This window comes from Methylorubrum salsuginis, from assembly GCF_900114375.1.
Classification (GTDB): domain Bacteria; phylum Pseudomonadota; class Alphaproteobacteria; order Rhizobiales; family Beijerinckiaceae; genus Methylobacterium; species Methylobacterium salsuginis.
On record NZ_FOSV01000001.1, the window covers coordinates 415,059 to 470,814 of the forward strand.

Genomic DNA, 55,756 nt, shown 5'->3' on the forward strand with positions numbered 1-55,756 from the left:
TGACGCGAGCCCCGGGTTACCGCAATCGCACCTGCCGCGAACGGGCGCCCCGTCGTGAGCGCCGCCGCCCTTCACGCGTCCGAACCCAGACCGGGGTCGCGCGCCGGGCATTTCCTCCCGAACCGCGCTCTCGCGCCTGAACGCGCCCCGCTCCGAGTCCGGCGTGTCGCCGAACCCGCCGCCCGGAGCGAGGAGACCGAATCCCCACCGCAGGCACCGCCCCCACCCCCCGACTTGAACCCCCCGGTCGGTCACCGAGGTGCTCCCCCGTGCGGGTGGTGGGTGATGGGAGAGTTGGCACAGGATAGGAATTTTGTCAAGAAATCGGCGGCGCGTGCTTCAAAATTTCGCCAAGCATTGATGAAATTTGCTTATACTGCTGCACTGATATAGTGTGTTTTGGATAACTAAGGAAACAATCGGGCGTCTTAAATATTTTTGCATCAAAAATCATGATATGGATTGTATTACTGTGGCCAATAATCTACCGACTTGCGAGTCTGGGCAAGCTTGGGGCACTATAGAAAGCCATTGCGCTTCGAGGGAAACGCAGGCATCTTATCAACTAGCGGTAGTTTTCCATTCATCGAGGTATGCGTGAGGCACAAATCAATCGACCTTGCGTCCGAAGTAAAGCGAGCTGTATTGCCTGACGGCTTGCAAGGGTTTCTTTTTCCTCTCTATGAGGCAGTATCAAATTCAATTCACTCATTAGAAGAGCGTTGGGGGGAAAGTGTCGAGGAGCAAGGTCGCATAGAAATAGAGTTTGATAGTGATGCTTCGTCTGTTTTAATCGCGGACAACGGGGTTGGGTTTGACGAAAAGAACCTCGGAGCATTTCTGACTCCTCTTACTGGCAACAAATATGAGCGTGGCGGCAAGGGATTTGGGAGATTTATCGCATTTAAGGTATTCAAAGAAGTGCTGTATTCTTGCAGGCAGATTAGCTCAGACGGTGTCTCGTCCGCTGGTTCATATAAGTATGAGCCATTCGCGGATGATGATAATCTTATCGAGATATCATCGGACGAAGGAGTCGGTGCACATCGTTTTGACGCTGGACTGACCGCAGTGATGCGTGAACCGCATGTAGAAGCAAAGTGCCTGTTTGATTTCGGAAGCGAGGTTTATTTAGAAAAGGACGCTAGAGAAATTATATCGGCATCTCTTGTTGACCATTTTCTGGTTGAGTTTGTTCAAAAGAAGGTCCCAAAGAATTTTTTTGTAATAATTCAAGGAATGCGCATTAATGTTCATGAGTATTTTTTCAGATCGCTGTTTGTAGCGGGATCTAAAACTGAATTTATAGAGGTGGGCGGGATATGCAGAGAATTTAAATTTGATTATTTTCAGGTGGGTGATTTAAAGATGAAAAAACACCGCCTTTATTTTTATTCAAATAATAGAGCTGCTAGCGATTTGGAGAACATATCCTCAGGCCTAAATGATAAGTCTTTTTCGAAGTTGCGCGATGATGGTATGTGGCGATATTTTTATCTTGTGGCGGTTTCGAGCGAGTTCTTTGTAGCTTCTCAATCTCGCGATCGAATTGTAAATTTGCACACAAAAATTGAAGGCGATAATAAAAAGAAATCCATCAGAGACCAATTGGTTGGCCTCGCGAAGGGGCATATTTTAGAATTAGAAAGCACATATACATTAGAACGAAAGGCTAAAATGACCGCAGAGGTGGAGCATCTTGTAGCTATTGACCCTCTTTTGCGTCGTGGACTAGGCAATAAATCTGCTGCCGAGTTTGTGGAAGGGCGGTCGATTACTGAAACTCGCGAACAATTAGCACAGGATTTGTTCGTTGAAAGATTTCGTCAGAAATTTGATTTTACAAAAATATCTCAAAACGCCAGCGTCGAGCAGCTTGTACAAATTGTAAAGACGCAGATTCCGGAAGACGCAAAAGAGGCTTTGGCCGTTTATGTTGCGTATAGAAATCACGTTATTCGCATATTTAGGGAATTGCTAAATAAAAATGAGGACGGATTAGCGACTGAAGATAAGGTGCATCAGCTCATCTATCCACGGTATAAGGATAGCGAGGAGATAGATTATAGCTCTCACAATCTTTGGCTTCTTGATGACGATCTTGCTTATGCGCAATATATTTCCAGTGACCGAACTCTGGAGGGAAAGCGTAGAGGCAAGGGGCAGTTTGCGCACGATATTCTTATAAATAATGAAAGGGAGTTAATGATAGTGGAAATGAAGCGGCCGCAAAAGGCTGGATATTCTGTAGCTGACGAGAGCTCCACAGATGATCCCGTTGGACAGTTAAAAAGTCAAATTTCTGAAATCAGACGGAAAGGTGTTATCAAAACATCAGGTGCGAGGGATATAACTATAGCGCCTGATACGATGGTAAGAGGCTATGTTCTGGCTGATTGGAATGATAGCTTGCAAAGTTATTTAGAGTTGGAAGATTTCATTATCACAAATTATGGCGGCCGAATGGCCTATCGATATTACAAGACATTGAACTATATGATAGAAGTCATAGCATTTGATCGACTTATTGATCGGGCGGACAACCGTAACGAAGCTTTTGTTCAGATTTTGGAGGGAAATTCAAAATTTGACTTAAAGCCTAAAAGCGTGTTTGAAACACCAAAGTAAATTATAATTATGATATGTCAATGCGAATATATGCTTGTAATTTTCGCTTCATTGTAATATAAATTTTGAATGTAACCTGCGCATCAATAAATTCAACCCTCATCTTGCTTGCTGCCCTCTCGACCCCGCCGCAATTCGCACCCCCCGCCCCGCCAACAAAATTTCCACCAAAAACGCCAGAATCGCCCCGATCGTGCACCCCAACGCCAGCCCGAAACACACGAACAGCACCGAGGCCGCCGGGCCCTCGCGCAGCGCCCCCACGAACAGGGTCAGCACCGCGAGCCCGGTCAGCACGCCGCCGAGGCTCGCCAGCACCACGGCGAGGTCGAGGAGCAGCGAGCGGCGGCGGAGATAGGCGAGGCGGCGGGTCAGCGCCGCGGCCTCGTCGGGGCCGGCGCCGATCAGGTCGGCGCGCAGCTTGTCGACCTTGTCGGCCACGCGCCCGAGCCGGGTCGAGAACACGTTGAGGAGAGTGGCGAGGCCCGAGAGCAGGAAGGCGGGGGCGAGGGCCACTTGGATGATGTGGGCGATGGAATCGGGGTCGCCCGCCCCGGAGAGGGTCGGGAACATGCCGCTCAGGCCTCGGCCCCGATCCTGGCGGCTTTGGCGCGTCGTCGCTCGCGAAAGATCAGGACGAGGTTGCGCACGTAGATCACCGTCGAGAGGCCCTGGCCGATGATGATGACGGGCTCGCGCCGGACGAAGCCGTAGACCAGCGTCATGATCCCGCCGACGATCGACAGGAACCAGAACGAGAGCGGCATCACGCTCTTGCCCGCCCGCTCGCTCGCCCACCATTGCAGGATGAAGCGCGAGCCGAACACGAGCTGCGCGCCGACGCCGAACACCAGCCAGAAATCGAAGCGGGTGACGAACACGTCGTAGAAATAGGCCGGGAGATCCTCGGCGAGCTGGATCAGCATGGCTCAGCCTCCGTGCGCGTCTTCCGTCGCCAACGGGGCCGGGCGCCGCCGCCGGATCAGCCACCACACGCCGGCCATGTCGAGCAGGCCGACCCAGAGCCGGTCGAACATCCCGTATTTCGAGCGGCCGGTGAAGCGCGGCCGGTCGATCACGTCGCGGTGGACGACGCCAAACCCCTCGCGGGTGACGAGCGCCGGCATGAAGCGGTGCAGCGCATCGAAATACGGCAGGCTGAGATAGACCTCCCGGCGAAACAGCTTGAGGCCGCAGCCGGTGTCGCGGGTGGCGTCCTTCAGGATCTTTCCGCGCACGCCGTTGGCGACCTTGGACTGGAACCGCTTCCAGCGCCCCTTGCGGCCGACGCGCTGCCCCTGGGCGAGGCCGACGCGGTCGCCGCCCTCCATGAGGGCGCCGTACAGCGCCGGGATGAAGGCCGGATCGTTCTGGCCGTCGCCGTCGAGCGTCGCGATCACGGGCGCGCGGGCGCGCAGCACGCCGCTGCGCACCGCCGCGCTCTGGCCGCCGCTGCGGTCGTGGCGGACGATGCGCAGCCAGGGATGGGTCTGCTGCGCCAGCACCAGGGCGGCCTGCGTCCCGTCGGTCGAGCCGTCATCGACGTAGAGAACCTCGAACGGGCTCAAATCGGCGCAGGCCTTGCCGATCTCGGCGACCAGCGTCGCGATGTTGCCGGCCTCGTTCTTCACCGGCACGACGACCGAGAGGCGGAGGGGGGTGGATTCGCTCATGGGGTCGCGCCCGGCATAACGGCCCAGGCGGAGACCCCGACCGGCTTGCCGCCGTTGATGTTGAAGCCGGTGACGCGCCCGGCCGGAGTCTTTTGTGCGCCGGTGGCGGCGAAGGCCTCGGCGAAGCGGTCCTCGACCAGAACGAGGCGGCAGCCGCCGGCGTTCAGGAAGTCGCGCGCGTCCTCGGCCGCGTTGAGCATGGCGAGATCGGTTCCAAGGGTGAAGACGAGGCTCGGCTCGCGCAGGCCCAACGTTCCGGTGCGGACGCCTTCGCAGGGCAGGCTATCGCGCAAGGCGGCGAGCCGCGGGGCGAGCTTGAGGCTCTGGAGCACCGGCTGGGTCAGGCCGAACACCGCGGGCGAGACGATGAGTGACGCGAGGATGGCGAGCACCAGCGCCCCCTCCCCCGCGCCGCGGCGGAAGGCGGCGAGCGCCATCGCGGCGAGCGCGCAGGCGGCGAGAAGGAACGGCAGGGCGACGAGCGGCAGCACGCCGTCGAGGCGCCATGCGGCGGCACTCAGGCCCAGCGTCAGCCCCACCGGGATCAGCACGACGAGGCCGGCGACCCAGGCGGCGCCGGGTCGGCGCGGATCGAGGGCGCCGCGATGGAGCGCCAGCACGGTCAGGATGGCGACGGCCGGCATCAGGGGCAGGACGTAATGCGGGAGCTTGGTCGGCAGCGCCTCGAAGATCAGCCACATCGGCACGATCCAGGCGAGCAGCAAAGCCACCGCTTCCTCGCCCCGCCTCGCCCAGGCGAAGGGGATGGCCAAAGCCGCGAAGGCCGCGCCCGGCCAGAAGGTGGCGAAGAAGGCGAGCGCGTAGGCGCCCGGCGGCCCCCAATGCTTCTCGGCCGCACCGCCGACCTTGCCGAGCATGTCCTTGCCCACGGCCTCGCCGAAGAAGGCGCCGCCGCTCTTCCAGGCGATGGCCGCGAACCACGGCGCCACCACCGCGAGGACGAGCGCGAGGCCGAGGCGGGGGCGCAGATCGAGCAGCCAGCGGGCCGAGCCCTCGCGCAGCGACAGGACGAGGGCGGCGAGGCCGGCAAACAGCGGCACCATCGGCCCCTTGATCAGGATGCCGAGCGCCATGCCGAGCCAGAAGATCACGGCCGTCCCCAGGCTCGCCGGCCCGCGCCGCCGCTCCAGCCGGGCGCGTCCGAGCCAGGCGCGGGCGAGCGCCCCGAAGCTCGCGACCGCGCAGGCGGTCAGCAGCGCATCGGTCTTGGCGAGCCGCGCCTCGGCCGAGAGCATCAGGCAGGCGCCGAAGAGCGCCGCGGCGAGCAGAGCCCCGCGCCGGGGCAGGAGGGCGAGCGCGGCCCAGTAGGTCAGCAGGATCGCGGCCAGCGCCCCGATCAGCGAGGGAATGCGGTAGAGGCCGATCGCGGTGCGCGCCTGCGGGACGCCGAGCGCCTCGGCCGCCGCGACGGTGGCGGCCTGGGCCCAGTAGATGCCGACCGGCTTCTTGTGGCGGGCTTCCGCCTGGAAGCGGATATCGACGAGATCGCCCGTCTCCAGCATCTGCTTGGAGGCCTGGGCGAAGCGCGGCTCGTCCCGGTCCATCGGCTGGAGCGAGGCGAGGCCGGGCAGGAAGCAGGCGAGGCCGAGGAGCAGCAGCAGCGCGCAGGCACGCCCGTGGCTCGCCGCGCCAAAGGCGAGCAGGCCGTCCGCCGCCCGCAGCAGGCGCGCCAGCGGGCCGGCGATGACGCGCGCCGTCGGGAACGGGCGGGAGAGGACGGGCATCGGCGGCTTTAAGGGGCTGACCTTCGTCGAGGCCGACGGATGGCCCCGGCCCGGCCCGGCGCCGTGTCGGTGATCCCGCCGGGATTGTCAAATTCCCCCGGCTCTTCCCAGGGTCTCGTGCGCTCCCGCACATGAGTGTCCGCGCCAGGGCAAGGCAAACATGCGCCGGGCGGGTAGCCGGAGCGGAGGGGCGCCCCTATATTCGGCTCATGGCAAACAACAGCGCAAATCCCTACACCCTCGAAATCGAAGCTTGCGAGCGCCCGGCCGGGCACTTCACCTGGGCGATCCGCCGAAACGGCAAGCTGTTCCAGCGCGCCGACCGGGTCCAGACCACGGAAGAGGCAGCCGAGCGCAGCGGGCTCGCCGCTCTCGAAAAGCTCCTGAGCGGCCGCGAGCGCTGATCCGGTAGGCCGCCCGGGCGGCCCACCGCGCTCCCCCCAGCAAATCCACGACGAACCGCGAAAAGGCTCCCGGGTCCGACCCCCGTGGGGCCTTTTCCGTCGTTGATCCATGATGACGCTCGGCTAAATTCGCCCCCAACAGGGAGGCGACGCCGTGGCGCGCGAGACGATCCAAAAAACAATCTATGATCGGGACCTCGACAAGAACCCGGCCAATTACCAGCCGCTGACGCCGCTGACCTATCTCGACCGCGCCGCCCGGACCTTTCCGGATCGGGTCGCCGTCGTTCACGGCAGCCTGCGTCGCCCTTATTCCGAGCTTTACGAGCGCACCCGCCGCCTCGCCTCGGCGTTGAAGGCCCGCGGCATCGGCCGGGGCGACACCGTGGCGGTGCTGCTCGCCAACACGCCCGCGATGATCGAGTGCCACTACGGGGTGCCGATGACGGGGGCGGTGCTCAACACCCTCAACACCCGCCTCGACGCCGAGGCCATCGGCTTCTGCCTCGACCACGGCGAGGCCAAGGTTTTCATCGTCGATCGCGAGTTTTCGAAGCTCGCCCGCGGCGCGCTGGAAAAAGCGGGCGTGACGCCGTTCGTCATCGACTACGACGACCCCGAATTCACCGGCGAGGGCACGGCGCTCGGCGAGACGGATTATGAAACATTCCTGGCCTCGGGCGATCCCGAGCACGATTGGGCGATGCCCGCGGACGAATGGGACGCCATCTCGCTCAACTACACCTCGGGCACCACGGGCGACCCGAAGGGCGTGGTCTACCACCACCGCGGCGCGGCCCTCCTGGCGCTCGGCAACGTCATCACAGCGGGGATGGGCCAGCACGCGGTCTATCTCTGGACCCTGCCGATGTTCCACTGCAACGGCTGGTGCTTTCCGTGGTCGCTCTCGGTGGTGGCCGGCACCCATGTCTGCCTTCGCCAAGTGCGGGCGCCCGCGATGTACGCCGCACTCGCCGAGCACGGCGTGACGCATCTGTCGGGCGCGCCGATCGTGATGTCGACGCTGCTCAACGCCCCCGAGGACCAGAAGCGGCCCCTCCCCCAACGGGTCCACTTCCTCACCGCCGCCGCCCCCCCGCCCGAGGCGGTGCTCGCCGCCATGGGGGAGGCGGGCTTCGACGTCACCCATCTCTACGGGCTGACCGAGACCTACGGCCCGGCGGTGGTGAACGCGTGGCACGAGGAATGGAGCGATCTGCCCTCCGACCAGCGGGCGAAGAAGAAGGCCCGCCAGGGCGTGCGCTATCCCGTGCTGGAGGGGCTCGACGTGCGCGACCCCGAGAGCATGGACTCGCTGCCGGCCGATGGGCAGACCATCGGCGAGGTGATGTTCCGCGGCAACGTGGTGATGCGCGGCTATCTGAAGAACCCGAAATCGACGAACGAGGCCTTCAAGGGCGGCTGGTTCCGCTCCGGCGACCTCGGGGTGAAGCACCCCGACGGCTACATCCAGCTCAAAGATCGCTCGAAGGACATCATCATTTCGGGCGGCGAGAACATCTCCTCGATCGAGGTCGAGGACGCCCTGTTCAAGCACCCGGCGGTGGCCGCCGCCGCCGTGGTGGCCAAGCCCGACGACAAATGGGGCGAGACCCCGTGCGCCTTCGTCGAGCTGAAGGAGGGGCAGGAGGTCTCCCCCGAAGACCTGATCGCGTGGTGCCGCGAGCGGCTCGCGCCCTACAAGCTGCCGCGCCACGTCGTGTTCGGGGAGCTGCCCAAAACCTCGACGGGGAAGGTCCAGAAATTCGTGCTGCGGGAGAAGGCGCGGGAGGGCTGAGGAGCCTTTGTCCCGCGCGCCAGCCGTGTATCATGGCGCCATGACGGAGCTTCTGGACAAGGCGTTCACGACGGCGCGGGCTCTCTCTCCGGAGATGCAGGACGAGATCGCGCGCGTCGTGCTGGCCCTGGCCGGCGATGATCAGCAGCCCGTCTACGCGTTCACCCCCGAAGAGGAGGCGGAACTGGACGAGTCCGAAGCCGCCGCGCGCCGTGGCGACTTCGCCACCGACGACGAGGTCCGCGCCATCTGGGCGAAGCATGGCCTGTGAGGCTGCGTCTCACCACCCCGGCCGCGCGTCAGCTCGATCGTGTGCTGACCTACATCGCGCAGCATAATCCGCAGGGTGCGCGCCGTGTGTAGGAGCGTCTGTCCTACGTGCTGAACGTGCTCCTGCAACATCCCTATACCGGACACCGCACGGCTCGGCCCGGCATCCTTCGTATGGTGGTGTCGCCCTATCCTTACGCCATCACCTATTGCGTGATGGGCGATGAGATCGTCGTTCTCGGGGTTCGCCACACCGCGCGGCGGCCGCTGGCCTGATCTGGAGGCCTGCCGAGGTCTCGCCGGAGCGCGTAGGCTCGCAACAGTCGAATCGGCAGACCCGCGCTGCGCTCTCGGGGTGATGATCGGCGGTCTCGGGGGGCACGATGGCGACGACGCGCAGGACCGTGGTGTTCGGCACGGCAGCCCTGGCGGCGGCGACCGCCGGTTCGGCGGCGCATCAGGCTTGGCTCTCGCATGGCGAGCCGGAGGCGCCTGCCCCGCGGCTCGATCCGATCCCGGTCTTCGATCTGCGTGAATCCGATCCGGCCCGGCACGCCCTCGCGCGGCAGGAACGGGTGCGGGGTCTCGCACAGGCCTGCATCGGCCCGCTGACGCCGGCCGCGCGCCTCGCGCTCTCGGGGGCAGACGCCCTGGCGCTTCGATGGCTGCGGGCCTCGGGCACGCCCTATGCCGACGAACTTGAGCGCATCGCGGCCGGCACGGGCATCGGCGGCGTGCCTCTCCTGAACACCAGCTACGAATGGGGCTGCACCGCGCTCGCCGCCCCGGCGCCGGACGGCGGCTCGGCCTGGCTCCTACGCACCTTGGACTGGCCCTTCCACGGTCTCGGGCGCGGCGTCGAGCTGTGGCGGCAGAAGGGCCCCGGCGGCGCGTACGCACATCTGTCCTGGCCCGGTGCCGTGGGCCTCCTGACCGGCATGGCCCCCGGCCGCTTCGCCGCCGCGATCAACCAACCGCCCGTCCGGCGACGCGTGCCCGGCGACAGCGCGACCCTGGATGCGGCGCTTGCCGCCTTCGTCGCTTGGCGGTCGAGCGGGCGGATGCCGGCCCTGCACCTGCTGCGCCACGTCTTCGAGACGGCGCGCGACCATGCCGAGGCACGGGCGCTCCTCGAACGCACTCCCATCGCCGCGCCCGCGATCTTCACCCTCGTCGGTCTGCGGCCGGCGGAGACCTGCGTCATCGAGCGGGACATCGAGGCCTTCGCAACGCAGGAAGGCGTGGCGAGCGCCGCCAATGTCTGGCGCTACGGGACGTTTCCGGGCGTCGGCGCGGCGGCCGCGCCTCGGAGGAGGGGCAGGACAGCGCCGAGCGCGCCGCGATGATCGAGAGCTGGGCGGGCCGGGCCGGCGCGCCGTTCGAATGGGTGAAGCCGCCGATCCTCAACGCGATGACGCGGCTGGCCGTCGAGGCCGATCCCGCCAGGGGAACATTCCGGGCCGTCGGCTACGAGGCGGCGCCGGGGGAGGAGGATCGCGCCGTTCCGGCGACGCAGGTGCTGGACTGGAGCGCCGCCTCCTGAGGGAGGTCGGGGACGGCAGCCGAAAGACGCTTAGTGCCGTGCTCGATCAAACGGAAACGTACGCACGGCTCTAAATCTTTGTTTTGACGCGCATACTTTCGACGAACCGGCATCCACTTCGTCGGAATGCGCTCTTAGTTTTATCGAAGGTCGGCCGCCGGCCCTCGGCGGTTCGGTGCCGCGTCCGTAGGATGACCGCCCCTGACTTCCGGATCCTCCGACCGCTTCATGCCCCGCACGCTCCTCGCTCTGTCGGCCGCCCTCGCCCTCGCCCCGTCGGCACACGCCCAGATCGTGGAGGACGGGTCGGACGCCGCCATCGGCAAGGAGAACGCGGCCCTCGTCCTCGCGCTGGTCGCCGAGCGCTTCGCGCCGCTCGATCCGAAGGTGACGACCCTGCGGTGGGCGGCAGGGACCGGGCGAGGCGCGTGGATCTGCGGCGCGGTCAACGTGAAGAACCGGGACGGGCTCTATATCGGCGAGCGCGGCTTCGTGGTCGAGGTCGGCAGCCGCTTCTTCGGCCGGGTGCCCGAGGGACCGGAATTGATGAACCCGCGGGCGGAAGGCTTCGCCGAGAAGGAGCGCATCCGCCGGCTCTTCTTCGACCTGTGCCTGGATTGAGCGCGCCCGGCCTCACCCCACCCCGAGCCGGCGGGCGACATCGATGATCGCGGCCATGCGGTAGGGCTTCATCACCAGCACGCTCTCGGCCACCTGCCGCGGCTCCTCGGCGCTGTAGCCGGTCACGTAGATCACCGGCAGGGCGGGCTGGAGCGCGCGGGCGCGCTCGGCGAGGTCCCAGCCGTCGAGCTGGCCCGGCAGGCGGATGTCGGTGAACAGGAGATCGACTTTGGCCCGCCCCCGCAGGAGGTCGTAGGCCTCCTCCGCCGTGGCGGCGCAGAGCACGTCGTAGCCAGCATCCTCGAACTCCATCGAGACCGCGCTGAGCAGCATCTCCTCGTCCTCGACGACGAGCACGGTCCGCTTGTCGGACATTCTTTTCCGTCTCCCCCCGGCCTTTCCGTCTTCGTCCGCTCTTCTGAGCCGATGCTCTCCGTTCTTGGACCGCCTCGTCGTTTTCCGAAAGCCGGTTCCCCCCTTTCGGGACGATGCTCTACCCCGCCGCCGCGAGGCCCGGCGCGAAGCCGAAGCCCGGCGCCGCGGCCTTGTCGGGGGCGGGGGCGGGCCGGGGCGGTGCGGCGGGGAAGGACAGGCGTATCGTGGTGCCCCGCTCGTGTCCCGACACGATCGCCGCCGCCCCACCCGATTGCTGGGCGAAGCCGAACACCTGGCTCAAGCCGAGCCCCGTGCCCTGGCCCAGCGGCTTCGTCGTGAAGAACGGCTCGAAGGCCCGTGCCTCCACCTCCGGCGGCATGCCGGTGCCGGTATCGGCCACCTCGACGCAGACGCCCTCGCCGTCCTGGGTCGGGCCGGTGCGGATCGTCAGCGTGCCGCCGTCCGGCATCGCGTCGCGGGCGTTGACCGTGAGGTTGAGAAGGGCGTTCTCGAGCTGGTTCGGATCGATGCGCAGCGGCGGCAGCCCCGGCGCCAGATCGGTCTCCAGCCGGATCTTGGCGCCGATGGTCCCGCGCAGGAGTTCGGCGAAGGAGCCGATCAGCGCGTTCACGTCGGTGCTCACCGGCGAGAGCGGGTGCTTGCGGGCAAACGCCAGCAGCTTGTGGGTGACGGAGGCCGCCCGCTCCGAGCCGCGCATGGCGTCGCGCAGCGGCTTCAGCAGCGGGCTGTCGGCGGGCAGGTGGCGCTCGACCCGGTCGAGGTTGAGCAGCACCACGTTGAGCAGGTTGTTGAAGTCGTGCGCCACGCCGCCGGTGAGTTGGCCCACGGCTTCCATCTTCTGCGACTGGCGCAGCAGCGCCTCGGTGCGCTGGCGCTCCTCGTTGGCCTGTTTCAAGGCGGCGAGCGCTTGGTCGCGCTCGGTAATGCGGGCGCGCAATTCCTCGTTGGCCCGGCGCAGCTGCGTCGGCGAAGGCAGGCTCAGCGCCCGGGGCATCAGGTACCACAGGGCCAGCGAGGTGCCGATCGAGGCCGCGGCGGTGACGATCTTGACCATCGCCTCCAGCCCGTAATCCGGCACGTAGAGCGTCCAGATCGCCATCAGGTGCGTGGCGCCGCAGGCGGTGATGAACACCGCGAACGACCAGAACACCCAGCCGAACACCACGTCGCGGCGGCGGGAGACGAAGGTGGCGAGCGCCACCGGAATCGAGAAATAGGCGAGCGCGATCAGCAGGTCGGTGACGATGTGCGTCCAGATCAGCTCCGGCCGCCACAGCAGGCAGATGCCGTGGGGCGAGAGGTTTTCCACCTCCCAGAGTCGCCGCAGACCGTCGAGCATCGGACCCTTTCCGCCGCTGGAGCATCGTTCCGAAGGGAGACCGCCGGCCTTCGGAAAAAGACGATGCCGAAACAAGGGCGTGAACCGCGCCAGCTCATTGGTGCCGCGCTCGGACACGGTTGACAATCCCGCCCGACCTCACAGTCGCGGCACGGCGCGACAGGATCGACCCGGCTTTTACCAAGCGGCACGGAACAGGACCGATGGTCCTGTTCCGTGGGTCCGGCGGACGCCCGCCGCCCCGCCGTCGCGGGGGCGATCGGCGATGAGGCAGGATCATCGCCGATGGGTATTATTGGAGGCGCCCGCCCTGCGCGGCGACGCCTTGCGTCGATCGATTAAGGGTTGCTTAACCATGAAGGCCCCACATCGAGCGGGAATCGAGGGGTAGCGCGGTGTCGGCGCATCGGGCGATCACGCAGGAACCAGTGTCCGGGGAGGCCGTCGCGTCGGCCGCGCCGAGCGTGCCGCTTCGCCGGATCGGGCTCGGCAGCCTGCTGGCGGCCACGGCCCGGCACCATCCCGACCGGATCGCGGTGATCGATCCCGCCGACAAGCCGGCCTGGAGCGGACGGCCCGCCATCACCTGGACCTACGCGGCCGCCGCCGAGATCGTCGAGCGCCTCGCCCGGGGCCTGCGCGGCTGGCGCCTTCCGGCGGGCAGCCGCATCGGCCTGTGCCTGCCGGGCTCGGCCGAGAGCGTTCTGGCCATCCTCGCGGTCGAGGCCGCGGGCCACGTCGCCGTGATGCTGCCGGTCTCCTGGGACGAGGAGCGCCTGCTCACGGCCGCCCAGGGCGTGGGCCTTTCCGCGGTGCTGACCCAGGCGCGCCTCGGCGGCGCCGCGCCGGCCGAGCGGCTCTGCACCGTGGCGATGCGCTACTTCGGGCTGCGTTACCTCGCCGCTTTCGGCCCCGACGTGCCCGACGGGGTGATCAACCTCGACCGCTTCGTCCTCGACGGCCCGGCCGGGCCCGCCCCTGAGCGCCCGCCCGCGCCTGCCGGCCTCGTCACCTTCGCAGGCGGCGACCCGGATCGCCCCGTCTTCCGCAGCGGCGAGGCGCTGATCGCCGCCGCCGCCGCCCATCTGGTGGCCGCCCGCGTCGCGCCGGGCGAGCGCATCCTCAGCCTGCTCGGCCCGCACGATCTGCGCGGCCTCGCCACCGGGCTCGCCGCCGCCATCGTGGCCGGGGCCACGCTGGAGGTGCTGCCGCTGTTCGACGGCGCCGCCTTCGCGAACGCCTTGCGGCGTCCCGGCCCGACCCATCTCGTCGCCCCGGCCTTTCTCGAGAACAACCTCGCCGGCCGCGACCTGCCGCCGGCGCTGCGCTCGGCCACCTTCGTCCACCGGGCGCCCGCGCGCCTGCCGAGCCGCAGCCGGGCGCCGGGCGGTCCCCAGGCCCTGCGCCTCGAGACGGTGATCGACACCCTTGCCTTCGACGAGACCGCCCTGCTCTCGGGCCGGCGCGGCGCGGCTGGCGACCTCTCGCAGGTTCTCGGCCGGCCCGAGCGGCTTGCCCTGCCCGCGGGCCTGATGGAGATGCGGCACGGCGCGGATGCGCGAATCACGTTCCGCGGCCAGGCGTGCAGTGCCGCGGCGCTGCAACGGGGCGTGCCCCGCAGCGCAACCACGGGCGAGTGGCTCGAGACCCCCTACGCCGCGATCCTGTTCGCGGGCCTTGCCACCGGCGTGGACGTGGCGGCCCTGCGCGTCGAGGCCGGGCCACCGGACACGACTTTTTTTGCGTCCGCGTGACGAGGGCCTTTCACCCGCCCCGGCGCCGGGGGAAAGGCCGAGCCGCTAACGCTGGAAATCAAACGAAAACAACGACTTGTCGTCGCCTCGCGACGGGATGGCCCCCCCGAGGCCGGATGCTGCGGCGCAGTTCACGCCCACTTCATCCCGGCCCTTCTACGGTCCCTGCGTCTGCATGGTCGGCGAACCAATCGTGACCGTGCGGGTTATCGTCGGTGCCTCTTCACACGAGGTGCGACATGGGATAACGCTGAAGCTTATGGGTGCGCTGCAACAAGTGCTCGTCGTCGATGATGGCCATCGGGCCATCGACCGCTCTCTCGCTGCCGACCTCGCGGGGCTCGGTTATGCGAGCGTCACCGCTTCGATCGAAGCCGCCGACGACGTGTTGGCGGTGATCGCCCGCCCGGCCGCGATCCTGTTCCAGCTCTCCCGCGGCGCCAGTCCCGAGATCGCCGCGCTGGCCGCGCGCCTGCGCGAGCAGATGCGCGCCGGCGGCATCCCGGTGATCGACATGGACGATGCGGGGCCCCGCCCCGGCGCGCCGGTCGATCTCAAGAGCCGGATCGGGCCTTACGTGCTCAACGAGCCGGACTTGTAGGCGCGTCCCGTAACGGGACGGTGACGGGCGGGCCGAGGGCCCGCCTTTTTTGTCATAGGGACATCTTCGTCGCGGCGTCGGCCCGGAACGGCCGACGGCGCGTCGGAGAAAGCCGGTGCGTCAGGGCGCGGGGCTGATCTCGCTCTCGCGCACCGCCCGCTCGGCCGTGCCGGAGCGCATGCGGTAGGACGGCTCGCCGGTCGGGTCGTCGGGCATCAGCCGGACGATCTCGCCGACCTCGCCGAAGCCGAGGCGCTCGTCGGTCTGGTGCGTCCGGTTGCGGCGGACGCGCTGGCCGATCTTGAACTTGTGGGACATCGGATTCTCCGGCTTCAGAGCATCCTCTTGGACATCGGATCCAGGGCGATGCTCTCGATCCTTGTGCCGCATCGTCCCGAAAGCCGCTCCGCACCTTTCGGGCCGATGCTCTGGGCGCGGAAGGAGTCCGCGGGTCGGCAACCGACCCGCGAAGCGGGCGCGTTCAGCGCCGCAGCTTGATCTTGGCTTTGCGGGCGGCGTAGCGCGCGTCGCGCTCTTCCTTCTGCTTGGCCTGGGCGAGGCGGGCGCGCTCGGCGGCGGCCTCGATCTCGGCGGCCTTGCGGGCCTCTTCCGCCGCGCGCTCGGCGGCGGCGAGGGCCTCCAGCCGCTCGGCCTCCAGGCGCCGTTGCAGTTCGCGCTCCTGGGCGCGCTCCTCGCGGGCGGCGGCGATGGCGCGGCGCTCGGCCTGACGGGCCAGCACGGCCGGATCATCGCCGGCGGGGCGGGCGCGGAAGCGGTTCAGCATCGCCTCACGGGCGGAGGCCGAATTCTGGCGGCGGTCGTCGAACGAGTTCTGCTTGGCGAAGCTCACGTAGATTCCTTGAACGGGCCGGACTCGGGATGAGACCCGGCGAAAACGCGTGAAGCCGCCCCGGGCGGAGCGGCTTCGACATCAGCGGGAAACGCGGATCAGGCGACCTGAAGCTGGCCGGCCGACTGCTTGCCGGAGCGGCGATCGGTCTCCATCACGAAGGAGACCTTCTGGCCCTCGGCGAGCCCGCGCAGGCCGGCGCGCTCGACGGCGGAGATGTGCACGAACACGTCCTTCGAGCCGTCCTCCGGCTGGATGAAGCCGAAGCCCTTCTGATCGTTGAACCACTTGACGGTACCGGTCTGCATGGAAGGTCCTTGTCTCCGCAGGATGTAGGCAGTGAGCCCCTGCGCCTCGTGGCGCCGGGCCCATACAGATCACCGATGACGAAGGAAAAAGAGAACCGCCCTGCGGAGGCGTCACGGCCCAGAGAATCCGGCCTCGTATCGATGGTGAGAACCATGCGCCTCAAACGAGAATTTAGCAAGGCGCGATTTTTATTGGCTGATTTTTGAGAAGAATCGTCGAGCGAGATGCGCCGTTCGCGATCTTATCTTTTTGTCATTGTTGGCGGTCGTTTGGAGGGCCGGCCTCGCGCCGTTTCGGTGCGTGGCGAGGGCGAGCGGCCCGCCGCCGTCATCGCGAGCGTCAGCGACTCGATCCGGCGATGTCGGACGAGCCGCCTCACGCCGCCTTCTTCTTCCCCCGGCCCGCGATCGTCACCAGTCCGCGCATGATCTGCGTCGTCACCTTCAGGCGCTCGGGGATGGTGTCGAGTTCGCGGATGAAGACCACGCTCATGTCGGGGCGGACCTTGGCGAAGGAGCCCTGCTCCACCACCATGGCGGCGAGCCCCTGCGGGTTGGCGAAGGATTTGTCGCGGAAGTGGACGACGACGCCCTTCGGGCCGGCTTCCACCTTCTCGACGTTGGCGTCGCGGCACAGGATCTTGATCGTCACGATCTTGAGGAGCTGCTCCACCTCCGGCGGCAGCGGGCCGAAGCGGTCGATCAGTTCGGCCCCGAAGCTCTCCATCTCGGCGTCGTTCTCGAGGGTCGAGAGGCGGCGGTAGAGGCCGAGCCGCACCGTCAGGTCCTCGACATAGTCCTCGGGGATGGTGACGGGGGCACCGAGCGCGATGGTGGGCGACCACGCTTCCGCTTCCGGCTCGGTGATGCCGGCCTTGAGCGCGGTGACGGCGTCCTCCAGCATCTGCTGGTAGAGTTCGTAGCCCACTTCCTTGATGTGGCCGGACTGGGCATCGCCCAGAAGGTTGCCGGCGCCGCGGATGTCGAGGTCGTGGGAGGCGAGCTGGAAGCCGGCGCCGAGCGTGTCGAGGCTCTGCAGGACCTTGAGACGCTGCTCGGCCTGGGCGGTGAGCTGCCGGTTGGCCGGCGTCGTGAACAGGGCGTAGGCCCGCGCCTTGGAGCGACCGACGCGGCCGCGCAGCTGATAGAGCGCGGCCAGACCGAACATGTCGGCGCGGTGGACGATGAGCGTGTTGGCGGTCGGGATGTCGAGGCCGGATTCGACGATCGTGGTCGAGAGCAGCACATCGTACTTGCCCTCGTAGAAGGCCGTCATGACGTCCTCCAGCTGCCCCGCCGCCATCTGGCCGTGGGCGACCGCGACCGTGGTCTCGGGCATCTCGGTGTCGAGGAAGCGTTTGACCTCCGCCAGATCCTCGATGCGCGGGACGACGTAGAACGACTGGCCGCCGCGGTAGCGCTCGCGCAGCAGGGCCTCGCGGATCAGCAGGGGATCGAACGGGGTGACGAAGGTGCGCACCGCGAGGCGATCGACCGGCGGCGTGGCGATGATCGAGAGTTCGCGCACCCCCGTCATGGCGAGCTGCAGCGTGCGCGGGATCGGGGTGGCCGAGAGCGTCAGCACGTGCACGTCGGCCTGGAGCGCCTTCAGCCGCTCCTTGTGGGCCACGCCGAAATGCTGCTCCTCGTCGACGATGATGAGGCCGAGATCCTTGAACGCGACGTTCTTGGCCAAGAGCGCGTGGGTGCCGACCACGATGTCGACCTTGCCCTCGCTGAGCCCCGCTCGGTTCTGGCGCTGATCGCCCGCCGAGACGAAGCGCGAGAGCTGGGCGATGTTGATCGGCAGGCCTTTGAAGCGCTCGACGAAGGTGCGGTAGTGTTGGCGCGCGAGCAGCGTGGTGGGCACCACCACCGCGACCTGCTTGCCGGAGATCGCGGCGGCGAAGGCCGCGCGGAGCGCCACCTCGGTCTTGCCGAAGCCGACATCGCCGCAGACGAGGCGGTCCATCGGGCGGCCGGCATTGAGGTCGTCCAGCACCGCGTCGATGGCGTTGGCCTGGTCCTCGGTCTCCTGAAAGGCGAAGCGGGCGGCGAATTCCTCGTAGAGGCCCTCCGGCGCCTTGAGCGCGGGGGCGGGCTTCACGAAGCGGGCGGCGGCGACCTTGATGAGCTCGCCCGCCATCTCGAGGATGCGGCGCTTCATCTTGGCCTTGCGGGCCTGCCACGCCCCGCCGCCGAGGCGGTCCAGCGCCACCTCCGAATCCTCCGAGCCGTAGCGGGTCAGGAGTTCGATGTTCTCGACCGGCAAGAGCAGCAGGCCGCCGGTATATTGCAGTTCCAGGCAATCGTGCGGGGCGCCCGCTGCCGTCACGGTCTTGAGGCCGACGAAGCGGCCGATGCCGTGATCGGAATGGACCACGAGGTCGCCGGGCTGGAGCGCCTGGACTTCCAGGATGATGTCCTGGGGCCGCTTGGACTTGCGCTTCTGGCGCACCAGCCGGTCGCCCAGGATGTCGCCCTCGGCGATGACGGCGAGCCGGTCGATGGTGAAGCCGGATTCCAGCCCCCAGACTGCCACCGCCACGTCGGTGCCGCGCTTGAGCGCATTCACCGCCGTCAGCGTGTTGATCTCCATCGGCTTCTTGAGGCCGTGGTCGGAGAGCACGCCGCAGAGCCGGTCGCGCGAGCCGTCGGACCACGATCCCAGGATCACGTGATGCCCGGATTCTTGGAGGTCGCGGATATGGGCCACCGCGGCGTCGAACACGCTGGCGGCCTCGTCCGCCCGCTCGGGGGCGAAGCTTCTTCCGGCTTTCGCGCCGCAATCGATGATCGCCCGCTCGTCGGAATCCGGCTGGGCGAAGGGCGTCAGGCGCGCGACCGCGGCGGCCTCGACCTTGGCCTTCCACTCGTTCGGCGTGAGGTAGAGCGCACGCGGCGGCAGCGGCTTGTAGGGCGCGACCCCCGATTGCGGGTTCTTCAGCGCGCTCTCGCGGGCCAGGAAATAGTCCTGGATCAGCGAGAGGCGCTCGGTCGCCGCTTCTTCCACCTGCGCGTCGAACACCAGCGGCACGTCGCCGAGGTAATCGAAGACGGTGTCCAGCTGGTCGTAGAACAGCGGCATCCAGTGTTCGAGGCCGGCATAGCGGCGGCCCTCGCTGACGGTCTCGTAGAGCCGGTCGTCGCGGGTCGCGGCGCCGAAGCTCGTCAGATAGCCCTGGCGGAAGCGCCGGATCGTCTCGGTGGTGAGCTGCACCTCGCTCATCGGCACGAGGTCGAGGGAGCGGAGTGAGCCCACGGTCCGCTGCGTCTCGGGATCGAACGCGCGAATGGTTTCTAAGGTGTCTCCAAAAAAATCGAGGCGGATCGGGTTCGGCAGGCCGGGCGGCGAGAGGTCCAGAATGCCGCCGCGCACGGCGTATTCGCCGGTGTCCCGCACGGTGCCGGTGCGCAGGAAGCCGTTGGCCTCGACCCAGGCCACGACCTTGTCCATCGGCACCACGTTGCCGATCGCGGCCGAGAAGGTCTCCACCGCCACCCGGGCGCGGGGCGGCACGCGCTGCACCAGGGCGTTGACCGTGGTGCAGAGGATGCGGGGTTTTTCCTCCGACGAGCGCGAGCGGGTGAGGCGCGAGAGCGCCGTCATGCGTTGCGCCGCGATGGCGCCGTTGGGGGAGACGCGGTCGTAGGGCTGGCAGTCCCAGGCCGGGAAGCTCATCGCCTCGATCTCGGGGGCGACGAATTTCAGCGCGGTCTGGAACGCGTTGGAGCGCCCCGAATCGCGGGCGACATGCACCAGCACCGCCGGGCCCTCGAACGAGCCGGACAACGCGCGGGCGAGGTCGGCGACGACGAGCGCGTCGAACCCGTCGGGCACGGAGGCCAGCGTCGGGCTGTCGCCGCGCTTCAATGCATCGAGCGCCTTGGTCAGGGGCGCGGATTTCGGCAGCGCGAACCGGGCGGTCTGCGGCTTGGGCGCGGGGACCTGGGGTTTGGCCGGGGATTTGGGCTGGGGCTTGGCCATCGGTCTTTTGGCAATCGGGCTGTGAAGAACCCTCCCCCCTCTGCGGGGGAGGGTGCCTGCGGAGCAGGCGGGAGAGGGGGCGACGCTTCCGGAACCGTCGCTCCCCTCACCCGACCCGCTTCGCGGGCCACCCTCTCCCTACCCAAGTCAGGCTTGCCTGACTTGGGCAAGTGCTTGCCGATATCGGACAAGCCCGAGATCGGGAGGGGGAGAGGGATTTGGCGTGGCGCTTGATGAAGTGGGCTTCCGACGACGATGTTCAGTTATGGATCGGCGCGTCGTGCTTATGGAACGCCTTCAATCGGCGGTAGACCGGCGTGTCGTAGTTCTCCGGCGTCGGGTCCTCGCCGGTGAGCCAGCGGAACAGGTCGCGGTCGGGCACCTCGATCAGCGCCTCGAACTGCGTCAGCTCCTCCTCCGACAGGTCGCCGATCTCGGCATCGGCGAAGCGGCCCATGATCAGGTCCATCTCACGGATGCCCCGGTGCCAGGCCCGGAACAGGGTGCGGCGGCGGCGCGGGTCGAGGTCGGCGCTGGAGCGGGTGGTGCCGGACATGGAGACGAATCCCTCCGAGATGGCTCTCGTGGTGATGACAGGCATGTAGAGGCGTGCTTGCTCAGGGGCAAACGGCTTTGGGCAAACGGTCTCGGCGCAGGACCAGCCGTCACGTCCCGGGCCGACCGGGCAAGGCGGTGTGTTCCACCGCAGAAACATCGTGTGCCATGCTGCGCCACCTCGGGCCGAACGGCCATCGCGGAGGAGACCGATGAGCCTGCCAGCTTCGATCCGTGCCATCTTGGAGCGCCTCCGGCATCGCGGCGTCGAGGTCGAGGCCACTTCCGAGGCATGTTGGGCCGAGCCGTCCAGGCAGAACGAGGTGGATACCGGTGAGGCCGAGCGGGAGTCGGGCGGACCTGCTCTGCCCGAGGCGCTCGTCCTCCGCCTCGTGCGGGTGGGCAGCGGGCTGGCCAGGGGCAGCCTGCATCAGGCCGAACTCGACGCCGTCCTCTCCGGCCTGACCGCCCTGCCCTCCGACGCCGTCGCGGTGGCGGAAGCGACTGTGGCGCAGTGCATCCTGCGAGGACATCACGAATCGGGACGGATCCCCACCACGCCTCGGACGTCCCGCGCGGCCGACCTGGCCCGCCTCCGCGCCACGCCGGGCCTGGAGCGTCTGTTCGTCTTCCATCCCGATGGCTACGTGCGCGAGGCGGCGCTGCGGGCCCTCGACGGACCGGTGCGGACGAGCTTCGAGGTCGCCACTCTCGTCTACCGGCTCAACGACTGGGCGCGGCCCGTGCGCGCGGCGGCGCGGGACTGCGCGGTCCGCGTCTTCCCGCAAACCGGTGCGGAGGTGCTCGTCGATGCGCTGATCGCCCTCTTCCACCGGATGCCCGCATGGCAGCGTTGGCAGGAGGATCAGGCGGCCACTCAGCCCATTATCGGAGGCCTCATGGCGCGACCGGACGTCTGCGCGTGGCTCGTCGCGCATCTGCGCACGGCCCGCACCGGGCGGATGGGCGGTACGCTCCGACGCGCCTGTCAGTGGCCCGGCCTTGATCCGGACCTGCCGGATCTCGCCCGCCACGCCGCCCTGCCCTCGGTTCGCGCCTGGGCCCTGCGTTTCTTGATCGAGGGGCGGGCCACATGGCCGGAGGGCACTCGGCGGGAATGGGTCGACAAGCGCTATGGTCTCACCCGCCGTGTTCGCGTAATCGGGGAGCGTCGGCTTGCCCCGACGTCGGACCTTAAGGCGCTGATCGAGATGGGGGCCGAGGACCGTTCAGGCGCCGTCCGGCGCGTGGCAGCCGATGGGCTGGCGGTGCATCGTGCGACCCTCGCGGAGCCGATGCATGCCTTGGTCGAGCGGCTGGCCGACGACAAAAGCCCGTCCGTGCGTTGGCGGGCTGCCTTCATCCTGAAGGAGCGTGCCGCCCGGTGAGGGTCGCCCGATCCTCCCATGACCCGCCGATGACCGACGACGCCCCGTCCTTACGCCCGAGCATCCTCGATCCGCTCTTCGCCCCCGCCCACGGCCTGCCGGGCGTCGGGCCGAAGATCGCGCCGCTCATCGAGAAGCTCCTCGGCTCGGAGGAGCGCCCGGCCCGCGTCGCCGACCTCTTGTTCCATCTGCCCCAAAGCGGCGTTGCCCGGCCGCTCTGCGGCTCGATCCGCGATGCGCCGACCGGCGAGCCGGTGACGCTGGGCGTGACCGTTGTGGCGCATCGCCCGCCGGGTCTGGGCAAGCGCGCCTTCCGGGTGCTGGTCGAGGACGGGACCGGCGACATCAGCCTCGTGTTCTTCGGCATGCCCAAGGGCCGCATCGAGAAGATGCTGCCCTTGGGGAGCCATCGCTACGTCTCGGGCCGGATCGACCTCTGGGACGGCTATCGGCAGATGGTCCACCCGACCCGCATCCTCGACGAGGCGGGGTTGGCCAGCCTGCCCGCGGTCGAGCCGATCTACGGCGCGACCGAGGGGCTGACCTCGCGCGTGATCTCGAAGATCGTCCATGGCGCGCTGGAGCGGCTTCCCGTCCTGCCCGAGTGGCAGGATCCGGCCTATCTCGCCCGCAGCCGCTTCCCGGCCTTCGCCGACGCTCTGCGCATCGAGCACCGCCCGGAGGAGGCGCCCCCGCCGCCGCGCGAGGGCGAGGCCCCGCCGCCGAGCCCGGCCCGCCGCCGGCTCGCCTATGACGAGTTGCTCGCCTCGCAGCTCGCGCTGGCCCTGCTGCGCGCCCGCCAGCGGCGCAAGCCCGGCCGGGTCAACGCGGGCGACGGGCATCTGAAGGCGCGCATCGAGGCCGCCCTACCCTTCGGGCTCACCGGCGCGCAGAGTCGCGCGGTCGCGGAGATCCGCGCCGACATGGGCTCCGACCGGCGCATGCTGCGCCTGCTCCAGGGCGATGTCGGCTCGGGCAAGACCGCGGTGGCTTTGCTCGCCATGGCGTCGGCCGTCGAGGCCGGGCGGCAGGCCGCCTTGATGGCGCCGACCGAAATCCTGGCCCGCCAGCATTACGAGCGCCTCGTGCCGCTCACCGAGGGCTTGCGCCTGCGGCTGCTCACCGGACGCGACAAGGCCGCCGAGCGCCGGGCGACGCTCGCCGATCTGGCCGCCGGCACCATCGACATCGTGGTGGGCACCCACGCGCTGTTCCAGGAGGCGGTGGCGTTCCGCGATCTCGGCCTCGCCGTGGTGGACGAGCAGCATCGCTTCGGCGTGCATCAGCGCCTCGCGCTCGGCGCCAAGGGCGAGGCGGTGGACATTCTGGTGATGACGGCCACCCCGATCCCGCGCACGCTGGCGCTCACCTTCTTCGGCGACATGGACGTCTCGGTGCTCGACGAGAAGCCCGCCGGGCGCCAGCCGATCAAGACCATCACGATCCCCAACGAGCGCATCGGCGACGTGGTGGACGGGCTGCATCGCGCGCTGGCCGCGGGCGACCGGGTTTACTGGATCTGCCCGCTGGTGGCCGAATCCGAGTTCGTGGACCTCGCGGCCGCTGAAGAGCGGTTCGAGGACCTCAAGCAGCATTTCGGGGAGGGCGTCGGCCTGATCCACGGCAAGATGCCGGGGCCGGACAAGGACGCCGCGATGGAGGCCTTCGCGAGCGGGCGCACGCGCGTTCTGGTCTCGACCACCGTGGTCGAGGTCGGCGTGGACGTGCCCGAGGCCACCATCATGGTGATCGAGCATGCCGAGCGCTTCGGGCTCGCCCAGCTCCACCAGCTCCGCGGCCGGGTCGGGCGCGGTTCCAAGGCCTCGTCCTGCCTGCTGCTCTATCGCGGGCCGCTCGGTCAGGTCGCCAAGGCGCGGCTGGAGATGATGCGGGCGAGCGAGGACGGGTTCCGGATCGCCGAGGAGGACCTGCGCCTGCGCGGCGAGGGCGAGGTGCTCGGCACCCGCCAGTCCGGCATGGCGGCCTTCCGCCTCGCCCGGCTGGAAAGCGACGGCGACCTCTTGGAGGCCGCCCGCGACGACGCCCGGCTGATCGTCGAGCGCGATCCGCGGCTCCGGAGCGAGCGCGGGAAGGCGCTGCGGGTGCTGCTCTACCTGTTCGAGCGCGAGGCGGCGATCCGGCTGATCGGGGCGGGGTGAGTCGCGCCGAACCACGCGGGACGGGCTCTCGAAAGTCGATCGGGGAACGCGAATCCGTTCAGGTTCGTTCAGAAAACCCGCGAACCTGAACGGCCCGTTCAGGTTCGAAAGGGCGGTCGGACGGGATCGCAGAATGTCGCAGCGCAGGCCTGCGCTGTGACTGTTTCGCGATTGATATCATGGAGTTATCGGGTTCCGTGATGAGGCCGGATGAACGCGGCGACGGGCGGAGATTCCGAGAATACCTTGTATCTGCCCCAATTGCCGCTTAACTGGAGATGAACAAACGGCCTCGTAGACCGGGGTGCCACTGGAAAAGAGGAGGGTCGCCATGTCGATCGCACCGTTCCAACGCCTGCCGGGTTCCTCCGAGAATTGGGGAGCCGACGCGTTGTCCGCCGAGCCCTGGCTGATGCCGATCAGCGACCGCGTGGGCCGCGACGAGACCACCGCCGACGCGCTCATGAGCGCGGTAAGGCAGTCCTCGCGCCGGTTCTGGATCGCCGCCAACGCGCTCTGCGCCGTGCTGGCCCTGCTGCTGACCGCCCAGGTCGCGACCGACTGGAACAGCCCGGTCGCCCGCCCGGCGGCCACCGGACAGGTCGCCGACGCCACGCCGCCGACCATCGCGGTCGAGAAGGCCTCGCTGCAGCACTGATCTTTTTCGCGTTTAACTCTCCTGGCGCGCCGGTTCCCGGCGCGCCTTTTCCATGTCCGGGACGCTCTGCGTCTGGCGTAAGGTCGCCGCCATGGCGTTGAGGCGGGCCTGCGGGTCTTCCGGCTGGATCACGCCCGCCGACATCACCAGCTTGGCCGCGTCGTCCACGCTGATGCCGACCTCCACGATCTCGGAGCGCGGCAGGTAGAAGAAGAACCCCGTGGTCGGGTTCGGCGCGCAGGGCAGGAACACGCCGACATAGTCGTGCGCCCCGCCCTCCTTCGCCTGAAGCGCGTCCCGCACCTCGGTCGCGGCGGGCGCGGAGAGGAACACCACCGACCACGTCCCCTTCACCGGGAACTCGACGAGCCCCACGGTGCGGAACGAGGTGCCGTTGGCGGAGAACAGCGTCTCGAAGATCTGGCGCAGGCCCCGGTAGAGCCCGGAGATGACGGGCGTGCGGGCGAGCAGCACCTCGCCGAACTCGATGACCGAGCGCCCGACGAGGTTGGCGGTGAGGAAGCCCAGCATCGTCAGGGCGACGAAGGCGATGACGAGGCCGAGGCCGGGGATCGAGAACGGCAGGTAATGGTCCGGCAGGTAATTGGCCGGCACCAGCGGCTTCACCCAGCCGTCGATCAGCGCGATGAACCACCACGTGATGTAGATCGTGATCGCGAGCGGCCCCGCGACGATGATGCCGGTGAGGAAGTAGGTCCGCAGCCGCCCGCGGGCGCTGACGCGCTTCCTGGCGGACGCGGCGTCCGGAGCCTCGGGGATCGGCGACAGGGTGGGCGCCACGCATGCACCTCGGGCGACGGAGCCGGGACGACGGGCTCTCTCCCCACCGCCTCCGGCCAGAGACGTAGCGGTTGGGGCCGGGCGGCTCAAGGCTTGAACGCAGGCCTCGAACGGTCGCGCGGCGCGGTGAGGCGCGACGGCGCGGGACCGAAACGATCGATGGCGCGCGACGCGACTTGATCACGCGCGGCGGGCGCATACCTCGGCCGTTGGGCCCGTGAGGCCCGAGCGTTTACGGAGGACACGCCATGCACGTCACCATCGAGCAGGCCGAGAAAGCGATCGCGGCCGCCCGCGCCAAGGCGGTGGAGCTCGGCACCCAGATGTGCATCGCGGTGGTCGATTCCGGCGGCAACCTCAAGGCGTTCCACCGCATGGACGGCGCCTGGGTCGGCTCCATCGACATCGCGCAGAAGAAGGCCAAGACCGCGGTGTTCTTCGGCATGAAGACCGGCGCCATCGGTCAGCTGTCGCAGCCTGGCGGCTCGCTCTACGGCATCGAGCACTCGAACGACGGCCTCATCACCTTCCCGGGCGGCATCCCGATCGTCGATTCCGACGGCGAGATGTCCGGCGCCATCGGGGTCAGCGGCTCGTCGGTGGAGAACGACGACGCGGTGGCGCTCGCCGGCGCCCAGGTCGTCGGCGACACCGAACTGCCGGATCACCCCTGGCGGACCTGATCCCCTTTGATGTGAGGGATGGCTCGCGCCTCGCGACGACGCCCCGCCGGCACCGGTCCGGCGGGGCGTTCGCGCGTCAATGCAGCAGGATCGCCGCCTTCTGGAGCGTGATCAGCACGCCCGCCGCGAGCGGCAGGCCGACGGCGGCCCAGGCCAGGACGACGAGGGCGGATGAGGTCGTGGGCTCGGCCGTCCGCGTGGTGGGGCGAATGCCCGTGGCGCCGGAACGGGCGGCCGCGGGTGCCGCCGCCTCCGTCATGTGGTGCCGGGCCGCGACCGGGCGGACCAGGAGGTTGCAGATCAGGCCGAGCACCAGCAGCCCGGCCAGGATGTACATGGTCTGGTTGTAGGCCTGCGCGTTGGGCAGGCCCGCGGCGAGCTGGTACTCGCGGAGATAGTTCACGAGCACCGGGCCGAGGATGCCCGCGGTCGCCCAGGCGGTCAGGAGCCGTCCGTGGATCGCGCCGACCATCTTGGTCCCGAACATGTCGGCGAGGTAGGCCGGCACCGTCGCGAAGCCGCCGCCATACATCGAGATGATGACGCCCATGGCCAGCACGAACAGCAGCGTCGTGCCGAGCCCGGCCAGCGTCGGCACCGCGGCGTAAAGCACCATGCCGAGCAGGAAGAAGATCGCGAAGGTGAGCTTGCGCCCGAGCCGGTCCGAGGAGGTCGCCCACAGGAAGCGCCCGCCGATGTTGCACAGGCTGAGCAGCCCGGTGAAGCCGGCGGCGATCGCCGCGATCTGCGCCTTCTGCCCGGCGTCGAGCTGACCGAAGGGCAGGTCGAGGCCGATGAGATGGCCGCCGAACACCTCCTGCAGCATCGGCGAGGCCATGCCGATGACGCCGATGCCGGCCGAGACGTTGAGGCAGAGCGCGGCCCAGATCAGCCAGAATTGCGGCGTGCGCGTCGCGACGTCGAGATCGACGTTCTTCGACGAGACCATGGCGCTCTTGGTGGTCGCGGGCGGCGTCCAGCCGGCCGGCTTCCAGTCCTCCGGTGGCACGCGATAGCCCAGCGCCCCGGCCGTCATGAAGACGGCGTAGATCAGGGCCATCGCCACGAAGGTCTGCCACACGCCCACCGAGGTCGGGCTCGCGAACTGGCGCATCAGCCAGTCGGCCAGCGGTGCCCCGATCATCGCGCCGCCGCCGAAGCCCATGATCGCCATGCCGGTGGCCATGCCGCGCCGGTCGGGGAACCATTTGATCAGCGTCGAGACCGGCGAGATGTAGCCGAGCCCGAGGCCGATGCCGCCGATCACGCCCGAGCCGAGCCACAGCATCCAGAGCTGGTGGAGGTAGACGCCGAGCGCCGAGATCAGCAGGCCGCCGCACCAGCACAGGGCCGAGACCAGTCCGGCCTTGCGCGGCCCGGCGCGTTCCAGCCAGCCGCCCCACACCGCCGCGGAGCAGCCGAGCAGCACGAAGAACAGCGTGTACATCCAGCCGAGCTGGCTGATCTTCCAGTCGCAATTCGCGGCGGTCAGGCCCGCGAGGAAGCCCATCTCGGCCGGGCAGGCGATGGGCTGGGTGATGCCGACGGCGCGCGAGAGCGGCAGCCAGAACACGCTGAAGCCGTAGGCCATGCCGATGCAGAGATGGATCGCCAGCGCCGCCGGCGGAACCAGCCACCGGTTGAAGCTCGGCGCGGCGACTGTGCGCTCGCGACTGAGAAAGCGCGAATCCGCTGCGAGACCGACCGACATGGAACCTCCTGGCGCGTTTTCTCGGGGGCGGTCTGCGCCGCAGCGCGGGAAGCTAGTCGGCGCTGCCCGAGCTGCAAGGGAGGGTTGATTTTTTCAACATTTCATAAGTTTTTGGCGCCCTTTCGCGTCCGAACCGAAGACGCCGCCGACAACGGGCTGCTGCTGATCTCGCTCGAGCCCGAACAGGTTGGCGTTCTGTCGGCCCTGGCCTCTGATCCCGTGTGCGGCAGAACTGACACAGCCCCTGCCGACACTGGGGGCAAGGTCACAGGTATTGCAGGGGCCGCCGAGACCACCGCCCCCACGCCCTGCTCGAGCCGCCAAAGCGGGGACTTCCCGTCGCCGAGGCCCCGCAGCCCTACCGAACACCCTGAAGGTCTCGAACGAACCCTGATCGATGTCCGTTTCCATGCCGACGCGGATTGATTCCGGCGAAGCATGCCATCAGCCTGGATCGTCTCCGAAAGCTGCAGCAGTTCGTAGGCTGAAGCCGAGAATGACTCCGCTTCGGGCAAGGGGACGGAGTTTTCGCTCGTGACGGCGCGTTGACGTGAGGGAGTGGTCTCATGCCAAGCGGCACGGAACCGGACCGATGGTCCCCTTCCGTGCGTCCCGCGGACGCCCGCCGCCCCGCCGTCGCGGGGGCCATCGGCGATGCGTCGGGATCGTCGCCGATGGGTCTCGGGGCCTTGGATCGCATCGAGATAGGCGACGCGGGTTCCGCGACAGCACCGCTACCGGATAGGGGGCGGACACGGTCCCGGCGGGTCAGGCCACCCTCGCGAGTTCTGTCGTGATGTGCTTCACCGAAGGCGTTATCAGCGCGACGAACTGCGCCTCGCGCAGACGGCGGAACGGCTCCGAGCCCTCGAGATAGCCGCGGGCGCCGAACTGGAGCATGGCGGCCTGCGCCGCCTCCAGCGCCAGGAACGACACGTCGAGGCGAAGCCGCAGGGTATCGAGGAAGGTCGCGCGGTCGGTCTCGGCATGGCGCTCCGCCGCTGCGGCGATTCTTTCGCGGAGAGCCTCGGCTCGCGCTTCGATGGTCTCGGGCCCGAGCGGCAGGAACCGGCCGTCGTGGCGGCCGCGGGCGTCCTCGCGCATCAGGCGGGCGACGCCGCGGGCGAGGCCGAGCCCCATGCCGGTCTGGAGCAGGACGAAGCCGTTGCGGATGCGCGGCACGAAGGCGCCCGCGTCGTGGGCGATCACGTCGGCGTCCGCCAGGTAGGCGTCGCGCACCATGACGGTGACGGTGCCGGTTCCTTCGAGGGCGACGAAGCGGGCGTTGGCGGCGATCGCGACCGCCTCGCTGCCCGCCTCGAACAACCCCATCACCCGCTGCCCGTCGGGCAGCGAAAAGATGCCGGCGAAAAGGTGGCCGGGGGCGAGGTTCGAGACCCAGGGCAGACGTCCGCGCACCCGGTAACCGGCGCCCTCGCGCTCGCCGCGCAGCGCCAGCGGCTCGATGCCGGAAAACGCCTTCATCGGGTTCGAAAGCCCGGTGCCGCCGAGGCCCGCGCCGTGGGCGAAGGCAGCGACGTGGCGGCGCGCCCCCTGCTCCTCGGAGCGGGCGAGGTACCAGACCAGCGCATCCTGGCACCACATGCAGAAGGCGGTGGAGAGGCAGGCCTCGCCTGCCTGCGCCATCGCATCGATCGCCCCGAGGAGACCCGCGGGCGAGCCCTCGACGTGATGGGTATAGGCCCCGGCCGCCCCGAGCGCGCGCAGCACGTCGTCCGGGTACTGCCCGGCATCGATCACCGCGAGGCGGGGGCGCAGATCCTCGCGCACGATGTCCGCCACCGTGCGGGGCGAGGGCGCGATGCGGGCGGATGCCACCATGGCGCGATCAGGCCCGGGCCAGGGTGACGGAGACCGGGTTCTGCACGGTGTTGAGCACCGGCGACCATTGGGCGGCATGCGCCACCAGCGCGTCGAGTTCGTCGGGGCTCGCGCCGTCGATGTCGAGATGGGCCTTGAGCCTCACGGCGGTGAGCCCGACCGGCTTTTCCGAGAGATCGCCCGTGCCCCAGACCGAGGTGATGTTGATGTCGCCCTCGGACTCGATCGTGATGCCGCGCACGGTCCAGCCGCGGGCCACCGCATTGGCCTGGAGGCCGACGGCGACGCAGGTGCCGAGCGCTGCGAGCAGCGCCTCGGTCGGATTCGGGGCGGTGTCGTCGCCCAGCAGCGCCGGCGGCTCGTCGACGATGTGAGCGTCGAGGTTGCGGACGTAGTTGAGATGGCGGAAGCGGCGCCCCTCGGCGATGGTTTTGGCCCGTACCGTCTTCACCACGGACGGGTCGGCCCGGCCTCTCTCGGACAGCGCCCGAAGCTTGTCGCGGTCGATGGTCTCGAAGGTCTGAACGATCTCTCTCACGGCATGGGCGGTCATCTTGAAAAGAACTCCTCAGGTGGCGGGAATCCAGCGGGCGCGGGCGGCGAGCCGTCCGAGCCCGCTGTCGAGGGCGTAGCCGATCAGGCCGATCAGCAGGACGAGGGCGGCGAGCCGGTCGTAGGAGAGGGTGTCGCGGGCGTCGTTGATGGCGTAGCCGAGCCCGCTCGTGACCCCGAGATATTCGGCCGGCACCAGGACGATCCAGGCGACGCCGAGCGCGAGGCGCAGGCCCGTCAGGATGTCCTGAAGCACGGCGGGCAGCACGACGGTGCGCAAGGTCGCGAGGCGGCCGGCGCCGAGGTTGCGCGCCATGGCGAGCCAGACCGGATCGACCCGCTTCACCCCCGCCGCGGTGGAAAACAGGATCGGCCAGATCGCGGCCGCCGCGATCAGGAAGACGATCGCCCCATCCCAACTCGGGAAGGCCAGCACCGCCACCGGCATCCAGGCGAGCGGCGAGATCATCCTTAGCAATTGGAACGGCGGCTGGAGGATGCGCTCGGCGAGCGGTGACGAGCCCATCAGCAGCCCGAGCGGCGCGCCGAGCCCGAAGGCGACGGCGAGCCCCTGGCCGATCCGTAAGAGGCTCGGGGCGGCGGCCCGCCACGCCTCGCCGGAGATCAGCAGCTCTGCGAAGGAAGCGAGCGCCGGGCCGGGTGCGAAGCCGGCGAATGCCGCGTAGCCCGGCACGCTCTCCAGCACGAGCCCGGCGGCGAACCAGACGAGCCCGAGCCCGGCGAGACCGAGGAGCGGCGCCAGCCGGTCGAGCGCGGGGCCGATCCGGGCCGGGCGGCGCAGCGGCTCGTGCCCGGTCTCGGCGGCGAGGGTGGCGCCCCCGCTCACAGGCTCAGGGTCTCCTGGCGGGTGAGCGCGGCCGGATCGCTCGCCCCCGGCCATTCGGGATGGCGCTTGAGCGCGGCGGCGACGAAGCGGTCGTCCACGAGATCGCGCGCGACGAAGTCCGGATCGAGACCTTTCAGGAAGGTGGCGTCGCCCTCGACCACGGTGTGGCCCATGGCCTCGACGATCAGCTTCGTCGCCGACGGGTAGGGCCAGGGCTGGAAGTCGATGCGGCGTGCCGCCCAATCGGGATGGCGGATCGCGCCGCTCCGCTCGTAGGCGGGCCCGTAATCGGTGGTGGCCTTGATCACCACGTCCGCCGACATCGGCAGGTAGCCGCGGCCCTCCTTGGAGATGAGGCGGGCGACCTCCTCGCGGTTCTTCACGCAATAGGCCTGCGCGCGGACGATGGCCTCGACCGCCCTCCCCGTCCATTCGGGGTTGGCTGCCACCTGCCGCTCGTGGGCGACGACGACGCAGCAGGGATGGTTCTTCCAGATGTCGCCGGTGAAGCGCAGCATCCGCGCCCCGGCCTTGAGTTCGCCGAGCGCGTTGAACGGCTCGGCGACGATGTAGCCGTCGATCTTGCCCGCCGCGAGGGCCGCCGGCATCTCCGGCGGCGGCAGGATCTGGAGGGCGCATTCGTTCGCACCCGCCTCGCCGCGGATCACCGGCGTCACGCCGGATTCGCGCAGGGCATATTGCAGCACGACGTTGTGCATCGAGTACCAGTACGGCACCGCGACCCGCTTGCCCGCGAGGCCCCGGAAATCCTCGATCCCGCTTTTTCCCCCGACGACGATGCCGGAGCCGTTGGTGTGGGCCCAGGCCAGCACCTTCACCGGGAACTTGTTGTTGTAGCGCATCCAGACCGGGATCGGCTTGAGCAGATGCGCGAGGTTGAACTTGCCGGCGGCGAACCCCTCGACCAGGGCCGACCAAGAGCGCACCGGAATCGGCTCGGCGACCTTGAGGCCGGCCTCCTCGAAGAAGCCCTTGGCGTGGGCGACGAGGAGCGCGGTGGCGTCGGTGATCGGCAGGTAGCCGATGCGCACGGTCTCGTCGTCGGCCGCATGCGCCGCCCGGCTCGACAGGCCGAGCGCTCCGCCGCCGAGGAGCGCGGCCAGCCCGCCGCGGGCAAGCGCGTCGAGGGTGTCGCGCCGGGTCCAATCGGCACGGGTCCATTCGTGCGCCCACAGGGCGGAGAGGTCGTCGGGGGCACTCATCGGGTCTCGTTTTTTTGGGATTCTTGGGTCAGGCGGCAACTCGCTCGGGAGTGGCAGGCCTCAAGCGACGGCGAAGCTCGGCCTCCGCGTCGTCGCCCAGCCAAAAGTCGTCGGCGATGCGGGCGGGGCGGCCGGCGAGCACGACGGCACGGCGAGCGAGCGCCGCCACGTCGGCGAGATCGTGGGTGACGACGATCAGGGTCAGCCCGCGGGCTTGCGCGAGACGCAGCACGTCGGCGCGCAGGCTCGCGCGCATCTCGGGATCGAGCGCTGAGAACGGTTCGTCGAGGAGCAGGATGCGCGGCCGGCTCGCCAGCGCGCGGGCGAGCGCCACGCGCTGCTGCTGACCGCCGGAAAGCTGGTGCGGCTTGGCCTCTGCCCGCTCGCTCAGGCCCAGTTCCTCGAGGAGACGGCGGGCTTCCGCCCCGGCGTCGGTGCGCCCCGAGCGTCCGCCGAGCCGGGCCGGCAGCAGCACGTTGTCGAGGACGGTGGCCCACGGCAGCAGTGCGGGCCGTTGGAACATCACGGTGCAGCCCGGCACCGGGCCGCGCACCGCCGCGCCATCGACCCGCACCGTGCCGGAGGACGGGGCGGCGAGCCCGGCGAGGACCTGCAGCAACGTCGATTTTCCGACGCCCGAGCGGCCGAGGATGCCGACGCGCTCGCCGGCCTCCACCGCGAGATCGACGCGCTCGAACACCGGCGCGGCTCCGTAACGATAGGCGACCGAGGCGAGGGCGAGATGGGGGCTGGCAAGGTGGGGAATTGGACGGGTCATCGGTTCCGGAAACTGGGCGCAGCCCGCACCTCCCCGGCCTCGAAGGCCTGCGGTCGGCACCGTGGGCCGCGTGCGGTCAAGATGACCGATCGACGGCGGCTAGATCAATGAATGCAAAATCCAAATATTGATCGGGCGCGGGGAGATTTTTCCGCGTACAGATGCCGCGATGATGCGTTTCGTCTTTGTGGGCTCGACGGGCCTCGCATTCCGGTGCCGGAAGGCAATTCCTTGTTTCAATCGCCCTCCGCCCGGCGGTCTACGCGCAGGATCGGGGCACCGGCATCAAGCTGTTCGCGACGCAAAGCTGGTACGTGCGCGACGGACGAGGTCCGGCGGCTGGTGGCGCACGCCCTGGACGGTCACGGGCTTGAGGAACTGGTCGTGCGCGGAATCGATCGGCACGCGCAGGGACAAGGAATCGACCGCCGGAACCTCGACGGGGGCGGCGCGCCCCCTCGATGCCGGAAAATGCGGCTCGCGCCTCGCACGATCTGATGAGCCGCAACGGGCTCGCGTAAATCTTCTCTCGAATCTCGTCGCAGGGCATCGCCGCCCTCTCATGCGTCGTTCTTTAAAAAGAACAATCCCGTTGACTTGACGAACGCTCGCCGACACCCTGGTGGCCTCGGTCGGGCCCACGGCCCGGCCCTCGACGGAGAGAGGACGGCCCAAACCATGGCGTTTCGACCCCTGCACGACCGCGTGCTGCTGCGCCGCGTCGAAAGCGACGAGCGGACCAAGGGCGGCATCATCATTCCCGACACCGCCAAGGAGAAGCCGCAGGAGGGCGAGGTCGTCGCCGTCGGCCCCGGCGCCCGCGACGAGCAGGGCCGCGTCAACGCCCTCGACGTACGGGCCGGCGACCGGGTGCTGTTCGGCAAATGGTCCGGCACCGAGGTCAAGGTCGATGGCCAGGATCTGCTGATCCTGAAGGAATCCGACATTTTGGGCGTGATCGCCGCCTGAGCCGATACCAACCCACCGGGAGACCCCACATGGCTGCGAAAGACGTGAAATTCTCCGGCGACGCGCGCGAGCGGCTGCTGCGCGGCGTCGACATCCTGGCGGATGCCGTGAAGGTGACGCTGGGACCGAAGGGCCGCAACGTCGTCATCGAGAAGAGCTTCGGGGCGCCGCGCATCACCAAGGACGGCGTCACCGTCGCCAAGGAGATCGAGCTGGAGGACCGGTTCGAGAATCTCGGCGCGCAGCTCGTGCGCGAGGTCGCCTCCAAGACCAACGATCTGGCCGGCGACGGCACCACCACGGCCACCGTGCTGGCCCAGGCGATCGTGCGCGAGGGCGCCAAGGCCGTGGCGGCGAACTTCAACCCGCTCGACCTCAAGCGTGGCATCGACCTCGCCACCGCTGCCGCCGTGAAGGACATCACCGGCCGCGCCCGCAAGGTGACCGCTTCCGACGCCATCGCCCAGGTCGGCACCATCTCGGCCAACGGTGATGCCGAGATCGGCCGCCTGATCGCGGAGGCCGTCGAGCGGGTCGGCAAGGAGGGCGTCATCACGGTGGAGGAGGCCAAGACCGCCGAGACCGAACTCGACGTGGTCGAGGGCCTGCAATTCGACCGCGGCTACCTCTCGCCGTACTTCGTGACGAACACCGAGAAGCTGATCGCCGAACTCGACGATCCCTACATCCTCATCCACGAGAAGAAGCTGTCCTCGCTCCAGCCGCTGCTGCCGGTGCTGGAGGCGGTGGTGCAATCGAGCCGGCCGCTGCTCATCATCGCCGAGGATGTCGAGGGCGAGGCGCTGGCCACCCTCGTGGTGAACAAGCTGCGCGGCGGCCTCAAGGTGGCGGCGGTGAAGGCGCCGGGCTTCGGCGACCGGCGCAAGGCGATCCTGGAAGACATCGCCATCCTGACGAACGGGCAGGTCATATCCGAGGATCTCGGCATCAAGCTCGAGAACGTGTCGATTCCGCTGCTCGGCCAGGCCAAGCGCGTGCGCATCGACAAGGAGAGCACCACGGTCGTGGACGGCGCGGGCGAGAAGGCGCAGATCGAGGCCCGCGTCGGTCAGATCAAGGCGCAGATCGAGGACACGACCTCGGATTACGACCGCGAGAAGCTGCAGGAGCGCCTCGCCAAGCTCGCGGGCGGCGTCGCGGTGCTGCGCGTCGGCGGCGCCACCGAGGTCGAGGTGAAGGAGAAGAAGGACCGGGTCGACGACGCGCTGAACGCCACCCGCGCGGCGATCGAGGAGGGCATCGTGCCGGGCGGCGGCACCGCGCTGCTGCGGGCCAAGGCGGTGGTGGCGGGGCTCACGACCGACAACGCCGACGTGCGGGCCGGTATCAACATCGTCCTCAAGGCCCTCGAAGCGCCGATCCGCCAGATCGCGGCCAATGCCGGCGTCGAGGGCTCGATCGTGGTCTCCAAGGTTCTGGAGAATCCGTCCGAGACCTTCGGTTTCGACGCGCAGACCGAGACCTACGGCGACCTCGTCGAGGCCGGCATCGTCGATCCCGCCAAGGTGGTGCGCACGGCCCTTCAGGACGCCGCCTCGGTCGCGGGGCTCCTGGTGACGACGGAGGCGCTGGTCGCCGACCGGCCGAAGGAGAAGGCCGCGCCGTTGCTGCCCGGCGGTCCCGAGTTCTGACCCCGCGCTCGCCGGGCGGCCGATCCGCCGCCCGGCGAGCTCGGCGGCACCGTTGTTGCTCAGAGCACTCCCAGCCCGATCCGGCCCCGTCACCGCGTGCTGCCCCAGCCGTGGGCACATCGGGTCAACCTGCTTCGACGAGGTGGATACATGGCCCTGTCATCGGAGTTTCGCCGCAGGCTCGAAGGCTACAGCCTGACCACGGCCGAGATCCTGTATCACCTGCCCGATCATCCCCACCTGCTCCAGACCTTCGTCTGGCAGGAGCTCGACCTGTTCCCGCGCTTTCCCGAGCTGAAGCGGTTCCTGGCCTTCTGGCAGGAGCGCCTGGACGGGCCGCTGCACTCGGTCCGGGTGATGCACAGCCGCCTGATCAAGCCGGCCGAGCTGACAACGGTCTCCGGCGAGTTCCACCTGCACTGAAGCGGCAAGTCCCGGGATCCCAAAGGGAGCATCCCTTTGGCGGGGTGTGGGGCGGAGCCCCATGACGGCTTCGCCGACCGGGCTCCGCCCTGGACCCGCGAAGGGCTTGCCCTTCGAAACCGGGACGCGGGCGCGCCCGCCTCACGGCTGCTTGTGGATCGGATCGACCCAGTAGACCGTCTCAGGAACCTCGGCGGCCTCGACGTCCGGCAGGTTGACCACCACGGCCTCGTTGTCCGACCGCACCAGCACGCAGTGCAGGGGCTCGTCGGTCGAGGCGTTGATCTCCTGATGCGGCACGTAGGGCGGCACGAAGATGAAGTCGCCGGGGCCGGCCTCGGCGACGTATTCGAGACGCTCGCCCCAGCGCATCCGGGCGCGGCCGGAGACGATATAGATCACGCTCTCCAGGGCGCCGTGATGGTGCACGCCGGTCTTGGCGTCGGGCTCGATCGCCACCGTGCCGGCCCAGATCTTCTGTGCGCCGACGCGGGCGGCGTTGACCGCCGCCTGCCGGAACATGCCGGGCGTCTGCGCCGTATTGGGATCGAGCCGGTCGCCGGGGATCACCCGCACGCCGTCGTGCTTCCAGCGTGCGCCGCCCTCGTCGTGATCGTGGATGTGCGGTTCGTGCTCGTGAGTATGGCCGTCGCCGATGTCGTGCATGGTGAAACCTCCGTGAGCGATCATCGCATGACGGCGAGCGCGTCGGAAAACCCCGCGTCGAGGATCACCTCGGCGCGCGGGGCGCGGGAGGCCGGGATCAGGCCGGCGCGCACGTAGAGGTCGATGATGCGCTGCTCATCCGTGATGACGCTCTCGTCGATCGGCACGGTGCGGTACTGGGCGCGGCCGAACCAGCGCAGCGGCACCGCCTCGGGCAGGCCGATCAACTTCGACCACGCGGCGGCATAGGGGCCTGGGTCGGTCAGCGCCCAGGCCCGCGCCTTGGCCAGCCGCGCGGCGTAGTCGGCGAGCAGGGCGCGCTTGGTCTTGAGCGCCGTGTCGTTCGCTACCGCGTAGCTCAGGCCCGGCGTGATGCCGTTGCCGTCGCGGACCACCCGGACGAGCCCGGCGAGTTCGGCCGCCGAGGTATAGGGCTCCCAGGTCGACCACGCATCGACCGCGCCGGAGGTCAGCGCCAGCTTGGCGTCGGCGGGCGGGAGGAAGCGGAACTGCACGCTATCGGCGGGCAAACCCGCCTCTTCGAGGGCGGCGAGCACGACCTGATGGCCGATCGAGCCGCGGTTGGTGGCGATGCGCTTGGCCCGCAGGTCGGCGACGCTGCGGATCGCGGAATCGGGCCGCACCAGGATCGCGAGCCCGTCCTGCCGGTTGCGGAAGGCGAGGAACGCCTTGACCGGCACGCCCGCCGCAGCCGCGAAGGTGAAGGGCGCGTCGCCCACCCCGCCCGCATCGATCGCGCCCGCGTTCAACGCCTCCAACAGCGGTGCAGCGGCGGGGAACTCGCTCCATTCGAGCCGGTAGGGCAGGCCGTCGAGCACGCCCGCGGCCTCCATCAGGGCGCGGGCGTTGCCGCGCTGGTCGCCGACGCGCAGGGTCTCTTCCGCGCGGGCCGGGGCGAGGGCGGCGAAGGCCAGCGCGATCAGGACGAGGAGGCGGGCCATCACGCGGCCTCCGCCGCTGCGCCACGCTGCGCCAGCAGGTGCTTGAAGGCGGGCAGCAGCGCGCGCCCGTACTGGATCGCGTCTTCCAGCGGGTCGAAGCCGCGGATCAGGAAGGTGCGCACGCCGAGATCGTGATAGTCGAGGAGCGCGTCGGCGACCTGCTCGGGCGTGCCGACGAGCGCCGTCGAGTTGCCCGATGCCCCCGTCTCGGCGGCGATCGCGGTGTAGAGCCGCTTGTCGAGGCGCGGGCCTTGCGCCGCCGCCGCGAGCAGCCGGCGCGAGCCCTCGTTCTGCGGTGCCGCGGCCGGTCCGAGGCCGCGGGCGGCCCGCAGCCGCCGGGTCTCGGCGAGGATGGCGTCCGCCCGCGCCCAGGCCCGCTCCTCGGTCTCGGCCAGGATCGGCCGCAGCGACAGGCTGAAGCGCGGGGCGCGCCCGTGCGGGGCGGCCGCCGCGCGCAGCCGGCCGATCAGCTCGCGCACCTGGGCCTGGGTCTCGCCCCACAGCGCGTAGGTGTCGGCGTGCCGGCCCGCCACCGCGAGGGCGGCGGGCGAGGCGCCGCCGAAATAGACCGGGATCGCCCCCACCGGCTTCACCTCGGAAAAGCCGCCCGCGATCCGGTAATGCGTGCCCGCATAGTCGAACGGCGTGTCCGAGGTCCACGAAAGGCGCAGGATGTCGAGGAACTCGCTCGTGCGGGCGTAGCGCTCGTCCTTGGTGAGGCGGTCGCCGTCGCGGGCCAGATCGCGGTCGTCGCCGCCGCTGATCGCGTGGATCGCCACCCGGCCGCCGGTGAGACGGTCCAGCGTCGCGAACTGGCGCGCCGCGACGGTCGGCGCGGTGAAGCCGGTGCGGTGGGCGATCATCAGCCCGATCCGCCGCGTCGCGTGGGCGATCTCGGCGGCGATCAGCAGCGGGTCGGGCGCCGTGGCATAGAAGGCCACCAGCACCCGGTCGAACCCGCCGTGCTCGTGCGCCTGCGCCAGGAGGCGCAGGTAATCGGGCTCGATCGCCGGTCCGCGCGGGGCGCGTGACTCGGAGACCTCGTGCGGGGCGACGAAGCCGATGAATTCGGTGGCGTCGGGCGGCAGCAGGCTCATGGGGTTCTCCTCGTCAGACGCCGAGCGCGGCGCGGCCGGTGGCAGAGCGAACCGCGTCGCCCTGCGGCCAGTGGATGCGCGCGCACAGGACGTCGCGCAGGTGCCGCTCCAGCGGATGTTTTCGGGACAGCGCAGCGTTGCCGCACAGCTCGGACACCCGCTGCACTGCCTGGATCGCGTTCTCGGTCACCGTCAGCTTGACGAAGCCCGCCTCCTGCGGTGCGGGCGGCGCTCTCTCATCGGTCTCGGCAGCGAGGCTCGCGACCAGTCGGGCGTTGACGGAGAGCAGCCGTTCGTTCTCGCCGAAAGCCTCGTGGAAGCGGGGCAGGCTGGCGAGCGGCGCGCCGAGACTGCCGGGAACGCGCTCGTGCAGGAAGCGCGCGAACCACGCTTGCGACGCCCGCGCGACGCCATCGTAGAGAGCGGCGAGAAGCGCGCAGCTCCAGGCCTGCTGCAGGGAATCGGGCCGCCGCCACTCGTCCGGGCGCCGCAGATCGACGGCGTGTTCGGCCGGTATGCGGACATCCTCGAACACCACGTCGTGGCTGCCCGAGGCGCGCAGTCCCAGATGGTCCCACGTCTCCTCGATGCGCAGGCCGGGGGACGACATCGGCACTAGAAAATTTCCGATGCGCGGCTCGGCCTCGTCGGTGCGGGCGAAGACGAGGCCGTAGGCGAGCCCCGGCGCGCCGGTGGAGTAGATCTTCCGCCCCGTCAGGCGCCAGTCGCCGCCGTCGTGCCGGGCGAGGGTGGCCGGCAGGCCGCCGCGGGCCGGCGTGCCGAGATCGGGCTCGACCCGCAGCGCGTTGATGAGGGCGCCGTCCGCCGCGGCCTCGCGCCCGATCCGGTCGGCCAGCGCGCGGGGCCAGGGCGTGTCCGCGCGATGGATCAGCCCGTGCTGGAGCAGCGTCATCGCCAGCACGAGCGCGACCGCCGGATCGCCCGCACCGACGGCGCCGACCACCTGCGCCGCCTGCATGAGCCCGCCCCCGCCGCCGCCGAGCCGTTCCGGCACACTGAGCCCGATCAGGCCGGCCTCGCGCAGGGCCGCGAGGGGGGCGTGCGGGAAGGCGCCGCTGCGGTCGCGCTCGGCCGCGCCGTCGGCGAAGCGTTCGGCGAGCGTGCGGGCGGTGTCGAGGGGCGCGGCGGCCGTATTCATCGAGGAGGCATGGGAGGCGGTGGAGGGGCCTTGAGGTGGCGTGCGGAGACGGTCGGCAGGTGGCGCCCCGGCCGGTGTCCCCATGCTCGGCGGGCGGCCCCGCGCGGTCAACGAAACGTGTTTCCAAAGTCGGGGGCGCCGAAAGGAGGTTCTGCCCACGAGCCCCGGAATGCCGGAAGATCACGCTCCGCCCTGCCGCCGGCGCGCAGGTCATCTGCTGCGGATGCAATTGCGATAGGATTTACCCCGAGCTTTCCCGTCATGGGGCCGATGTTCGACGGTGCGAACCACGGAACGGAAAATCTTCTCGCCCGAGCCGTGGCCGAGAAATTTCATCGCAAGCTGCAGCGCATCTTGAAAAGATGCTTCGATTGACTTCATCGCTGCGCGATTGAAGATTGAATACATCGGCCCGACCAACGAGGCCGTTCTCCCTATCGATGCGCCAAGCCGTCCCGACTCTCCGGGCGGACGTGCGCGCGTGCGCCCTCTCCCGGAGACGACCATGACCGACGAGCCCCCGCGCCCCGGCCTCCTGCCGTCGCGCCGATCCCTGCTGCGCGCGGGCGCCGCGGCGGCGGCCCTGCCGCTTGGGTTCGGGATGGGCGGCGTGCGCGCCTGGGGGCCCGGTCCGGCGCCGTTCGATCCCGGCCCGATCTGCCGCCCCACCGCCGCGGAGGCCGCCGCGGGCCCGCTGAAACCGATCAAGCTCGCCTGGAACGCCACCGCGATCTGCACCGCCGCAGCCCCGCTCGCCAAGGAGCGCGGCATCTTCGCCGCGCACGGGCTCGATGTGGAGTTCGTCAATTTCGGCGGCTCGACCGAGGCGCTGCTGGAGGCCATCGCGACGGCCAAGGCCGATGCCGGCATCGGCATGGCGCTGCGCTGGCTGAAACCCCTGGAGCAGGGCTTCGACGTGAAGGTCACCGCCGGCCTGCACGGCGGCTGCCTGCGGCTGCTCGGTGCGAAATCCGCCGGCATCACCGACATCGCCGCGCTCAAGGGCAAGACGATTGCGATCAGCGACCACGCCAGCCCGGCCAAGAATTTCTTCGCGCTTCTGCTCGCCAAGGCCGGCATCGATCCCGAGACCGGCGTCGAGTGGCGCCAATACCCGGCCGATCTCCTCAACCTCGCGGTCGAGAAGGGCGAGGCGCAGGCGCTGGCCGATTCCGATCCGCGCACGTGGATCTGGTTGAAGGACCCGAAATTCGCGGAAGTCGCCACCAACCTGTCGGGCGACTACGCCGACCGCACCTGCTGCGTGGTGGCGGTGCGCGGCAGCTTGATCCGGGGGGATCGCGCGGCCGCCGGCGCGCTCACCCGCGCCGTGCTGGAGGCGGGCCACCGCGTCCACGCGGACCCGGAGGACGCCGCCCGCATCTTCTCCGGTTACGGTGGACGGGGCTCGGTCGAGGATCTGGCCGCGATGCTCAGGAGCCAGCACCACGGCGACCGCCCCGTCGGCGCCGACCTCAAGCGCCAGCTCGTGCTCTACGGCGACGAGCTGAAACAGGTGAACGTCCTCAAGCGCTCGACCGATACGGCGAAGTTCGCCGAACGCGTCTACGCCGACGTGCTGAGCTGAAGGCGCGCCCATGGCCCATCTCACCGGATTCGCCGGCACCCTGCCAAGCGCGGCGCGCCTTCCCGGACCGCCTTTGCGGGCGCTCGTCCTCGGGGCGGCGTGGCTCGCGCTCGCAGGCGCGACCTATGCCCTGCCGGAAGAGGGCGATTTTGCTTACACCGCGACCTTCGCCGCCGTTGCGCTGGCCCTCGGCCTAGCGCTCGCGCCGCTCGCCGCCCTCTCGGCCCGCCTCGGCCGGGCCGGGGCTTCTCTGGCGCATTGGACGCCCTGGCTGACGCTCGTGGCGCTGGGCTTCCTCGCCTGGGAACTGATCACCGCGAAGTTCGCGCTCCTGCCAATGCCGTTCTTCCCCCCGCCCCAGGCGATCCTGGAAGTCTTCCTCGACGACTGGCCCCGGCTCGGCGGCTCCATCCTGGCCTCGCTGAAGCTGCTGGCGGGCGGTTACCTGATCGGCGCCGGGCTCGGCTTCGTGCTCGGCGTCGCCATCGGCTGGTCGAAGGCGGTGGGCTACTGGGCCCATCCGATCCTGCGCTTCGTCGGGCCGTTGCCCGCGACCGCGTGGTTGCCGCTCGCCTTCTTCGTGTTCCACTCGTCGTGGTCGGCCAGCACCTTCCTGATCGCGCTCGCCACCGGCTTTCCCGTGACGGTGCTGACGTGGTCCGGCGTGGCCGGCGTCAACAAGGCCTATTTCGATGTGGCGCGCACGCTGGGCGCCTCGCCCGCCTTCCTCGTGCTGCGGGTGGCGGTGCCGGCGGCGCTGCCGCACGTCTTCGTCGGGCTGTTCATGGGGCTCGGCGGCGCGTTCGCCGTGCTGGTGGTGGCCGAGATGCTCGGCGTGAGGGCCGGCCTCGGCTGGTACCTGCAATGGGCCCAAGGGTGGGCGGCCTACGCCAACCTCTACGCCGCGCTGATCGTGATGGCGCTGATGTGCTCCGGGCTCATCTCCCTGCTGTTCCGCTTCCGCGACCGGGTGCTCTCCTGGCAGAAGGGGCTGGTGCAATGGTAGCCGCGATCCTCGAGCGCCCCAACGCCGACGTGGCCGGATCGCGCCTCGCGATCGAGGCGGTCTCGCACGCCTTCGACATCCGTGGCACGGCCCTGCCCGTCCTCGACCGCATCTCGCTCGACGTGGCGCCCGGCGGCTTCGTGGCGCTGCTGGGCCCCTCCGGCTGCGGCAAGTCCACCCTGCTGCGCCTCGTCGCCGGGCTGGAGCCGCCGGGCGCCGGCCGCATCGCCGTCGATGGACGGCGGGTCGAAGGCCCCGACCCGTCGCGTCTCCTCGTGTTCCAGGACCCGACGCTCTATCCCTGGCGCACGGTGCAGGGGAACGTGAGGCTGGGGCTGGAGGCCCGCGGCGTCGCGAAACCGGACCGCGCGGCGAAGGTCGAGGCGGCGTTGCGCCTCGTCGGGCTCGACGGCTTCGCCGAGGTGTTTCCCCACCAGCTCTCCGGTGGCATGGCGCAGCGCGCGGCGCTGGCCCGCGCCCTGGTGAACGCGCCGCGCCTGCTGCTGCTCGACGAGCCGCTCGGCAAGCTCGACGCCCTGACCCGGCTGGCGCTCCAGGCCGAAATCCTGCGGCTGTGGCAGGAGACGCGCTTCACCACCCTCCTCGTCACCCACGATGTGGAGGAAGCCTTGGTGCTGGCCGAGCGCGTGATCGTGCTCTCCGACCGCCCGGCGGCGATCCGCGCGGACCTGCCCGTCGATCTCCCCTATCCGCGTCACCGCGACGACCCCGAACTGGTGCGCCTGCGCCGCACGATCCTCGGCATTCTCGGTCAGCCGATCTAGAGCCGTATCCGCTTAGGTAGCGACGGCCAAGTCGGCATCGTAACCGCCTACGGCGAGGCAGTTGCGACACTTGTCAACTGTGAACCGAGCGAAGGTCTGCCGGATGGTGTGCCACGACCGAGATTGTGGGGCGCTGAGAGGTCTCTCTTTGGAAGCCGTGGCTTCACCCGACTTTATTTTCTAACAGGTTTCACCCGACTAATTTTTTCACCCGACTTTTTTTGCCATGGACACACGCACGGCTGAAACCTCGGCCCCTACTCCACCGTCACCGACTTCGCGAGGTTGCGCGGCTGGTCCACGTCTTTCCCCATGAAGACGGCGGTGTGATAGGCGATCAACTGCACCGGCACCGCGTAGACGATGGGGGCGACCACCGGGTCCACCTCCGGCATGGTCAGCGTCGCCAGCGTGTCGAGGCCGGCGGCGGCCGCGCCACGGGCGTCGCCGACGAGGATGATCTTGCCGCCCCGCGCCGCGACCTCCTGCATGTTCGAGACCGTCTTCTCGAAGATCGCGTCGTGGGGCGCAATGACGATCACCGGCACGCTCTCGTCGATCAGCGCGATGGGCCCGTGCTTGAGTTCGCCCGCCGCATAACCTTCGGCGTGGATGTAGCTGATTTCCTTGAGCTTCAGCGCGCCTTCGAGCGCCATCGGATAGCTGGTGCCGCGGCCCAGATAGAGCACGTCGCGGGCCTTGGCGATCTCGCGGGCTAGCGCCTCGACCTCCCCCTCCAGCTTCACCGAGTCCGCCATCAGCCCCGGCACGGAGATGAGCGCGTCGACCAGCGCCCGCTCTCGGGCCGCATCGATCGTGCCCCGCGCCCGGCCCGCCGCGATGGCGAGGCAGAGCAGCACGGTAAGCTGACACGAGAAGGCTTTCGTCGAGGCCACGCCGATCTCGGGGCCGGCGAGCGTCGGCATCACCGCGGAGGATTCCCGCGCGATGGTCGAGGTCGGCACGTTGACGACGCTGAGGGTGTGCTGGCCCTGGGCCTTCGCATAGCGCAGCGAGGCCAGGGTGTCGGCGGTCTCGCCCGATTGCGAGATGACCAGCGTCAGCCCGCCCTGCTCCAGCGGCGGCTCGCGGTAGCGGGTCTCGGAGGCGACGTCGATCTCGACCGGCAGCCGCGCGATCGTCTCGAACCAGTACTTGGCCACCAGGCCGGCATAGAAGGCGGTGCCGCAGGCGGTGATCGACAGGCGCGACAGTTTCGCGAAGTCGAAGGGTAGCGTGCCGGGCAGCGCGATGCGCCCATTCGCCATGTCGACGTAGTGGGCGAGCGTACGGCCGACGACCTCCGGCTGCTCGTGGATTTCCTTGGCCATGAAGTGGCGGTGGTTGCCCTTGTCGACGAGGTAGGCTTGCGTGGCGATGCGCTGGCGGGCGCGCTTCACCACCGCGCCCTCGATGTCGCGGATCTCGGCGCCGTCGCGGGTCAGGATCGCCCAGTCGCCCTCTTCGAGATAGGTGATCTCGTCGGTGAAGGGGGCGAGCGCGAGCGCATCGGAGCCGAGATAGGTCTCACCCCGGCCGAAGCCGATGGCGAGCGGCGCGCCGTGGCGGGCGCCGATCAGGAAGTCCTCCTCGCCGGCGAACAGGAAGCCCAGCGCGAAGGCGCCGCGCAGGCGCGGCAGCGCGGCGGCGACCGCCTCCACGGCTCCGAGCCCCTGCCCCATCAGGTGATGGACGAGCTGCGCCACGACCTCGGTGTCGGTGTCGGACTCGAACCGGGCGCCGGTGGCCTGCAGCTCTTCCTTCAGCTCGCGAAAATTCTCGATGATGCCGTTATGGACCACGGCCAGCCGCTCGGTGGCGTGGGGATGGGCGTTGGTCTCGTTGGGGCGCCCATGCGTCGCCCAGCGGGTGTGGCCGATGCCGATGGCGCCGGACAGCGGCGCCTGCGACAGCTTGATCTGGAGGTTGGAGAGCTTGCCCTCGGCGCGCCTGCGCTCCAGCCGGCCGTGCTCCAAAGTGGCGATTCCGGCGGAATCGTAGCCGCGATATTCGAGCCGCCGCAGCGCCTCGACCAGCCCATCCGCCACCGACTCGCGCCCGACGATGCCGACGATTCCGCACATGGTCCGATCCTCAACGCCGCCCGGCCGCCCACACGCCGGCATCCCGAAACGGGACACTGCCCCGCTCCGCCATGTTGCAGTGCAAGGGACGGACCTCAAGGGGCCGCGCGAAACCGGGCTTGTACCGGATCGCGGCGGCACAAGGCCAGCGGTTACGGCGGGGGCTTCGCGACCCGGCGCCATGGGGCGTCCGCCCCCTCATCACACCCACCGCCGTCATTCCGGGGCCGCGCAGCGGAACCCGGACCCGAAGGGGCGCGCCGGAGGCGTGCAATCCACGACTGGCCGCGACGGTGACAACAGCCGCGCATCACGGGTGGATTCCGGGTTCGCCTTCGGCGCCCCGGAATGACGGTGGTGGCAATCAGCCGTTCTTCGCAGCCTTCGCCGCGTTCAGCGTCTGCCGCAGCGTCTTGGCCGCACCCTCGCGCGTCGTCTGCCGACCCCGGGCGAGCGCCAGGGCGTCGGCGGGGACGTCGCGGGTGATGACCGAGCCGGCGCCGACGAGCGCGCCGTCGCCGATGTGGACGGGGGCGACCAGCGCCGAATTCGAGCCGATGAAGGCGCCCGCGCCGATCACCGTCTTATGCTTCGACACGCCGTCGTAATTGCAGGTGATGGTGCCGGCACCGATATTCGCGCCCGCGCCGACCTCGGCGTCGCCGAGATAGGTCAGGTGCGAGGCCTTGGCGCCCGCGTGCAGGGTGGCGTTCTTCACCTCGACGAAGTTGCCGAGATGGACGCCTTCCTCCAGCACCGCGCCGCCGCGCAGGCGCACATGCGGGCCGATATCGGTGCCCGCCATCAGCCGGGCATCGTGCAGGTGCGAGAAGGCGCGAACCGTGCAGCCGTCGCCGATCACCACGCCGGGGCCGAACACGCAATGGGGCTCCACCAGCACGTCGCGGCCGAGCACGGTGTCGGCGCTCAAGAAAACGGTCTCGGGGGCGATCAGCGTCGCGCCGCCGAGCTGGGCCGCGCGGCGCAGGCGCGCCTGGATCGCGGCCTCGGCCACCGAGAGCTGAACCCGGTCGTTGACGCCGAGCGCCTCGTCCTCGGCCACATCCACCACGGCCACTTGGAGTCCGTCGGCGACGGCGAGCGCGACCGCGTCGGTGAGGTAGTATTCGCGGTTGGCGTTGTCGTTGCCGATCCGGGAGAGAAGCGACAGGGCATGCGCCCCGGAGAGCGCCATCAGCCCGGCATTCGACAGCCGCACCGCCCGCTCCTCGGCGCTCGCGTCCTTCTCCTCGCGGATCGCCACGACCCGGCCGCCCTCGGTCAGCACCCGTCCGTAGCCGGTCGGGTCGCGCGCCTCGAAGGCCAGCACCGCGACCGCCGCGCCCGCGCGCAAGGGGGCCCGCAGCCGCGCATAGGTCTCGGCGGTGATCAGCGGCGTGTCGCCGAAGGCCACCAGCACGTCGGCCGGACGGCCCTCGATCGCCGCGCGGGCGGCGAGCACGGCATGCGCGGTGCCGAGGCGCTCGGCCTGGGGATGGGTGCTGGCGCCCGGCGCCATGCGGGCGACCTCGTCGGCCACGTCCGCGCGGCCGGGCTCGACCACCACGGCGAGGTTTTGGGCGCCCGCCTCCTGCACGGCGGCGAGCACGTGGCCGAGCATCGTGCGGTGGGCCAGCGCGTGCAGCACCTTGGGCCGCTCCGAGCGCATCCGCGTGCCCTTGCCGGCGGCGAGTACAATCGCGGTGAACCCGCCCCCCGCCGTGCCGTGATCCGCGCTCATCCGTCCGGTCCCTCACCGCTGGTCGTGTCGGCGGCGGTGTAGCCGATCCGTGCCGACGCGCGAAGACCGTGCCCGCCACGCTGACATTTGCCTGACATCCGCCGTCAGGCCGGCGCCGGGGGCCGGGGGCTATCGAGGCCGGGTCCTCTTCCAATCCCAAGGAGCCTTCGATGACCCGGACCTTCGCCCCCAAATCCTTCGTCTTCGGCCTCGTCGCGGCCGGCCTGCTGACCGCCCCGGCGCTCGCCGACGACCGGCCCGGCCCCGACTGGATGCCGATCGAAGGCGCGGTGCGCGCCCTCGAACAGGCCGGCTATTCCGGCATCCGCGGCCTGGAGGCCGACGATGGCGTCTGGGAGGGCAAGGCCGTGAAGGACGGCCGCAGCGTCAAGGTGAAAGTCGATCCGCAGAGCGGCGCCGTCACCGAGAAGGCGGCCAAGGCCTCCAAAGCCTCGGACAAGCGCGACGCGGACGGCGACGACGATTGAGGCCGGAACCCGGCGGCGCCCCGCACCGGAGCCGCCGCCCTCCGCGCAACGCCGCCGCGCGGCCGGCGTAGTGGTCGGCGGCCCTCCGACGCGCTAGAAGCGGGCACCGATTCCCGATCCGGCCCCTTTGGCCGTGAAGGCGACCCCTTGCCCTTTCCGCCCCTACCCACTCCCCTCGCCCGGGCGCTCGAAGCGCGCAGCTACGCCGAGCCGACGCCCGTCCAGCAGGCCGTGCTCGACGCCGAGACGGGGCGCGACCTGCTCGTCTCGGCCCAGACCGGCTCGGGCAAGACCGTCGCCTTCGGGCTGGCCATCGCCGGCACGCTGCTCGACGCGAACGAGGCCCTGCCCCCGCCCGGCGCGCCGCTGGCGCTCGCCATCGCGCCCACCCGCGAACTGGCTCTTCAGGTCCAGCGCGAGCTGATGTGGCTCTATGCCGAAACCGGCGCGCGGGTGATCGCCAATGTCGGCGGCATGGACCCGCGCCGGGAATCGCGCGCGCTGGAAGCCGGCGCCCACATCGTCGTCGGCACGCCGGGCCGCCTGCGCGACCATCTGGAGCGCGGTCGCCTCGTCACCGAGAATCTCCGCGCGGTCGTCCTCGACGAGGCCGACGAGATGCTCGACATGGGATTCCGCGAGGATCTGGAATTCATCCTCGCCGCGACGCCGCCCGCGCGGCGCACGCTGCTGTTCTCGGCCACGCTGCCGAAGGCCATCGTGACCCTGGCCGAGCGCTACCAGCGCGACGCCCTGCGGCTGGCGGTCGCCGGCGAGACCCGCGGCCATGCCGACATCGCCTACCGCGCCGTCCGCGTGATGCCGCGCGAGGTCGAGCACGCCGTCGTCAACGTGCTGCGCTTCATCGATGCGCCGGTCTCGATCGTGTTCTGCAACACCCGCGATGGGGTGCGCCATCTCCAGGCCTCGCTGACTGAGCGCGGCTTTTCCGCCGTGGCGCTCTCGGGCGAACTCGGCCAGGGCGAGCGCAACGCCGCGCTCCAGGCCCTGCGCGACGGCCGCGCCCGCGTCTGCGTCGCCACCGACGTCGCCGCCCGCGGCATCGACCTGCCGGGCCTCGACCTCGTCATCCACGCCGACCTGCCCCACGACGCCGAGGTGATGCAGCACCGCTCCGGCCGCACCGGCCGCGCCGGGCGAAAAGGCACGAGCGTGGTGCTGGTGCCGGCCTCCCGGCGGCGCCGCGCCGAGCAGATGTTCGCCATCGCCAAGGTCAACGCCGAGTGGAGCGGCCCGCCGACGGCGGACGAGATCCGCGTGCTCGACCGCGAGCGGATGATGGCCGACCCGCTGCTCGCCGAAGTCGAGTCGGACGAGGACCGCGACTGGGAGAAGGAATGGGCCGAGGCGCTGCTGGAGCGCTTCCCGCCGGAGCGCCTCGCGGCGTCGCTGGCGCGGCTCTACCGCTCCCGCATCCCCGTTCCGGAGGACGTGACCGATCCGGGCTTCGAGCCGCCGCGCCGCTCCGATCCCCGCGTCGGCGCCCCCATCGGCGCCCCGCGCGTGGGCGACGACGAGCCCGGCGTCTGGTTCCGGCTCAACATGGGCCGGCGCGACCGGGCCGAGCCGCGCCGCCTTCTGCCGATGCTGACCCGCCGTGGCGGGATCGGCCGCGGCGACATCGGCGCGATCCGCATCTTCGACCGGGAGACCACCTTCGAGATTCGCGGCAGCGCCGCCGAGGCCTTCGCCGAGGCCTTCGCCCGCCGGGGACCGCCGGACGTGCGCGTCGAGCGGATGCAGGGCGAGGCCCCGGCCGCCGGCAAGCCGCCGAAAAGCCCGCGCGCCGCCAAGCACCGCCGCGAAGTCGTCGGCAAGACGGCGCAGCGGCGCTGATTCCTCTTGGGATGGGGGCGGCCGCGAGGGCGGCCGTCTCGATCAAGCCCGCGCCGTCATTGCGCGGCGGGGCGTCAGCACTCCGGGGCGCGACCGCGGTGTCGAGGACGCTTCGAGCGCGGGTCCCATCCCCCGCGGATATCGGGCCTGCCCGCTAGCCGCTCTTTGCCTGCCCAGATCGAGCAAGCCCGATCTGGATGGGGAGGGGTTCGAGGGGCAGGGTGAGGCAGGAGCGGTGCCTTCCGCACCACCCCCCTCCTCCGTCTTCCCCATAGGGGGAGGAGCGCGCGACCTGAAGCGTGAGGGCTTGGGGCTGCCGGCCGGGCCCGCGCCCCTACTCCCCGTCCTTCTTGCCCATCAGCCCGCCGACGGTGGCGTTCCAGCCGTCGCGGAGTTGGCGCCCGCCGGGAATCTTCATGCCGAGCAGTTCCGGCTCGTCGTCCGCCGCCGCGCTGGGGGCGGGGGTAGGAGCGGCGGGTGCGGCCTCGGCCGTCGTCACGCGGGTGCGGGCGGCTGTTTTGCGCGCGGCCTCGGTCTTCTCGGCCTTGTCGGGGCGCGGCGTCGCCTTCGCCTCGGCCTTGGGAGCCTCGGGCTTGCGAGTGTCCGCCTTGCGGATTTCGGCCTTGGAGGGCTCCGGCTTGGGCGATTCCGGTTTGGCCGGCAGGGAGACGAAGCGGGCCGGCTGCTCGGCCTTGGCCCGCACCGTCTCGGTCCGCGCCGGCGCCAGCGGCGCGGCGACCTTCGCCGGCACGACGGCCGCCGCCGTGCGCGTGGGGGCCAGCGTCGAAGCCGGCTCGATCGGCAGGTTCGGGCGCCCGGAGGCCGCGGCGCGGACGGGCTCGGCCTTCGGCTCCGGCGTCTCGATCCGGGCCGGCGGTGTCGCGATCTCGGCACGGGCCGGCTCGGCCTTGGCGGCCTGAACCGGAGCGGGGGCGGCCTCCGCACGCTGCGGCGGTTCCACGGGGGGCAGCGCAGGGGGAAGTGACAGGCGCGTCGGCGCGGCGACCGGGCCCTCGGCGAGCGCCGGCACGCCGTCCTTCAGGTCGGGCCATTGCGAGGCCACGGACGCGACCGGAACCGGCCTCGCCCGCGGGTCGGCGAGGCCGGAGAAGAACGAGAACGCTCCGGCGGTGAAGCCCGCGAGCGCGGCGCCGCCGAGCACGATCCCGGCGGTGAGACGCCAAGGCGGGCGCGCCCGGCCGGCGCGCGGCGGCACCGGGTTCGGGCGGGTCTCGGACGGGTGGATCGCCACCGACATGCGGCTGGCCTCTTGCACGTTGTACCCCTGCAACAACTCCGCCTCGACAATGCGGCGGCAAGATGTCCCGGCAGTCCGATCCAGTGTTCGGCAGGCCGCGATCCGCGCGAATGCGCCCGCGAATCTGACGACGACCCTGGTCCGGCCTGGACTTTCCGAGTCTTCCCCGGCCGCGCGAGCCTATCGCGGAGAACCCGGCATGCTTAACCACTCATACGGCCGGCAGATTTAACGGAGGGTGCACGCCGCCCTAAGGGCTGGTGGCGCGCGGCGGGACGGGCCTTCGGATGCCCCAGAGCATCGGCCCGACAGGGTGGGGCCGGCTTTCGGGCAAAGCCGGTGGGACACGATAACGGACAGAATCGTCCCGAATCCGATATCCGGGACGATCCTCTAAGAGAAACATCAGTGCGCCGGCTGGGGGGCGTGGCGCTCGGCGCCATGGACTTTCACGAACCGATCGGCCACGGTGCCAGTGTCGAAACCGCAGGAATTCGAGACCTTTAACCGATGCGGACTTGCCGAATGATCCCGGGTCCCCAGGCCCGGCCGTCGGCCTGACCGATCGCGAGGCTCCGTGCCGAACCCCGCCGCTCCCCCCGCCCCTGCCGACATGCCCCCGATTCAGGCGCCCGCCCCCGAGGCCGCTTCGACACGTCCGGCCGCACCCTTCTGGGCCGGCTGGTCGACGCGCACGCGGCTGATCCTGGCCGTGCTGGCGATCGATGCGGTGGTCGCCCTGTTCTCCTGCGGCCTCATCGTCCTCAACGCCCGCCATGCCGTGAAGGTGGAGATGGACGCGAGCCTCGCCACGGTCGAGCCGCTCGTCGCCGAGACGATCCAGTCCCTGCGCAGCCCGAGCCCCGACAGCGTGCTCCACGCCCTCGACCTGCGGTTCCGCGCCCTGCGCCACGTCCGCGTCGCGATCCTCGACGCGGCGGGCGAGCGGGTCGGGTTCAGCCCGGCCAAGCGGCGGCGGGAGGCCCACGAGGCGCCCGCCTGGTTCGTCGGGCTGATCGCGCCCGCCCCGCGCCAGCACGACCTGCCGATCGAGATCGGCGGCGAGCGCATCGGCACCGTGTCGATCACCACCGAGCCCCTCGACGAGATCGAGGAGGTCTGGGGCTATGCCCGCTCGCTGGCGCTGGCGAGCCTCGTCCTCAACCTCTCGGTGCTGGCCGCGTTGATCGTCGCGTTGGGGCGCATCCTGCGCCCCCTCGACCAGCTCGCCGCCGGCCTCACCCGGCTGGAGCGGCACGATTACACCGCCCATCTCGACCCGCCGGCCTCGCGCGAACTCGCCGCCATCGCCGGCCGCTTCAACCGCGTCGCCGGGGCGCTCGCCGAGGCGCGGGCCGCCAACGCCCGCCTCAATCGCCAATTGCTGACCGCGCAGGACGACGAGCGCCGCCGCACCGCGCTTGAGCTCCACGACGAGTTCGGCCCCTGCCTGTTCGCGCTGGAAGCCAACGCCGCCTCCGTCGCCCGCCTCGCCGGGGCCGAGAAGGAGATCGACCGCGCCCGCCTCAGCCAGCGCGCCGCCGATATCGGCAGCATCGTCGGGCAGGTGCAGACGCTCAACCGCGACCTGCTCAACCGCCTGCGCCCGCATGCGCTGGGCGAGGTGCCGCTGGCCGACTGCCTCAACCTGCTCCTGCGCGACTTCTCGCGCCGCCATCCGGGCACCGCCTTCGAGGGCCGGTTCGAGGGTCTGGCGCGGGGCTACGGCGACATCGTCGATCTCACGGTGTTCCGCTGCATCCAGGAGAGCACGACCAACGCCGTGCGCCACGGCGCCGCCGCCCGCGTCTGGGCCGAGGCCGAGGAGGTCGCCGAGGACGGCGGGCGGGCCCTGACGATCCGCGTGCGCGACGACGGACGCGGCGTCGCCCCCGACCACCGCGTCGGCCTCGGCCTGTCGGGGATGCGCGAGCGGGTGGAAGCGCTCAGCGGGCGCTTCGCCCTTGACAACGGCGCGCCGGGCACGGTTGTCCGGATCGTCATCCCGATCGACCCCGAGCACGACGGCGAGGATGTCTCCGCCCCGCCCGTGCCCCAGGAAAAGTGATGCGCAGGCCATGAACGCGCAGACGATGTCCGCGACCTCGACCAAGGGCGAGGCCCCCCGCGGGCTGCCCGGAAAGGGCCCGGTGGGCAAGGACGAGGCGAGCGTCTCGCCGGTCCTCGTCATCGACGATCACCCGATCGTGCTTCAGGGCTGCCGGCGGGTGCTGGAGGATGCCGGGATCGAGACCGTGGTGGAGGCGACCGGCGTGGTCGCGGGCTACCGCGCCTTCCACCGCATGCGCCCGCAGGTCGTGATCTGCGACCTCACCTTCCAGGGCTCAGGGCTCGCCGGCCTCGCCCTGATCCGCCGCATGCGCGCCATCGAGCCCGAGACCCGCGTGCTGGTCTTCTCGATGCACAACGATCCGGTCATCGTCTCCCGCGCGCTGGAGGCCGGGGCGCTCGGCTACGTGCTGAAGGACCACGCCTCGAACGAGCTGTTCCAGGCCTTCGAGCGGGTGCGCGCGGGCGAGGTCTTCCTCGACCGGCGGCTCGCCACCGAGGTCGCGATGCTGCGCGCCGACCCGCGCCGCACGCCGGAGACCCAGCTGACCCCCCGCGAGCAGCAGATCCTGGCCCGCCTCGCGCAAGGCAAGTCGTACGGGGCCATCGCGGCCGACCTCTCGGTCTCCTACAAGACCGTGACCAACGCCTGCTCGCAGATGCGCCAGAAGCTCCGCGTGCGCACCCTCGCCGAACTGATCCACGTGGCGGTGACGCAGGCGCAGCGCCAGGGATGACGCGGTTTTCGCAGGAAGCCTGGGCGGACAACCTCGCCGCCTACGAGGCGATCCGCACCATGCCGTTCAACGCCGAACTCGCGGCGGGCACGCTCAGTGCGGAGCGCTTCCGGCGCTACATCGTGCAGGACGCGCATTATCTGATCGGCTTCGGCCGCGCCCTGGCGCTGGCCGCCGCCAAGGCGCCCGATCCCGACCGGATCGTCCAGTTCGCCCGCGGCGCCGAGACCGCCATCGTGGTCGAGCGGGCGCTCCACGGCGGCTTTTTTGAAACCTACGGCATCGACCCGGCGACCTTTGCCGCCACGCCGCTGTCGCCTCCTTGCGACCATTACGTCGCGTGGCTCATGGCGAGTGCCTACGCCGAGCCCTACGAAGTGGTCCTCGGCGCCCTGCTCCCGTGCTTCTGGATCTATGCCGAGGTCGGCCGCGACATCTTTTCGAAAGCGGCGGCCGACAACCCGTACCGGGCCTGGATCGACACCTATGCCGGCGAAGAGTTCGCGCAGGCCGTCGCCGCGATGATCGCCGCGACCGACGCGGCGGCCGAGGGCGCTTCCCCGGCGCTCCGCGCGCGCATGCACCGGGCCTATGCCCGCGCGACCCAGCTCGAATACCTCTTTTGGGACGGGGCCTACCGCGATGTGGTCTGGCCGGTCTGACGACGCCGGCCCTCCCCTCGACCGCCGCGCCTTCACGGCGGCGGCCCTCGCGGCCGCGCTCGCCCTGCCGCAGCGGGCCGCAGCCCTCACCGAGCCCACGGGGGCATCGCCCGTCACGAACACAATCGCGATCCTGCTCTATCCGGGCATGACGGCGCTGGACGTGGTCGGGCCGCAGAACCTGCTGGCGGGGCTCGGGCCGATCGAATGGGTCGCCGCCCGCACCGGGCCGGTGGCGAGCGACACCGGCCTGTCGCTCGTCGCGACCCACGATTTCGGATCTTGCGCCCGCGACCTCGACATCCTCCTCGTCCCCGGCGGCGACGGCACGCCCGCGCAGATGCGCGACGCCCCGACCCTCGCCTTCCTCAAGGAGCGGGCGCAGCGCGCTGCCTGGGTGACGAGCGTCTGCACCGGATCGCTGATCCTCGGCGCGGCGGGCCTGCTGCGGGGCTACCGCGCCACCTCGCATTGGTGCGTGCGCGACGCGGTGCTGCCGCTCTTGGGCGCCGAGCCGGTCGCCGAGCGCGTCGTGTTCGACCGCAACCGCGTCACCGCGGCGGGCGTCTCCGCCGGCCTCGACTTCGCCCTGGCGCTCGCCGCCCGCCTGCGCGGGGAGGCTTACGCGAAGACCGCGCAACTCGTCGCGGAATACGCACCGCAGCCGCCGTTTGCGGCGGGGACGCCGGTCGGCGCCGGGCCGGAGACGACGACGGCAGCGCAGGCGATCCTGGCCGATCTCGTTGCGGGCGCGCGGGCGGCCGCAACGGGACGCTGACGCGGCTCGGGGAGGACCCCATGGCATCCGGACCGCTCTGCCTCCTGCGCGCCTCCGCGGCCGACGTGGCCGAGATCGGGCTCGTCTTCGACGACCTGCGGGACTATTCGCGGCGGGTCGACGGCACCGACGCGCGCGCGAACGCCGCGCACGACCTCCTCACCGTCCGCCCGCCCGGCTGCGATCCCCGGGACAAGCATGCCTTCCTCGTCTATCGGCACGGCGTTCCGATCGGCCTGCTAGACCTCATCGGCGATCATCCGCGGCCGGGCACGGCCTTCATCGGCCTCCTGGCCGTGCGGGAGAGCGAGCACCGAGCCGGGCTCGGGCGCGCCCTCTATGCACGGGCGGAGTCGATCATGCGGTTGCGTCTCAAGGCCCGGACCGCCCGGCTCGCCGTGGTCGAGTCCAATCCCGTGAGCGGCTTCTGGCAGAAGATGGGTTTCGGGCCGACCGGCGAGGTGACGCCCTACGAAGGCGAGGCCGTCCGCTCGCGCGCCGTCCTGATGGAGAAGCCCCTCCCCGGCTGACGCGCCGAGAGGCGCCGTCGCGTCCGGCCCGGCCGGCTTAAAGCATCGTCCCAAAAGGTGGTTTCCGGCTTTCGGAAAAAGACGATGCAATTCAAGGATCTCAAGCATCGTCCTGGATCCGATATCCAG

At 69.7% G+C, this 55,756-nt stretch carries 53 protein-coding genes and 1 pseudogene; 27 read left to right on the top strand and 27 right to left on the bottom strand.

The window, feature by feature from the left end; genetic code table 11:
* Window positions 1-597 precede the first annotated feature (597 nt).
* Complete coding sequence (locus tag BM140_RS01905; RefSeq protein WP_244535246.1) at window positions 598-2,628, top strand: ATP-binding protein; 2,031 nt, start codon at window positions 598-600, stop codon at window positions 2,626-2,628.
* Between the two features lie 99 nt (window positions 2,629-2,727).
* Here the strand turns inward: BM140_RS01905 and BM140_RS01910 are convergent, their stop codons facing one another.
* Genes BM140_RS01910 through BM140_RS01925 form a run of 4 tightly spaced genes read right to left on the bottom strand, consistent with a single transcriptional unit; the run spans window position 2,728 to window position 6,046 of the window.
* Window positions 2,728-3,201, bottom strand: coding sequence for a DUF2721 domain-containing protein (locus tag BM140_RS01910; protein ID WP_091941372.1), 474 nt, complete (start codon window positions 3,199-3,201; stop codon window positions 2,728-2,730).
* 5 nt (window positions 3,202-3,206) lie between these two features.
* A complete protein-coding gene (locus BM140_RS01915; RefSeq protein WP_091941374.1) occupies window positions 3,207-3,554 on the bottom strand; it encodes a lipid-A-disaccharide synthase N-terminal domain-containing protein in 348 nt (115 codons plus the stop codon).
* A gap of 3 nt (window positions 3,555-3,557) precedes the next feature.
* The gene (locus tag BM140_RS01920; RefSeq protein WP_091941376.1) at window positions 3,558-4,301 is read right to left on the bottom strand and encodes a glycosyltransferase family 2 protein; all 744 of its coding nucleotides are present in this window, start codon (window positions 4,299-4,301) and stop codon (window positions 3,558-3,560) included.
* Window positions 4,298-6,046: an ArnT family glycosyltransferase gene (locus tag BM140_RS01925; protein ID WP_091941378.1), complete on the bottom strand. Its 1,749-nt coding sequence runs from the start codon at window positions 6,044-6,046 to the stop codon at window positions 4,298-4,300. Before BM140_RS01925 ends, BM140_RS01920 begins: the two co-directional genes overlap by 4 nt.
* A 209-nt stretch (window positions 6,047-6,255) precedes the next feature.
* Between BM140_RS01925 and BM140_RS01930 the strand changes: the two genes are divergently transcribed.
* From BM140_RS01930 to BM140_RS01960, 7 genes are all read left to right on the top strand, one after another.
* Window positions 6,256-6,450, top strand: a complete 195-nt coding sequence (locus BM140_RS01930; protein ID WP_003599068.1) for a hypothetical protein — start codon at window positions 6,256-6,258, stop codon at window positions 6,448-6,450.
* A gap of 154 nt (window positions 6,451-6,604) precedes the next feature.
* Complete coding sequence (locus BM140_RS01935) at window positions 6,605-8,248, top strand: acyl-CoA synthetase (RefSeq protein WP_244535247.1); 1,644 nt, start codon at window positions 6,605-6,607, stop codon at window positions 8,246-8,248.
* A 40-nt stretch (window positions 8,249-8,288) separates the two neighbouring features.
* Window positions 8,289-8,519 carry a hypothetical protein gene (locus tag BM140_RS01940; RefSeq protein ID WP_091941380.1) on the top strand — a complete coding sequence of 77 codons (231 nt, stop codon included), beginning with the start codon at window positions 8,289-8,291 and terminating at the stop codon, window positions 8,517-8,519.
* Window positions 8,520-8,626: 107 nt separating this feature from the next.
* The gene (locus BM140_RS26175; RefSeq protein ID WP_244535248.1) at window positions 8,627-8,794 is read left to right on the top strand and encodes a hypothetical protein; all 168 of its coding nucleotides are present in this window, start codon (window positions 8,627-8,629) and stop codon (window positions 8,792-8,794) included.
* 107 nt (window positions 8,795-8,901) lie between these two features.
* Window positions 8,902-9,864 (top strand): Ntn hydrolase family protein, encoded by a 963-nt coding sequence (locus tag BM140_RS01950; RefSeq protein WP_091941382.1) that lies wholly within the window; start codon window positions 8,902-8,904, stop codon window positions 9,862-9,864.
* Window positions 9,861-10,061, top strand: a complete 201-nt coding sequence (locus tag BM140_RS01955; protein WP_091941384.1) for a hypothetical protein — start codon at window positions 9,861-9,863, stop codon at window positions 10,059-10,061. Before BM140_RS01950 ends, BM140_RS01955 begins: the two co-directional genes overlap by 4 nt.
* Window positions 10,062-10,289: 228 nt before the next feature.
* Window positions 10,290-10,682, top strand: coding sequence for a hypothetical protein (locus BM140_RS01960; protein WP_091941386.1), 393 nt, complete (start codon window positions 10,290-10,292; stop codon window positions 10,680-10,682).
* A 12-nt stretch (window positions 10,683-10,694) separates the two neighbouring features.
* On the opposite strand, the gene BM140_RS01965 is transcribed toward BM140_RS01960, so the two are convergent.
* Both BM140_RS01965 and BM140_RS01970 read right to left on the bottom strand, forming a co-directional pair.
* On the bottom strand, window positions 10,695-11,057 hold the full coding sequence (locus tag BM140_RS01965) for a response regulator (RefSeq protein ID WP_091941388.1): 363 nt from the start codon (window positions 11,055-11,057) through the stop codon (window positions 10,695-10,697).
* 118 nt (window positions 11,058-11,175) lie between these two features.
* Window positions 11,176-12,417, bottom strand: coding sequence for a sensor histidine kinase (locus BM140_RS01970; RefSeq protein WP_091941391.1), 1,242 nt, complete (start codon window positions 12,415-12,417; stop codon window positions 11,176-11,178).
* A 395-nt stretch (window positions 12,418-12,812) separates the two neighbouring features.
* On the opposite strand from BM140_RS01970, the gene BM140_RS01975 reads away from it, so the two are divergent.
* Together BM140_RS01975 and BM140_RS01980 are read left to right on the top strand one after the other, a co-directional pair.
* Window positions 12,813-14,171, top strand: coding sequence for a class I adenylate-forming enzyme family protein (locus BM140_RS01975; RefSeq protein WP_425287033.1), 1,359 nt, complete (start codon window positions 12,813-12,815; stop codon window positions 14,169-14,171).
* 259 nt (window positions 14,172-14,430) lie between these two features.
* Window positions 14,431-14,772 carry a hypothetical protein gene (locus BM140_RS01980; RefSeq protein ID WP_091941395.1) on the top strand — a complete coding sequence of 114 codons (342 nt, stop codon included), beginning with the start codon at window positions 14,431-14,433 and terminating at the stop codon, window positions 14,770-14,772.
* 120 nt (window positions 14,773-14,892) lie between these two features.
* On the opposite strand, the gene BM140_RS01985 is transcribed toward BM140_RS01980, so the two are convergent.
* The 5 genes from BM140_RS01985 to BM140_RS02010 form a co-directional block, all read right to left on the bottom strand.
* The gene (locus tag BM140_RS01985) at window positions 14,893-15,090 is read right to left on the bottom strand and encodes a hypothetical protein (RefSeq protein ID WP_091941397.1); all 198 of its coding nucleotides are present in this window, start codon (window positions 15,088-15,090) and stop codon (window positions 14,893-14,895) included.
* Between the two features lie 163 nt (window positions 15,091-15,253).
* Window positions 15,254-15,622, bottom strand: a complete 369-nt coding sequence (locus BM140_RS01990; protein ID WP_091941399.1) for a DUF6481 family protein — start codon at window positions 15,620-15,622, stop codon at window positions 15,254-15,256.
* Window positions 15,623-15,720: 98 nt separating this feature from the next.
* Complete coding sequence (locus tag BM140_RS01995) at window positions 15,721-15,930, bottom strand: cold-shock protein (protein WP_056237482.1); 210 nt, start codon at window positions 15,928-15,930, stop codon at window positions 15,721-15,723.
* A 376-nt stretch (window positions 15,931-16,306) separates the two neighbouring features.
* Window positions 16,307-19,918 carry a transcription-repair coupling factor gene (gene mfd / locus BM140_RS02000; RefSeq protein WP_091941401.1) on the bottom strand — a complete coding sequence of 1,204 codons (3,612 nt, stop codon included), beginning with the start codon at window positions 19,916-19,918 and terminating at the stop codon, window positions 16,307-16,309.
* Between the two features lie 259 nt (window positions 19,919-20,177).
* Window positions 20,178-20,474, bottom strand: coding sequence for an FAD assembly factor SdhE (locus tag BM140_RS02010; protein WP_091941405.1), 297 nt, complete (start codon window positions 20,472-20,474; stop codon window positions 20,178-20,180).
* 211 nt (window positions 20,475-20,685) lie between these two features.
* On the opposite strand from BM140_RS02010, the gene BM140_RS02015 reads away from it, so the two are divergent.
* The 3 genes from BM140_RS02015 (at window position 20,686) to BM140_RS02025 (ending at window position 24,678) form a co-directional block, all read left to right on the top strand.
* Complete coding sequence (locus BM140_RS02015; protein ID WP_091941407.1) at window positions 20,686-21,861, top strand: hypothetical protein; 1,176 nt, start codon at window positions 20,686-20,688, stop codon at window positions 21,859-21,861.
* A 29-nt stretch (window positions 21,862-21,890) separates the two neighbouring features.
* Complete coding sequence (gene recG, locus BM140_RS02020; RefSeq protein WP_091941409.1) at window positions 21,891-24,020, top strand: ATP-dependent DNA helicase RecG; 2,130 nt, start codon at window positions 21,891-21,893, stop codon at window positions 24,018-24,020.
* Window positions 24,021-24,351: 331 nt separating this feature from the next.
* Window positions 24,352-24,678: a hypothetical protein gene (locus tag BM140_RS02025; protein WP_091941411.1), complete on the top strand. Its 327-nt coding sequence runs from the start codon at window positions 24,352-24,354 to the stop codon at window positions 24,676-24,678.
* Window positions 24,679-24,690: 12 nt separating this feature from the next.
* Here BM140_RS02025 and BM140_RS02030 read toward each other — a convergent pair whose 3' ends face one another.
* Window positions 24,691-25,479: a DUF502 domain-containing protein gene (locus tag BM140_RS02030; protein WP_091941413.1), complete on the bottom strand. Its 789-nt coding sequence runs from the start codon at window positions 25,477-25,479 to the stop codon at window positions 24,691-24,693.
* 248 nt (window positions 25,480-25,727) lie between these two features.
* On the opposite strand from BM140_RS02030, the gene BM140_RS02035 reads away from it, so the two are divergent.
* A complete protein-coding gene (locus tag BM140_RS02035) occupies window positions 25,728-26,162 on the top strand; it encodes a GlcG/HbpS family heme-binding protein (RefSeq protein ID WP_091941415.1) in 435 nt (144 codons plus the stop codon).
* 76 nt (window positions 26,163-26,238) lie between these two features.
* Here BM140_RS02035 and BM140_RS02040 read toward each other — a convergent pair whose 3' ends face one another.
* The 7 genes and pseudogenes from BM140_RS02040 to BM140_RS26680 form a co-directional block, all read right to left on the bottom strand.
* Entirely contained in the window at window positions 26,239-27,873 is a 1,635-nt protein-coding gene (locus BM140_RS02040) for an OFA family MFS transporter (protein ID WP_091941417.1), read from the bottom strand.
* 768 nt (window positions 27,874-28,641) lie between these two features.
* A complete protein-coding gene (locus BM140_RS02045; RefSeq protein ID WP_091941419.1) occupies window positions 28,642-29,715 on the bottom strand; it encodes an acyl-CoA dehydrogenase family protein in 1,074 nt (357 codons plus the stop codon).
* A gap of 7 nt (window positions 29,716-29,722) precedes the next feature.
* A complete protein-coding gene (locus tag BM140_RS02050; protein WP_091941421.1) occupies window positions 29,723-30,268 on the bottom strand; it encodes an OsmC family protein in 546 nt (181 codons plus the stop codon).
* 15 nt (window positions 30,269-30,283) lie between these two features.
* Entirely contained in the window at window positions 30,284-31,114 is an 831-nt protein-coding gene (locus tag BM140_RS02055; RefSeq protein ID WP_244535251.1) for an ABC transporter permease, read from the bottom strand.
* A complete protein-coding gene (locus BM140_RS02060; RefSeq protein WP_091941423.1) occupies window positions 31,111-32,337 on the bottom strand; it encodes an ABC transporter substrate-binding protein in 1,227 nt (408 codons plus the stop codon). Before BM140_RS02060 ends, BM140_RS02055 begins: the two co-directional genes overlap by 4 nt.
* A gap of 28 nt (window positions 32,338-32,365) precedes the next feature.
* Window positions 32,366-33,115: an ABC transporter ATP-binding protein gene (locus tag BM140_RS02065; RefSeq protein WP_091941425.1), complete on the bottom strand. Its 750-nt coding sequence runs from the start codon at window positions 33,113-33,115 to the stop codon at window positions 32,366-32,368.
* A 333-nt stretch (window positions 33,116-33,448) separates the two neighbouring features.
* Window positions 33,449-33,565: pseudogene (locus tag BM140_RS26680) on the bottom strand (MBL fold metallo-hydrolase); the annotation flags it as partial.
* Between the two features lie 228 nt (window positions 33,566-33,793).
* Between BM140_RS26680 and groES the strand changes: the two are divergent.
* From groES to BM140_RS02085, 3 genes are all read left to right on the top strand, one after another.
* Window positions 33,794-34,084, top strand: a complete 291-nt coding sequence (gene groES / locus BM140_RS02075; protein WP_056240043.1) for a co-chaperone GroES — start codon at window positions 33,794-33,796, stop codon at window positions 34,082-34,084.
* Between the two features lie 29 nt (window positions 34,085-34,113).
* A complete protein-coding gene (gene groL, locus BM140_RS02080) occupies window positions 34,114-35,736 on the top strand; it encodes a chaperonin GroEL (protein WP_091941429.1) in 1,623 nt (540 codons plus the stop codon).
* 150 nt (window positions 35,737-35,886) lie between these two features.
* On the top strand, window positions 35,887-36,159 hold the full coding sequence (locus BM140_RS02085) for an usg protein (RefSeq protein ID WP_091941431.1): 273 nt from the start codon (window positions 35,887-35,889) through the stop codon (window positions 36,157-36,159).
* Window positions 36,160-36,300: 141 nt separating this feature from the next.
* On the opposite strand, the gene BM140_RS02090 is transcribed toward BM140_RS02085, so the two are convergent.
* The 5 genes from BM140_RS02090 to BM140_RS25320 form a co-directional block, all read right to left on the bottom strand.
* Complete coding sequence (locus BM140_RS02090) at window positions 36,301-36,825, bottom strand: cupin domain-containing protein (protein ID WP_091941433.1); 525 nt, start codon at window positions 36,823-36,825, stop codon at window positions 36,301-36,303.
* Window positions 36,826-36,845: 20 nt separating this feature from the next.
* Window positions 36,846-37,787: an ABC transporter substrate-binding protein gene (locus tag BM140_RS02095; protein WP_091941435.1), complete on the bottom strand. Its 942-nt coding sequence runs from the start codon at window positions 37,785-37,787 to the stop codon at window positions 36,846-36,848.
* A complete protein-coding gene (locus BM140_RS02100; RefSeq protein ID WP_091941437.1) occupies window positions 37,787-38,884 on the bottom strand; it encodes an LLM class flavin-dependent oxidoreductase in 1,098 nt (365 codons plus the stop codon). The genes BM140_RS02095 and BM140_RS02100 overlap by 1 nt, the downstream gene beginning before the upstream one ends.
* A 13-nt stretch (window positions 38,885-38,897) precedes the next feature.
* Window positions 38,898-40,043 (bottom strand): acyl-CoA dehydrogenase family protein, encoded by a 1,146-nt coding sequence (locus BM140_RS02105; protein ID WP_091941439.1) that lies wholly within the window; start codon window positions 40,041-40,043, stop codon window positions 38,898-38,900.
* A 210-nt stretch (window positions 40,044-40,253) separates the two neighbouring features.
* Window positions 40,254-40,463, bottom strand: coding sequence for a hypothetical protein (locus tag BM140_RS25320; protein ID WP_131803724.1), 210 nt, complete (start codon window positions 40,461-40,463; stop codon window positions 40,254-40,256).
* Window positions 40,464-40,548: 85 nt separating this feature from the next.
* Here BM140_RS25320 and BM140_RS02110 point away from each other — a divergent pair, with 85 nt between their 5' ends.
* From BM140_RS02110 to BM140_RS02120, 3 genes are read left to right on the top strand one after another with little or no spacing between them, the layout of a single operon-like run.
* Window positions 40,549-41,631, top strand: a complete 1,083-nt coding sequence (locus tag BM140_RS02110) for an ABC transporter substrate-binding protein (protein WP_091941441.1) — start codon at window positions 40,549-40,551, stop codon at window positions 41,629-41,631.
* A gap of 10 nt (window positions 41,632-41,641) precedes the next feature.
* Window positions 41,642-42,637, top strand: coding sequence for an ABC transporter permease (locus BM140_RS02115; RefSeq protein ID WP_091941443.1), 996 nt, complete (start codon window positions 41,642-41,644; stop codon window positions 42,635-42,637).
* The gene (locus BM140_RS02120; protein ID WP_091941445.1) at window positions 42,631-43,422 is read left to right on the top strand and encodes an ABC transporter ATP-binding protein; all 792 of its coding nucleotides are present in this window, start codon (window positions 42,631-42,633) and stop codon (window positions 43,420-43,422) included. The genes BM140_RS02115 and BM140_RS02120 overlap by 7 nt, the downstream gene beginning before the upstream one ends.
* 257 nt (window positions 43,423-43,679) lie before the next feature.
* On the opposite strand, the gene glmS is transcribed toward BM140_RS02120, so the two are convergent.
* Window positions 43,680-45,506 carry a glutamine--fructose-6-phosphate transaminase (isomerizing) gene (glmS, locus tag BM140_RS02125; protein WP_091941447.1) on the bottom strand — a complete coding sequence of 609 codons (1,827 nt, stop codon included), beginning with the start codon at window positions 45,504-45,506 and terminating at the stop codon, window positions 43,680-43,682.
* Window positions 45,507-45,870: 364 nt separating this feature from the next.
* The gene (glmU, locus tag BM140_RS02130) at window positions 45,871-47,247 is read right to left on the bottom strand and encodes a bifunctional UDP-N-acetylglucosamine diphosphorylase/glucosamine-1-phosphate N-acetyltransferase GlmU (protein ID WP_091941449.1); all 1,377 of its coding nucleotides are present in this window, start codon (window positions 47,245-47,247) and stop codon (window positions 45,871-45,873) included.
* 170 nt (window positions 47,248-47,417) lie between these two features.
* Between glmU and BM140_RS02135 the strand changes: the two genes are divergently transcribed.
* Together BM140_RS02135 and BM140_RS02140 are read left to right on the top strand one after the other, a co-directional pair.
* Window positions 47,418-47,735: a PepSY domain-containing protein gene (locus tag BM140_RS02135; protein WP_091941451.1), complete on the top strand. Its 318-nt coding sequence runs from the start codon at window positions 47,418-47,420 to the stop codon at window positions 47,733-47,735.
* A 147-nt stretch (window positions 47,736-47,882) separates the two neighbouring features.
* Window positions 47,883-49,592, top strand: a complete 1,710-nt coding sequence (locus BM140_RS02140) for a DEAD/DEAH box helicase (protein WP_091941453.1) — start codon at window positions 47,883-47,885, stop codon at window positions 49,590-49,592.
* 334 nt (window positions 49,593-49,926) lie between these two features.
* Here the strand turns inward: BM140_RS02140 and BM140_RS02145 are convergent, their stop codons facing one another.
* Entirely contained in the window at window positions 49,927-50,850 is a 924-nt protein-coding gene (locus BM140_RS02145) for a hypothetical protein (protein WP_091941455.1), read from the bottom strand.
* 613 nt (window positions 50,851-51,463) lie between these two features.
* Between BM140_RS02145 and BM140_RS02150 the strand changes: the two genes are divergently transcribed.
* From BM140_RS02150 to BM140_RS02170, 5 genes are read left to right on the top strand one after another with little or no spacing between them, the layout of a single operon-like run.
* Window positions 51,464-52,918 (top strand): ATP-binding protein, encoded by a 1,455-nt coding sequence (locus BM140_RS02150; RefSeq protein WP_091941457.1) that lies wholly within the window; start codon window positions 51,464-51,466, stop codon window positions 52,916-52,918.
* A gap of 10 nt (window positions 52,919-52,928) precedes the next feature.
* A complete protein-coding gene (locus BM140_RS02155; RefSeq protein WP_244535252.1) occupies window positions 52,929-53,657 on the top strand; it encodes a response regulator transcription factor in 729 nt (242 codons plus the stop codon).
* Window positions 53,654-54,319, top strand: a complete 666-nt coding sequence (locus BM140_RS02160) for a TenA family protein (RefSeq protein ID WP_091941459.1) — start codon at window positions 53,654-53,656, stop codon at window positions 54,317-54,319. The genes BM140_RS02155 and BM140_RS02160 overlap by 4 nt, the downstream gene beginning before the upstream one ends.
* Window positions 54,300-55,097 (top strand): DJ-1/PfpI family protein, encoded by a 798-nt coding sequence (locus BM140_RS02165; RefSeq protein ID WP_091941461.1) that lies wholly within the window; start codon window positions 54,300-54,302, stop codon window positions 55,095-55,097. Before BM140_RS02160 ends, BM140_RS02165 begins: the two co-directional genes overlap by 20 nt.
* Before the next feature lie 20 nt (window positions 55,098-55,117).
* Window positions 55,118-55,627, top strand: coding sequence for a GNAT family N-acetyltransferase (locus BM140_RS02170; protein WP_091941463.1), 510 nt, complete (start codon window positions 55,118-55,120; stop codon window positions 55,625-55,627).
* Window positions 55,628-55,756: the final 129 nt, after the last annotated feature.

Bases quoted from the DNA above. Each gene is read 5' to 3' on its own strand.
- glmU (WP_091941449.1), bottom strand. From the start codon at position 47,247: ATGAGCGCGGATCACGGCACGGCGGGGGGCGGGTTCACCGCGATTGTA.
- BM140_RS01960 (WP_091941386.1), top strand. From the start codon at position 10,290: ATGCCCCGCACGCTCCTCGCTCTGTCGGCCGCCCTCGCCCTCGCCCCG.
- BM140_RS01985 (WP_091941397.1), bottom strand. From the start codon at position 15,090: ATGTCCCACAAGTTCAAGATCGGCCAGCGCGTCCGCCGCAACCGGACG.
- groL (WP_091941429.1), top strand. From the start codon at position 34,114: ATGGCTGCGAAAGACGTGAAATTCTCCGGCGACGCGCGCGAGCGGCTG.
- BM140_RS01995 (WP_056237482.1), bottom strand. From the start codon at position 15,930: ATGCAGACCGGTACCGTCAAGTGGTTCAACGATCAGAAGGGCTTCGGC.
- BM140_RS02120 (WP_091941445.1), top strand. From the start codon at position 42,631: ATGGTAGCCGCGATCCTCGAGCGCCCCAACGCCGACGTGGCCGGATCG.
- BM140_RS01920 (WP_091941376.1), bottom strand. From the start codon at position 4,301: ATGAGCGAATCCACCCCCCTCCGCCTCTCGGTCGTCGTGCCGGTGAAG.
- BM140_RS01915 (WP_091941374.1), bottom strand. From the start codon at position 3,554: ATGCTGATCCAGCTCGCCGAGGATCTCCCGGCCTATTTCTACGACGTG.
- BM140_RS02090 (WP_091941433.1), bottom strand. From the start codon at position 36,825: ATGCACGACATCGGCGACGGCCATACTCACGAGCACGAACCGCACATC.
- BM140_RS02135 (WP_091941451.1), top strand. From the start codon at position 47,418: ATGACCCGGACCTTCGCCCCCAAATCCTTCGTCTTCGGCCTCGTCGCG.
- BM140_RS02085 (WP_091941431.1), top strand. From the start codon at position 35,887: ATGGCCCTGTCATCGGAGTTTCGCCGCAGGCTCGAAGGCTACAGCCTG.
- BM140_RS02025 (WP_091941411.1), top strand. From the start codon at position 24,352: ATGTCGATCGCACCGTTCCAACGCCTGCCGGGTTCCTCCGAGAATTGG.
- BM140_RS02155 (WP_244535252.1), top strand. From the start codon at position 52,929: ATGAACGCGCAGACGATGTCCGCGACCTCGACCAAGGGCGAGGCCCCC.
- BM140_RS02065 (WP_091941425.1), bottom strand. From the start codon at position 33,115: ATGACCCGTCCAATTCCCCACCTTGCCAGCCCCCATCTCGCCCTCGCC.
- BM140_RS02015 (WP_091941407.1), top strand. From the start codon at position 20,686: ATGAGCCTGCCAGCTTCGATCCGTGCCATCTTGGAGCGCCTCCGGCAT.
- BM140_RS02160 (WP_091941459.1), top strand. From the start codon at position 53,654: ATGACGCGGTTTTCGCAGGAAGCCTGGGCGGACAACCTCGCCGCCTAC.
- BM140_RS01965 (WP_091941388.1), bottom strand. From the start codon at position 11,057: ATGTCCGACAAGCGGACCGTGCTCGTCGTCGAGGACGAGGAGATGCTG.
- BM140_RS02115 (WP_091941443.1), top strand. From the start codon at position 41,642: ATGGCCCATCTCACCGGATTCGCCGGCACCCTGCCAAGCGCGGCGCGC.
- BM140_RS02145 (WP_091941455.1), bottom strand. From the start codon at position 50,850: ATGTCGGTGGCGATCCACCCGTCCGAGACCCGCCCGAACCCGGTGCCG.
- BM140_RS02035 (WP_091941415.1), top strand. From the start codon at position 25,728: ATGCACGTCACCATCGAGCAGGCCGAGAAAGCGATCGCGGCCGCCCGC.
- BM140_RS02040 (WP_091941417.1), bottom strand. From the start codon at position 27,873: ATGTCGGTCGGTCTCGCAGCGGATTCGCGCTTTCTCAGTCGCGAGCGC.
- recG (WP_091941409.1), top strand. From the start codon at position 21,891: ATGACCGACGACGCCCCGTCCTTACGCCCGAGCATCCTCGATCCGCTC.
- BM140_RS02170 (WP_091941463.1), top strand. From the start codon at position 55,118: ATGGCATCCGGACCGCTCTGCCTCCTGCGCGCCTCCGCGGCCGACGTG.
- BM140_RS02045 (WP_091941419.1), bottom strand. From the start codon at position 29,715: ATGGTGGCATCCGCCCGCATCGCGCCCTCGCCCCGCACGGTGGCGGAC.
- BM140_RS02105 (WP_091941439.1), bottom strand. From the start codon at position 40,043: ATGAATACGGCCGCCGCGCCCCTCGACACCGCCCGCACGCTCGCCGAA.
- BM140_RS02050 (WP_091941421.1), bottom strand. From the start codon at position 30,268: ATGACCGCCCATGCCGTGAGAGAGATCGTTCAGACCTTCGAGACCATC.
- BM140_RS02010 (WP_091941405.1), bottom strand. From the start codon at position 20,474: ATGTCCGGCACCACCCGCTCCAGCGCCGACCTCGACCCGCGCCGCCGC.
- BM140_RS01925 (WP_091941378.1), bottom strand. From the start codon at position 6,046: ATGCCCGTCCTCTCCCGCCCGTTCCCGACGGCGCGCGTCATCGCCGGC.
- BM140_RS01940 (WP_091941380.1), top strand. From the start codon at position 8,289: ATGACGGAGCTTCTGGACAAGGCGTTCACGACGGCGCGGGCTCTCTCT.
- mfd (WP_091941401.1), bottom strand. From the start codon at position 19,918: ATGGCCAAGCCCCAGCCCAAATCCCCGGCCAAACCCCAGGTCCCCGCG.
- BM140_RS02150 (WP_091941457.1), top strand. From the start codon at position 51,464: ATGCCCCCGATTCAGGCGCCCGCCCCCGAGGCCGCTTCGACACGTCCG.
- groES (WP_056240043.1), top strand. From the start codon at position 33,794: ATGGCGTTTCGACCCCTGCACGACCGCGTGCTGCTGCGCCGCGTCGAA.
- BM140_RS01955 (WP_091941384.1), top strand. From the start codon at position 9,861: ATGATCGAGAGCTGGGCGGGCCGGGCCGGCGCGCCGTTCGAATGGGTG.
- BM140_RS02060 (WP_091941423.1), bottom strand. From the start codon at position 32,337: ATGAGTGCCCCCGACGACCTCTCCGCCCTGTGGGCGCACGAATGGACC.
- glmS (WP_091941447.1), bottom strand. From the start codon at position 45,506: ATGTGCGGAATCGTCGGCATCGTCGGGCGCGAGTCGGTGGCGGATGGG.
- BM140_RS02100 (WP_091941437.1), bottom strand. From the start codon at position 38,884: ATGAGCCTGCTGCCGCCCGACGCCACCGAATTCATCGGCTTCGTCGCC.
- BM140_RS01980 (WP_091941395.1), top strand. From the start codon at position 14,431: ATGGGTGCGCTGCAACAAGTGCTCGTCGTCGATGATGGCCATCGGGCC.
- BM140_RS02165 (WP_091941461.1), top strand. From the start codon at position 54,300: ATGTGGTCTGGCCGGTCTGACGACGCCGGCCCTCCCCTCGACCGCCGC.
- BM140_RS01910 (WP_091941372.1), bottom strand. From the start codon at position 3,201: ATGTTCCCGACCCTCTCCGGGGCGGGCGACCCCGATTCCATCGCCCAC.
- BM140_RS02110 (WP_091941441.1), top strand. From the start codon at position 40,549: ATGACCGACGAGCCCCCGCGCCCCGGCCTCCTGCCGTCGCGCCGATCC.
- BM140_RS01950 (WP_091941382.1), top strand. From the start codon at position 8,902: ATGGCGACGACGCGCAGGACCGTGGTGTTCGGCACGGCAGCCCTGGCG.
- BM140_RS01970 (WP_091941391.1), bottom strand. From the start codon at position 12,417: ATGCTCGACGGTCTGCGGCGACTCTGGGAGGTGGAAAACCTCTCGCCC.
- BM140_RS01930 (WP_003599068.1), top strand. From the start codon at position 6,256: ATGGCAAACAACAGCGCAAATCCCTACACCCTCGAAATCGAAGCTTGC.
- BM140_RS02095 (WP_091941435.1), bottom strand. From the start codon at position 37,787: ATGGCCCGCCTCCTCGTCCTGATCGCGCTGGCCTTCGCCGCCCTCGCC.